Below are 57,110 nucleotides of genomic sequence, written 5' to 3'. Positions count from 1 at the left end.
AGCACCGTCGACGGAGACGACCTGTCCGTTTTTCCGCTCGATAATCGGAACCCAGATCTTCGCGTCGACGGGCTGGGAGAGCGAGCGTTTCTTACCGTCGAAGACGCCCTCGGCTTCGACACGAGCCTTGGCGCTGCCGTGTTTGCCCGGCTTTGCCGTCGAGTAGGCGTTGATCTTACACGGCGTGTCCTCGATCATGACGTAGCTTCCTTCCTGGAGTTCGCGAACCTCGGTCTGCTGTTTCGCCATGTCCCGGCGTAATCAACCGACGGCCATAAACCGTTTGGAACGCCGTCGCGGCGTGTCATGTCGTCACGAAACGCTGGAACCGGCTATCGACGGGAGCCACTCGAGTTCGATTCATACTGTCGGACAGAAGTCACTGCAAATTCAATCCAAAAGATCGTCCGTCGGCTGTGGAAACGGACGAATTCAGCGATCGATAGTCAACTAGCTCTGTCCAATAGTATCAGCGCGCTGATCCCAACGATGCTATCGATTGTGCCTTGACAGAGTGTATATTACACCTATATTTATCGAAATGAACATAATATCCCGGCTGACATAGATTGAGACACAGATGGAATGGGTTCGTGTAGGGATGTTTTCGGTCGCGTTGATCAGTGGGCTGTTCGGTTCGGTCGACTCCTCGCGATCGGTATCAGGAGAATCGACTGGTTCGAGACGAGACTCGAGTCGACAGTTACGGGCTGTCGGACACTGTTCACGATGGTCTCGATATTCGGCGCGTTGACTGTCCACACCGTCTACTTCCGGGTGCCGAGTCTGCGAGCGATGCTTCCACGGGGCCGTTCGGGACGGCGGCGTGGATTGCGGTAATCGTCACGGTCACAACGGCCACAGCCGTCGCCGCGGTGATGGCGTTTCACCGTGGGTTCCGACCGGCCGTCGAGGCGGTGATCAATCCCGAGTTCGAGATCGACAAGCGCGACCGACGGCGCGGGACGATCGCGGCCGTCGGAGGGATAGCGCTGGTCGTTCTCACGCCGTACGTGGCCATCGTAGTACCGATTTCCGGGGACTGGGCCGTAGTGACATGCTACGGAGTCGGAACTGTCCTGTGGATCAGCTATGTCCAGTTGACACAGACGCTCCCGCCGACGGGATCTCCCCTCCGTTTGACCGTGATCTGGGCGCGGGAGCCGACGGTCGGCGAACGGGATCGGTTCGACCAATCGCTCGGGAGGCCGATGATCCTCCGGAGCAAGCGAACGCCGATTTCTTCTGAACGCCGCCGACAGGCATCCTCGTTCGTCTCTCACAGATCGACGGATCGATACCTGTGATTGAAAGGTGTCTGACGGGTTGATTACCAGCGAAAGCCCGCGGGGTTCGCGGGCGGCTTGAGCGGGCTCTCCGGCAACCCGTCTCCGACCGCGGGATCGTTGTACGCCCGCGGCGCGACATCATTCGGGCCGTCGGGGTAGCGAAGCGACGCCAGCGTCTGGATCTGGCCGCGGCCGACGCCGAGTTCGAACTGGCCGCCGCCGTATAGCTGAACGTTGCGATCGTCGCAGTAGGCGAGGGTCTCGCACAGCGACTCGAGCGAGCCGAACCGGGAGGGCTTGATGTTGAGCCAGTCGGGCTCCCAGGGCAGCGCTTCGACGTCCTCGAGACCGTGGATCGGGGCGTCCCAGGAGACCCGTTCTCGGACAGCGGGGTCCTCGAATAGCGGCCGCGTTTCGTCGGTTAACGCGGGATCCTCGATGACAGCCTCGGGGAACGCCTCGAGGACGCGTTCGTACAGGTCGGGATCCGCCGGCATGTCGACGTCGGTACCCTCGTACTGGCCCTTCAGATCGAGGATCTGGACAGCATCCGTGCCGACCGTCTCGCCGATGGCCGCGACGAGGTCGTCGTCCCACGCCGAGATCGGGTCGAGCTTGAACTCGAGGGCGGGGACCCGCTCGCGCAGCGACTCGAGCCGGTTGGTCGTCGGCGGCTCGCCGAGCCGGGTGCTGGCGACGAACCGGACGGGATCGGCAGTTCGACCCAGTTCGCTCCCGAGATCGGTCTCTGCCTGTCGGAGCGCGAGGTCGAGCGCGGCGCTCTCGAGGCCCCAGCGCCGGTAGTTCCGAAAGACCGCGCGGTCGGGTGCGCCGCCCGGAAAGAGATCAAGGTCTGCGAGCCGGTCGGAAAACGACTCGAGGGTGTACTCGCCGGTGAGATCCGGCAGCCCCGTTTCCGCCAGCCGGTCGTGATCCGCGGCCTCGTAGGTGACGTCCTCGCCGCATCCGGTGACCGCGCCGTCACCGTCCGGTTTTGGTCCCGGAAGGGAGAGCTCCGTCGTCACGCGGGTGAACTCGCTCGAGGTCTCCCGCTCCAAGCGCTCGGTCGACACTTCGTCGATCGCTACCGAGAGGTCCGCGATCCAATCGTAGTCCATACCGATCGTTCGAGCCCGGGGTGGAAAGGCTTGGAGGGGGATTCGCCGGCGTCACTCGAGGGAACTGCGGTGGCCTACTTGGCCGTTCCTCGTCGGTCTCGAGACGGCCGTCGCCAGTGCCAGCGCGGTCACACCGTCTCCCCTTCGGACTGGGGCGTCCTCGAGGGAACCGACACGGACCGGGTGTGGGAGACGGGCTCGAGATCGTCAGATCGGAGGACGCGGTCGCGCCAGACGGCGTAGCTGGCCAGGTTCCACGCGAGGCCGGACGAGCGGTCGACGAGCGCGCCCGAGACGTCCGGCGCGAACTCGGGGACCTCGTAGCGGTCGAAGACCGACTCGAGCGGTCCCGATCTGAGGAATCGCTCCGCGGGGAAGTTCCCGTTCCCTTTCGGCTTGCTCCGGTCATACTCGGGGTACCACTCGCCGAGTAGTTTCTTCGGGACGTGTTTTGGCTCGCCGTCGTGGACGTAGCGCTCGGGCGAGGAAAGCCCGAGCGCGAGTTCGGCGACGGCCTTGCCCGCGAACGGGGTGTACATTTCGCGCTCCCGCGCGAGGCCGGCCTGCCGCCAGACGGAGATGGCGTCCTCGCAGAAGAAGTCGACCCACTGGCCGACGTGGACATGCCGGGCGTACTGATCCCCGGTCGGCGCGGGCACGCGATCCATCGCGTACTCGTAGCGCTCGCGCTGTCGTCGCTCGTACCGCCGGCTGCCGATCGCATCAACGACCGACGGCACGTCCGTGTAAACCGCGAACTGGAGCCCCTTCCCGTCGGGATCGGACGGATGTCGCCGGAGTTCTTCGAGTACGTCCCGATGCTGTCGGAGTTTCTCGACGACGGGCGGGACGTAGCCGAGGTGGCGCGTCCGCCACACCGTGCGAGCGACCTCGAGCGAGCCGCCGAGGCCGAAGACGGCGTCCGCCCCCTGACCGCTGACGAGCCGTTCACTCCCATCAAACTCGCGGTAGATTCCGTCGAATGTCGGCGTCTGGAGCTGATGGGGCGGCATCCCCAGCGCGTCGACGGCCGCCTCGAGCCGCTCGAGATAGTTCGACTCGGTCATCTCGACGACCTCGCGGTCGGTCTCGACGAGGTCGTTCGCGCGGTCGGCATACTCGCGTTCGAATTCCAGTTCGGGCGTGTCGAACGACGCGGTCACGCTCTCCGTGGGATTCGTCAGGTAGGGCTCGAGGACGGTCGAGTCGACGCCGCCGGAGAGCATGAGCGACGAGTCGTCCGCGATGGGGGCACAGATCGCCGACAGCACCTCGTCAAGCCGGTCGTGTGCGCTCGCAGGGGAGAGATCGGACTCGGGCTCGAGCGTCTCCGTCAGTTCGGTTCGTGGCGTGGTCTCCCCCGGCGTCCAGGAGAGCGTCTCGCCGTGGCCGAGGCGATGGATCCGTTCGACGTAGGAATCAATCGGCGTCGTCCGATAGAGCAGGTGATCGGCTTTCGCCCGGTCCGGGACCGTCCGATCGCCCGGCTCGAGTCGGGCGAGGGCGTTCCGAAACAGGTCGGTGAGAACCGGCTCGCCGCTCGAGTCGAGACAGTAGAACACCTCGTAGGCCGACGTGATGCCGCGGTGGGCCCGCACCGTCGGTTCGTCCGCCCGCTCCGAGAGGACGACGAACGTCCCCTCGCCGGGCAGCGAGTCGTGGAGCGCTTTGACGTCCTGAACGTCGGCTCCGCGTTCGATCGCCGCTCGGAGTTCACGCTGGTGTGTCCCAGAGAGGATCCACCGTCGCTCGTTGCTGGTAACGATCGCAGCATTCGGATTCGCGAGCAACACTGTCGCCATTACCCGATCGAACCGGTAGAGAGGATATTGTAATGGGATGGATACTCCATTCGAACCGATATTCAGTCGGTGATGAACGCGCCGTCGCTACTCCTCGCCACGGCGCTGGCGGAGGTTCTGTCGCGTGAACTGCGGTCGTGCGCCGATCGACGTCGGCGAGCGGAACGATCGGTAGAGCTGGATCAGCACGATCACCGAGAAACCCGCCGCGACGACCGATGCCCGGGGGCCTCGAGGGCGTACAGCACGCCCATCGAGAACAGCGACATCGTGAGGAGCATGCCGTAGACCAGTCGTTTGGCGAGCTTGTCGAAGACGTTCTCCTTGTCCTCGAGGCCGATGCGGACGTAGAGGTCGTCCCGATCGAGCCGATCGAGCGTTTGCTCAGCCTTGGGCGCGAGCCGCGTCAGCGACTCGCCCGATCGGCGGAGTTGTCGACCCGTCTCGTCGATGTACTGTCGGATGGATTCCTCGCGATACCCCTGCTCGGTCAGGTAGTCGGTCGCGACTGAGATGAAGTCGAAATCCTCGTCGAGCGTGACACAGACCCCTTCGACGACGGTCGCGACCCGGAGGACGAGCGCGAGGTTCTTCGGCAGCCGGAGGGGAAACTCGTAGATCGAGTCCTCGATCTGGCCGATAATCTGGTTGACCCGGTACTGTTCGACGTCCTCGCCGCGGGCGTCCTGAATGGCGATTTCCATCACCTCGGCCATGACGCCCCGGTCCGCATCGGGCGAAAGCGTGCCGATCTCGACGAGGGCGTCGAGGATACCGTCGATGTCCTGATTGGCGACGGCGATGTAGAAGTCGACGATCTTGTCCTGGACGAACTGGTCGACCCGTCCCGACATGCCGAAGTCGTAGAAGACGATTCGTCCGTCATCGGTCACCGCGAGATTCCCCGGGTGGGGATCGGCGTGGAAGACCCCGTCGTCGATGATCATCTGCAGGTACGCACGCTCCAAGTTCTCCGCGATCTCGGTTCGGTCGATTCCCTTGCGCTCGAGTTCTTCGACGTCGTTGATCTTCGTCCCCTCGATGTGCTCCATGGTGAGCACGCGCGCACTGGAGTGACGCTCGATCACGGTGGGGATGAGAAAGCGGTCGTCGTCGGCGAAGTGAGAGCGGATTTCCGATAGCATCGCTGCCTCGCGCTCGTAGTCCATCTCCTCACGGATCGTCTTCGAGAACTCCTCGGCCAGATTCTCCAGCGAAAACGAGCGGGCGTCGTCGACGAAGTACAGCAGGATCGGCAGCGACCACTTGATAACTCGTAGGTCGGCTCGGACGAGATCCTCGATGTTCGGACGGCGGATCTTAACGGCGACATCGGGCCCAGTCTCACCGTCTGTTCCGGCCCGTGCGCGCTCGCTCTCGGGGTCGAGGCGCGCCCGATAGACCTGCCCCAGACTCGCACCGCTGATCGGCTCGGTGTCGAATTCCGCGAAGCGCTCGTCGACCGGACCGAGTTCGTCCTCGAGCACCTGTTTCGCCTCGGGCCAGGGTGCCGGCGGCACGTCGTCCTGAAGCGACGCGAGAACGTCGATATACGCCGGCGGGAGCACGTCAGGACGGGTCGACAGCAACTGGCCGAGTTTGATGAACGTCGGTCCGAGGGTCAACAGCGACTCGAGCAGCACCTCGGCTCGGTGGCGGTGCGTCTCGGGATCAACCCGGCGGCGACGCCCGAACAGGAGGAAGCGTCGCCGGTCGCGGGCGTAGGCGAGCAAGAGCGGGAGGAACTGCCAGGCGACGATGACGAATCGCTTGTATGCGCGGAGGGAAACCAGCCTCGGTCACCCCAGGTTAGGAGTCCTCGTCAACGATATCGATCGTCGTCTCCCCGTGGGCACCGCGTTTCGGCAGCATCAACTCGAGGACGCCACGGTCGACCGTCGCCTCGGCACCGGCGTCGGACGCGTCGTCGGGCAACGGGAGATCGACGTCGAGAAAGAGCGATCGGTTCTCCTCGAGGTACTGGTAGTCGCCGGCCGGTTCTTTCTCTCGGTGGGCGTCGATTGAGATGCGACCGTCATCGATCGCGAGGTCGAGCGACTCGGCGGAGACGCCGGGGACGTCGAGTACGAGCAGGTAGGCGTCCTCGCTCTCGAGCAGATCGAAGAAGACGTCCTCGGAGAGGTCCCGCAACGCGTCGCGGAGCGCTGACATGGATACAGGTTCGAACGCCGATACGAAAAACCCCGCGGTCGCGGCGATCCGTCGACGCCCTCCGAGCGGTCTGCGGATTAGTCCCATGACAGCCGATAGACAGAGAGAGAAGCGCCATCTCACTCCGAAGAGACCACCTACCGTGCAGTGGCGCGCGCTGTATCGCGGTGAGTGACGAACGAACCGCGGTGGGAACTTGTGCGAGCGAATCGGTTGGGGAGGGTGTGGAAATCCCGTGTTGCCACGATAATAGGATGCTTCCGTTTCGGTTCGATCATTCTCGAGTACACTGGTCCAGTCGCGTATGTATGGAATGATGGATTCTGACTAGGGGAATAGAAAATAACATGTCCAGCTACCGTGGCAACACGGGGTCGCCACGCCCTCCCCAGCCGATTGCGGTCCTCGCTCATACGGTTCGCTGCGGTCCTCATCCCTCGCACGAGTTTGAACCGCGGTTCGCTATCCGCTCACCGCGATACAGCGCGCGCCACTGCACGTCGGTTGGTGGGTTCGGAGCGATACCCCACCTCTACTGAACAATCGGACGAGAGAGCCGGTCTGTGACACCCAGATTCTCCTCCGAACGACCGATCAGACGACGGGTTCCCCCACGCTTTTGGCCTCCGACGACTCGAGTCACCGTATGGAAGGAGCCGACCGCGAGCGCACGGAGGCCGGATTCAAGGTCCGAACGCCGGTCGACGAAGCGCGCCGGATTCTCAGGGAGGCAATCGAGGGGAGTGGGGACGCCGATTCGGACGTACCCTGCGGGACCGAGACCGTCGACGTCGACCGCGCGGACGGCCGCGTCCTCGCCGCGCCCGTGACGTCTGCTCGAGACGTACCCCACTACCAGCGGGCAGCGATGGACGGCTACGCCGTCCGGGCCGCGGACACGTTCGGGGCGAGCGATCGCTCGCCGGAAGTGTTGCGGATCGCCGAGCCAACCGGCGATACCGATGGGGGTGACCACGCGACCGCCGACCACATCGACCCCGAAACGGCCGCCCGGGTCCACACCGGCAGCGCGCTCCCGGAAGGTGCCGACGCCGTCGTCATGATCGAACGCGTCACTGACCTCGAGTCGGTCGGCGAACTCGAGGTCGAGGACGCGGTCGCGGAGGGGGAAAACGTCGCGCCGGTCGGCGAGGATATTGAGGCGGGCCAGCACCTTTACGAGGCGGGTCACCGGCTCCGGCCGTCGGATCTGGGGCTCCTGCGGTCGGCGGGCTACGACCGCGTCGCGGTGGCCCAGCAGCCGACTGTCGGCGTCGTGCCGACCGGCGAGGAACTCGTCGCGGGCGACCCCGATCCCGGCGAGGTGATCGAGACGAACGGGCTGACGGTCTCGCGACTGGCCCAGCGCTGGGGCGCTCGCGCGACTTATCGGGACGTGGTCACCGATGACCCCGAGTCGCTGCGCGTGGCAATCCAGCGGGATCTGACAAAGGACGTGGTCGTGACCACCGGCGGCTCCTCGGTGGGCGAACGCGACCTGCTGCCGGAAGTGATTGACGACCTCGGCGAGGTGCTCATCCACGGCGTCGGGCTCAAACCCGGCCATCCCGTCTGTCTCGGGATCGTTCAAGACACGCCAGTGCTCGCACTGCCGGGCTATCCTGTCGCCTGTATCGTCAACGCCGTCCAGTTCCTCCGACCAGTCTTGCGCTGGCTCGAGGGAACGACGCCTGATCCCCACCCGACCACGCGGGCCCGACTCGAGCGCAAGATTCCGAGCGAACCCGGGACGCGTACGTTCGCGCGGGTTCGACTCGAGGCACGCGATGGCGGAGATGCGGATCGCGAACGTGACGAACCCGAATACACGGCGATTCCGACCCGGGCGAGCGGGTCAGGCGTGCTCTCGAGCGTCGCACTGGCGGACGGTTGGGTGGTCGTCGACGACGACCGCGAGGGGATTCCGGCGGGCGAGACGGTGGTCGTGGAGAACTGGGAGCCGAACGCCTGATCGCTACTACTCCCGTTCCGTCCGTCGCTGCCGTACGACGACTAGGAGACCGACTGCGAGGCCGACGATCACGACCGCCGCGGTGAGGGCCGGGCGATCGGTGGCGGCGGCGCCGGCGGCGGCGAACAGTGACTGCTGTCGGCCGTAGTAGACGACCGCGCCGACAGCAGCATAAAACAGGACGGTGCCGGCCGCCGTGTAGACGCCGAACCGAGCCGGCGACATTCGGGCGAGTCCGGCTGGGATCGAGACGACGGACCGGAGCCCCGGCAGGAACCGACCCCAGCAGACCGACGAGGTTCCCCAACGGCGGAACCACTGCCGCCCGCGTTCGGTCGCGCCCTCGGAGACGTTGATCCGCTCCCGAAGACGGCCGAGGCCGCGCGATCCGGGGCCGCGAAACGCGTAGAACGGCACGTAGGACCCGACGGTTCCGCCGATAGTCGCCGCCGCGATGAAGACGACAAACGAAATCGGATCGACGATCAACAGCGCGGCCGCGGCCGGAACGACGACCTCGCTCGGGAAAAAGGGGAAGAGCATCGACGTCTCGAGGAAGGTAAAGAGCAACAGCGCGAGCGGGCCATACAGCTGAATGAATTGCAGCGCGGCCGTCCCGAAATCCGCCATAGGCGGGATAGGGACGGGTGACGTATCACTGTTCGGTCAGCATGCTTGAGGCACGACGAGCAGTCGGTTCGGTCACCGACTCACCGGAGCGCCTGTCGAACCGCATCCGCCAGCCCATTCACGCGGGCGACGTGTTCGTAGGACCCCTCGCGAACCCCATTCGTCACGTACGAAAAACTGATGTTCTCCTCGGGGTCGGCCCAGCCGACGCTGCTCCCGAGGCCGGCGTGGCCGAACACGTGTTCGGGTGAGAGCGAACCGTACGGCGCAACCGTCGTCCCACCCTTCCAGAAGCCGAGCGCGAATCGCCCTTCTCGGCCGATTGTCCCATCCGACTCCGTCTCGGCCTCGAGGCGCGTCATCCGCTCGACGGTCTCGGACTCGAGGAGTTGCGTCCCCTCGAGTTCGCCGCCGTTTGCGAGACAGGCATAGAAGCGGGCTATGTCGCCGGCGGTTCCGATGCCGTTGGCGGCGGGGATCACGGCGCGGTGGATCTCCTCTGAATTAAAGGGGGCCGCGACCTCGGTGTGATCGCCCAGTCCCTCGCCGGGATCTCGACAGCGGTCGAATTCCTCGAACCCGACGAGCGTCGCGACATCGTCGTCCTCGTCGTCTCGCAACCCGATGCCGGTGTCGTCCAGTCCGAGCGGATCGAAGACGCGCTCTCGAGCGGCCTGCTCAATCGGCGTCTCGGAAACGCGGCGGACGAGTTCGCCAACCAGCCAGCCGAACGTCAGCGCGTGATAGGCCGGCGTCTCCCCCGGCGGGAAGTTCGGCTCCATCTCCTCGAGGTGCTCCACCACGGCATCCCAGTCACCCCAGAGGTCAGGCCGATCATCGATCTCGCCTCGATTGAGTCCCGAGGTGTGGCTGAGTACCTGTCGGACGGTGATCTCGGCCTTTCGGTGCCTTCGTCGGCGAACTCCGGCCAGTGGTCGACCACCCGGTCGTCGTAGTCGAGTTCCCCCTCCTCGACGAGGGAGTGCAGGGTGACCGCGGCGTAGGGCTTTGTACTCGAGAAGAGGATGTGCCGCGTCTCGCGGGTCTCATCCGGGCCGTCCGGCGCTTCGACGCCGCCCGCGAGGTCGATCACCGGCTCGCCGTCGACGTAGACGGCCAACTGAGCCCCGTGGTGGAGCCCGGCCTCGAGGTGACGGTCGAAGAGGGCAGCGATGCGCTCGCGGTCTGTATCGGAAAGCCGTGACATGGATCGCACCTCTTCGGGCTGACGCTTAATCATTGCTGTGTGAGAACATTTCACAGGCAACGCCTGGCGGCCGAGAGACTACGGTGAGTCGACCGACGTTTTTAGCCTCGGCGTCCGAAGGACCGCTATGAACCGCAAGGAATTCCGCGATCTCGCCTCCCCCGCAGAGGCACGCGAGGCGATCGACTCGCTGGCCCTTGAGGGCGGCATCGAGCGCGTCTCACTCGAGGATGCACGCGGCCGGGTGCTCGTGGCGCGACTCGACGCCGAACTCGACGTGCCGGGGTTCGACCGGGCGAGCCTCGACGGCTACGCCCTCCGGGCCCGGGACACGTTCGGCACGGACGAGGCTGATCCTGCCCGCCTTGAGATAGTCGGTGAGATCCACGCGGGTGCGAAACCGGACGTGGCGCTCGAGGAGGGGCAGGCTGTCGAAATCTCGACCGGCGCGGTGATGCCAGACGGCGCAGACGCGATGGTCCCCGTCGAGCGAACTGATACGGACGCTGACGGCGACGAGGTCCTGGTCCGTACCTCAGTCGCTCCCGGTGACAACGTCATGTTCGCGGGGGCAGACGTCGCCGCCGGCGAACGCGCGCTCGGTCCCGGAACGACGATCACGCCTCGCGACATCGGCCTGCTGTCGGCGCTGGGGATCGACGAGGTGCCGGTCCGAGCGAAACCGCAGGTCGGCATCGTCTCGACAGGTGACGAACTCGTCCGGCCGGGGGAGGACCTCGACAGCGAGCGCGGCGAGATCTACGACGTCAACAGCTACACCATCGCCGCGGGCGTCGAAGATGCCGGCGGGGAGGCTGTCCTCTACCCCCACGCCGGCGACGAGCAAGACGAGATGGAGGAGATTCTGCGGACCGCGGCTGACGAGTGTGACCTCGTGCTCTCCTCGGGATCGACCAGCGCGAGCGCGGTCGACGTTATCTATCGGGTTATCGAGGAACAGGGCGAGTTGCTGCTCCACGGCGTGAGCGTCAAACCAGGGAAGCCGATGCTGATCGGTCGGCTGGATAATTCCGCGTACGTCGGCCTCCCCGGCTATCCCGTCTCCGCGATGATGGTCTTCCGAACCTTCGTTGCACCGGCGATCCGCGAGGCGGCCGGAACGCCGGAGCCCGCATCCGCGACGGTCTCCGGCCGGCTGGCCAGACAGGAACGGTACGAGGAGGGTCGACACCGGCTCATGCCGGTCGGGATTGTCACGGACGGCAACGGCGAGACGCTCGTCTACCCTGTTGACAAGGGCAGCGGCGCGACGACCAGCCTCGCGGACGCCGACGGCGTCGTGGAAGTCGGCCCCGAGACCGACTACCTCGAGGAGGGCGAACCCGTCACGGTCACGCTGTTCTCGCCGGACGTCCGTCCGCCGACGCTGTTCGGCGTCGGCGAGGACGACCCGACGGTCTCGCGACTGCTCGACGGGCTCGAGAACCCGCGCTACCTCTCGGTCGGGACCCGGCCCGGCCTGCGGCGACTCCGCGAGGGCGTCCCCGATATCGCTGTGGCCGCAGGACCGCTCGATCGAGAACTCGAGGCAACCGAAATCGGGCGCTGGGAACGCAAGTGGGGGCTGGTCGTCCGGGCCGGCAACCCCGACGAGATCGAGGGGCTCGAGGATCTGGTCGATCGCGATCTGCGGTTCGTCAATCGGACGACGGATTCGGGGCTGCGCTCGAGTCTCGGTGCTTCGGTCGCCGACCTCGCCGGGGAACGGGGATCGGACCGCCATGAGATCGTCGACGCGATCGACGGATTCGAGCTGGGCCTGCGCGCCCACGAGAGCCCGGCCCGCAAGGTTATCGCGGGCGATGCCGACGCCGGCCTCGGGCTGCGCGAGACCGCTGATCGGCTCGATCTTGGATTCGTCTCCCTCGGCCAGCAGCCGGTGTGCGTTCTTGCGAACCCCGATCGAACGTCGAAGGAGGGGGTTCGGGAACTCGAGGCGGCGCTTTCGGGCGTGTCGTCGTCCGAACAGTAGAACGCAACTCCGAGCGGCGGCCGTTTCGGGTGAATGCGGGCGCCCCTCTCGATCAGCACAGTCAGGGATCCACATTCGCAGCCTCTCGCCAGCGCTTACGGCAGAACGGGGGTGGCCTGCGAACTGCCCCATTTGTCGTGCGAAGCAAAGAATTGCGAGAGACACGACGCTCCGATTCGCTCGACTCGGAATTCCGCTGTCTTCGGGCTGTGAAGGGGACGGTAATCCGGCCGGTGAGCGCAGTTAGCTGACCAACATTCATACGCTGAATCGTTGCAATCGGTAGTATGTCGCCGTCCCCGACGACCGAGAAAGATGAGGGGAGAAACTGGGATCGGTCCCTGGCCAGTATCCCGATTGAACTGTATCCGATCGCTCTCCTCGCGGCCGCGCTTCGGCTCTTCCGGCTGGACTCCGAGAGTTACTGGGTCGACGAAGTCGTCTCGGTGACCACTGCTACGTCGAACACGCCGTTCGAACTCCTGATCAGCGTGCCGGGGAACGATCCCCACCCGCCGTTGTACTATCTTCTCCTCTCCGGCTGGACGGCGGTCTTCGGAACGACCGAACTGGCCACTCGACTGTTATCGGCCCTCGTCGGAATCGCCACGGTAGTCGTCCTCTACGGGGTCGGTCGGCGACTCTTCGACCGAGAGGTCGGAGCGATCGCAGCGGTGTTCGTCGCTGTCTCACCGTTTCACATCTGGTACTCACAGGAGGTACGGATGTACAATCTGCTCGCACTGCTGACAGCGCTCTCATTCTACTGGTTCGTACGCATGCAGACGGAGAGACCGGCCGACGAGGAGGGCGTTCGGGACGATATCTGGTACGTCGTTTCCACGGTGCTCCTCGGCTATACACACGTCTTCGGGCTGTTCGTGATACTCGCCCAGAACGCGTACGTCTTCGCTCGATACCTCGTCCGGATCGTCCCCCGGTCGCGACTGACCGTCCGCCGCTGGATCACCCTTGAGGGGATCACAGCCCTCCTGCTCGCCCCGTGGTTGGTGCGGTTGGGCCGCCGTACGGTAGCGGCCCACGGCGATGAAACGAGCAACGTCTCGTGGATTCCGCTACCGACGGCCGAGACCGTCAGGGAGATGTTCGCCGCGTATCTCGGCGGCTACCTGTTCGGTGAGTCGTTCCCGCTGTTCGTCTCGCTCGTGGTCGTGGGCTGTCTGGTACTCGCGCTCTCGAGCGAGCGAGCGACGGCCTCAGGGTCCGATCGCCAGGACGCGCCAGTAAATGCCATGTACGTGGTCGTCCTCTGGTTCGTCGTCCCGATACTCGTCCCGATCGCCCTCTCGCACGTCGTCGCGCCGATCTTCGTGGATCGGTACTCGATCGGCGCGTCGCTGGCGTTTTTCCTCTTGATCGCGATAGGCGTGCGGACGTTCTCTCGCCCGTCGCTTCGGTACGCCGTCGTCGGAGTGCTCCTCGTCGGTCTCGCGTTGCCGCTCCCGGCGTACTATCAGAACGACCAGAAAGAACAGTGGCGGGGGGCCGCCGCCGACGTCGAGTCGAACGTCGACGACAACGATGTCGTCCTCGTGAGCAGACCGTTCACGGAGCGGACGTTCAGCTACTACTTCGATCAGTCGGACGTGCCTACGGTTCGGATTAGCCCCGACGCGTCGGCCGACGAAATACGGGCATCCGTCGACGGGCACGACGACGTCTGGATCGTCCTCTCGTACACCGGTTCATCGACCAACCAACGGATTCTCGAGGCGGTGGAGGGCCGCGCTGAGTATCGCGGCCCGGTAGCGGTGAAACGGTACAACGGAATTACAGTAGTCCAGTTCGAGCGGACGTCGGACGGCGGATAGAATCGCTGCCAGCGTCTGCGTCGTCGGTCACACTCGCTCGAGTACGACCTTGCCAAACCGCTAGCCGTGATCGGTTCGACTCGGCCACCCGTCGCACGCCCGTCTGTCCAGTCGATCGTCAGTCATCGAGATCCACCGCACCTCGTTCCAACTCAACCGATAGTGACAGGTCTCCGGTTTCATCTGGTCCCAATAGATGGTCTGCATCGACGGGACGTCCGCATCATCCGGCGTTATTGGCAGTGGGTCTGCCTCCGGCTCGGCATCCTGTTGCATCGCGTAGAGCGTCGACTGCGGGGCTGGCGAGCCGAAGTGCCAGACTAGTCCCGAGAGAACGAGCGCCGCAACGACGGCGACGACGGCGACGGCCGTCCATCGACGTCGGGTGGCCCGGGTCGCGTTATCACCGCGGCGCTCCAGCGTCGCCGACCACCACGTCGTTACGTGCTCGACGGTGACGGCGACGCCAAGCGCGACGAAGGCAAGCCACAGGAGCGCGTCCGTCGAGCCGTCCAGGTCGACGAACAGCACCTGAAGGGCGAGTAACACGCCGCCCGCCGTTATCCACCACCGTTCCCAACGGTCGCGGACGGCGGCGTGCGCCCAGCCGTAGAGCGCCACCGGGAGGAGTAGCGACCCGTAGCCGAACACGAGCAGTATCGAGTAGACGCGCTCGGCCAGGGTGTACGACGATCCGGCGGACAGCGTCGCGACCACCGTTTCGACGAACATGGGGACGAGCGCACCTACGGCCGCGAACACGAGGACGACGACGCCGGTCACGACGCCGCCGCCCGCGATGGTCCAGAGCGCGCCCGTCCGCCTGTTTCGCTGGTAGGCCATTCCGACGACCAGTAGCGCGAAGACGCCTCCCGATTGCCACGAACCGGCGCTCAGTGCCGCGATGGCCCCGGCGAGGAAGGGGCGGTCGCGAAGGGCGAGTGCGAGCGCGAGGACACCGAAAAACAGTGCATAGAACTGGGCTCGCACCCCTTCCGGAGAGAGGAGGAAGAGTTCCGGGACGACCAGCATCGTCAGGCCGGCGGCGACCGCCGCCGCGTCCTCTCCGGTCACGAGGTATGCCACCCACCCGACGAGCAGGACGCTCATAGCAGCGACGAACGTCGTGAACGCCGAGCTGAGGCCGTGCAGGACGAGCATGTCCCCGCCGGAGAGGAGGGAGAGAACGGCTGCGATCCCGAACGGAACGGGCGGGTTCACGTCCCAGACATCGAGATACGGAACGCCGCCGTTGAGGACGTACCAGCCCGTATGCTGGAAGAACGCGGGATCGGTCGCGATCGTCGGCCAGTCGACGAGCATGTATCTGACGAAGCCGGCGACGAACAGGACGGCGACGACCGGACCGAGGACGGCGACCCATCTGGAACGACTCACGACGCGTGAACGGACGGCCATTTCAGATCCGCTGTGAGATCTTCTTCGCGACGGCGAGGGCACCCTGATCCCACGCGACGCGGTGGTCGAGGCCGGTCCCGTCAGCCGTCTCGTCGGCCTCGTAGTTCTCGAGGTACCACTCGTACGTCTCCACGAGCGCCTCCTGGTTGGAGTACTCGGGCTCCCAGCCGAGGTCTTTCAGTTTCTCGACGGAGACGTAGGAATCCTCGTGGGCCGTCTCGTAGACCCACGGATACAGCGGAGAGAGGTTTAGCGTATCCAGTACACGGAGGACCGCGACCGTGAGGAAGGCGGGCGTCCCGATGGTTCGCTTGCCCGTCCCCGCGTAGTCGATAGGGGCCTGGAAGTCCGCTTTCATCGTGGCGAACTCGTCGGTACCGACGTTGAACGTGTCGTTCACCGCCTCTTCGTCTCCGGTGAGCAGCAGTTCGATGGCAGTGACGAGGTCGTGGACGTGCAACAGCTGGTAGCGGTTGTTCCCCAGCCGACGAGCGGGACGTTCGCGCCGTCCTCGATCCAGTCGAACAGCACCTGGAACACGCCGAGTCGCTGCGGACCGATGAACGTCTTTGGGCGGAGAATAGGGACGCACATTCCCATGCGACGGAAGTCCTGACAAACCTTCTCGGCCTCGATCTTGGCCTCGCCGTAGGGGCCGACGCCATCCAGAGACGATTCCTCGGTGATCGGATGTGCGTCGTGGGTTCCGTAAACCGCGGTCGAGGAGATGTAACAGACCCGCTCGACATCGTGTTCGTTCGCCGCCCAGAGCACGTTTCGCGTCCCGTCGATGGTCGTCTCGCGGATGCGGTCGTCGTCCCACAGCGGGAGCGCGGCCGCCGCGTGCACCACCGCGGTGGCACCACTCTCCTCGAGCGCGTCGGCTACCGACTCCTCGCTTCGGACGTCCCCTCGATGAAGTCAATGCCGTCCGTGTCGTCTTCCGCCTCGAACGGCTTGAGATCAAACGCGGTGACGTCCCACCCCTGGTCGCGGAAGTGCTGGCACGTGTGGAGGCCGAGGAACCCGGTCCCCCCCGTGACGAGAACCGAACCACTCGAGTCGCCGCTGGCGTGCTCACTGTCGCTCATCGTGGTATCAAACTGGATGTCATTACGGCGCCTCAATAGTGTATCGGCGTTTCACAGCCTTATACAGCCGATTATCTTTGTGGAAGGCGAAACCGAGGGGCGACACTGCGAGAGAGCGAGAGAGACGTTCGAGACGAGCGATCGCTTGCTCTCGTGATACCGGGCATGCAGACGCTAGCGAACCAGTGGTTTGCACTGCAATAGTACGTTATGGGGCTCGTATTCCCGACGATCCGCTGTCGCTCGAGCACGCGGCTCCTGCGAGGAGCACACGGAGAGTGTTCGAAGTGACGGTAATCTACTCTAACACTCGGTTTCTCTTCCCGAAACAGTTCATTGGGGCAATCAGTTCCCGATCACGGTTTAGATGCTGCGTTCCCGACGGCAGATCGGCGGTTAGCGGCAGCATAGCGTCGGCCAGCCGCTAAAGGCAAGCCGGAACTTTTTGTCGTCGACTGTGGGAGTGGAAAGACTGATGGCTCGTGCGTACACTGACCAGAGCCGGTTCGTCGGCGCCGTCTCGGGTCTAGTAAAGGAGATACGTCCCTGGCAGTGGTACAAGCAGAGCGTTCTGCTTCTGGGATTCGTCTTCTCCAGGAGTCTGTTCGATCCGGTCGCCGCAACGAACGTCGCCCTCGGGATCGTCGCCTTCTGTGCCATCGCGGGCACGACGTACATCGGCAACGACATCCTCGATATCGAGGAGGACCGTAACCATCCGCGGAAGAAACACCGCCCCATCGCCAGCGGACAGGTGCCGATTCCTGTGGCAGTGTCGTTCGCGTTCCTGCTCTTCGTCGGCGGACTGACCCTCTCCTGGTACATCGGTCCGCTGTTCCTCCTCGTCGTCTGCGCGTATCTCGCCCAGAATGCGCTCTACTCCTCGTTTCTGAAGGACATCGTGATTGTCGACGTGATGGTCATCGCCGTCGGGTTCGTCCTGCGAGCCATCGCAGGCGTCGTCGCCATCGACGTCTACCTGAGCCCCTGGCTCGTCGTCTGTACGTTCCTCGGGGCGCTCATGCTCGCGCTCGGCAAGCGCCGCCACGAGATGATCGTCAGTGACGATCCGGCCGCATCACGCGCTACCCTCGCCGAGTACACCGAGGAGACGCTCGACCAGTTACTCGTCGTCGTTCTGGCGGCGCTGGTTGTCTCTTATTCGCTCTACACGTTCTTTCGCGGCGGACTGTGGATGATGTCCACGCTCCCGTTCGCCTTCTTCGCGGTCTTCCGCTACCACTTCCTCGCCCACACGCAGACGCTGGGCGGTGACCCGAAGTTCCTCTTCGGCGACCGGCCGTTTTTCATCAACCTCGTCGTCTGGGGACTCCTCGTCATCGCGGTCCTTTACGGGGTTCCGGCCCGTCTCCTCAAAATGATCGCGTGACCCGCTCACCCCACTCCACATCGAGACCACTATGACGACCATGACGCGGCGATACGATCTCCAAGTACACACGGACGCCTCGCCCTGCTCGAGCACACCTCCCGAGCGCGTGGCCGCGGCAGCGGCCGCCGCTGGACTCGACGGTATCGCTGTCACCGACCACGACACGCTCGCAAACGTCGACGCCGTTCGGGACGCCGCGCCGGACGACCTCGATGTGGTCCCCGCGGTCGAAGTGACGACGACCGAGGGTCACCTCCTGGCGCTCGACGTAACGGAGGCACCGCCTCAAACTGATCCGCTGACGGTGGTCGACCACGTCCACGAGCAGGGCGGCGTCACCGTCCTCTCGCATCCGTTCGACGCACTGCGACAGTACTACGAGACAGATCTCGACACACTCGCGGATGCCGTCGACGGGGTCGAAACGGTGAATTCCCGCTGCGTCCGCCGCCGGTTCAACGAGCGCGCAGCGGCGTTCGCGGCCGCCCACGACCTGCCAGCGACTGGCGGGAGCGACGCTCACTTCCCGATGGAGATCGGCCGTGCGTACACCAGCATCGAGGGCGGCGGCTCGCTCGCGGACGCCGTCCGCGACGGACGCGTTCGAGCGGGTGGTCGCGGACGGTACCTCTCAGGGCACGTCGCGACGAAACTCCACCAGTTCCGCACCGCTTCCGGTCGCGTCGTCGGGACGCTCACGTCGGGAGGGTTCCCGCGGCGATGAGCGACTACGATGGGACCGTCGTCGACTACGGTCGGGCGGTCGTCCGCGACCACGGCGTCTGGCTGACGGCGCTCCTCTCGGTCGTCGTCTTCCTCGGCCTCGCTGCCTACGCGAACGTCGGCGACGTGACGAGCGCCCTCGCCACCCTGAACTGGGAGACGTTCGCGGCCGTCATTGGCCTGACGACCGTCGGGTACGGCTTTCGGTTCGCCAAGTGGCACTACTACCTCCGGCGACTCGAGGTGGACATCCCGCTCGAGGCGAGCGCAATCACCTTCTTCAGCGGCCTGATGATGGTCGTCACGCCGGGGAAAGCCGGCGAGGTCTGGAAGGCGTGGTTCCTCCGAAAGGAGCGCGACATCCCCGCGAGCAAGATCACCTCCGTCGTCGGCGCCGAGCGCATCACCGACCTCATCGCGCTCAGCGCGATGGCCGCGCTCGGGTTGCTGGTCTACAGCCGCTCGTCGCTCCCTATCGTCGTCGTCTTCGGCGCTATCGCGGCCGGTATCGGCCTGCTCCAGTGGCGACAGGCCAGTCTAGCCGTCATCGGACGACTCGAGTCGCTCCCGGTCGTCGGCGATTACGCGACCGAACTGGAGCGGTTCTACGAGAGCGCCTACCGGCTGTTCCGGGTGCGCCCACTGGTCGTTTCAACCCTGTTCAGCCTCGTGGCGTGGGGCCTGGAGGGCGTCGCCCTCTGGCTGGTCCTCGAGGGGTTCGGCCTCGAGACCAGCGTCGTGATCGGCCTGTTCGTCTTCGGCCTCGGCTCGGTCGTCGGCGCGGTATCGATGCTCCCCGGGGGGATCGCTGCGGCGGAGGCGTCGATGGTCGGCGTGCTGCTCACGTTCGGCTACCCCGAAGCCGTCGCGGCTGCCGCCACGATTGTGATCCGCGTGGGAACGCTGTGGTACGCCGCGGCGCTCGGGACGGCGGTGTTTCTTACGTACAAGGCGACTCGCTGAGCGGTCCGCATCCAGCGACCGGCGACCCGAGACACTCGAGGAACGTTAACCAGGACCAACGCGGCCGCAATGGCCTCGCGGCCGGACCCAATCACCGACGGGCCCTGATCCGCCGCCAGCCGAGGATGACCCCCTCCGCACAGAGCCAGAGCGCCCCGAGGGCGATGCCGGCGATGTGCAGCACCTGTGGAAGGTGCATCCACGTTGGGAAGACGTATTGGGCCATGGCCGCCCCCTTCCGAATCGCCGACTCGACAGGGCCGGGCTCGTCGTCGACCGCGGTCAGTTCGGTCCCCGGTGGGACATCGGACCGCTCGTCGATGCCGATCCGGTCGGCCTCGTACGGTAGCGGTATCACCTCGCCATCGAGATCGTCGAACTGCCAGACGATCTCGCCGTCGGGATCGACCTCGAGCACGCGGTTGTTCCGGGAGTCGGTGATGAGCGTGTTGCCGTTAGGCAGCCGATCGGCATCCCGGGGCCACTGGAGGGGATCGCTCGCGGGGCCGGTGTAGCGCCAGACGCGCTCTTCGGACTCGATATCGAGTTCGACGATGCGCCCGTTTTCGCTGTCGGCGACGACCATCGTCCCCTGGTCTTCGATGCGGTGCGGATTGTGCTGTTTATCCAGCACGTCGTGGTTCCCGGGCTCGCCGACGACGTCGACGATCTCGTCGGTCCCCGGATCGACCTCGATGATCACGTCGAAGTTGCGGATGCTCATCTGGAAGTTGCCGTTCTCCAGCTGGTCGATGTCGTTCATGTGCGTCCAGTCGTCGTGTTCCCCTCCTTTTCGGGACCGCCGTACTCCTCGTAAAACGGCGTGCCGGGCGTCAGGTGATCCTCGGCGTGCCACTCCCAGGTGATCTCGCCGTCGCGGTCGACGGTGAACGCGCGATCGTTCCCCATGTCGGCGATCGCCGTCTCGCCGTTCTCGAGGCGCTCAAAGTCGTGGACTTCGTGGTCGGCGATGAACTCGTCGTACCAGTCGTACTCCCAGACGACCTCTTTCGAGTCCTTATCGAGTTCGACGACACGATTGTGGACGCACTGATGGTCTGTCTCCTCGTACTCGAGGTACTCCTCGGGACAGTCTTCGGCGGGCGTCCTGACGGCGACGGCTGCCAGCACCGTCCCCTCGTCGAGTTGTTCGACGCCGAACACGCGCGAGTCCGGCACCGACCACTCCCAGACGACCTCACCGTCGGGCGTCAGTTCGACGACCCGCCCGTCGTCGTTGTACGAATGGACGCCGACGAGCGTGTTCCCGGGATACCTACCGTCGTCGGTGACGACTCTCGGCTCGCGATCAATAATGACTGCTTGGACGCCGAGTGACGCGATCAAAAGGCCGATGAGGACGGTGACGACGGCGACGCGGGTTCGCTGGTTCATACGGGTACTGGCAGGGGAGGCCGGTTCGAGGAACGGGCCTGTCGCAACGTCGAGTCGATCAGACGGAGCAGGGACCGATCCAACGAGAGCTATGCGACGGAGTGAGATGAATCTAGGGCTCGTGAGCGGACGGCGACGATGTGGCGGTAGACGGACTCCGGAGGGATCCGGAGACGTTGTGGCGTCGGGGGATCGGTAACCCCTGCTCGGAATACGAACCAGCCGTTCGAAGCGTATCCGGTAGATTATCTACCGAAGTGCAACGTCACGGAGCCGCGGCTCAACGCTCGAGTCGGTCGCACGTCCGACGGAAATGGAGCCCAACTTCACGCCGGATCGCTCGTTCGTCCCTACCGCGATCCGTGTTATTAGGACACTGTATCGTTTCGGCCCGGTCCGACCGCCGCGCGATAGCCGAACGACGCCTTCGATCGAACCGCGATACCGGATCGGGGAGCCGATTTGATCGAGCGACGGAACGCCCCCGAGTACACGCATCGTATCCGACGCTTTCCGCGAACGACGCCGATTCCCGACGTCTACGACGACACCCCTCCTCTCGGCGAGTAGTTCGACGGCTTCCATCATCGAGGCCGCCGCTTTTGGTTACCCGATCCGTACGAGCGACTATGCGAATCGTCACGACGCTCCCTCGGCGACCGAGACCGTCGCCGCGCTCGGTTGCGAGCCGGTCGGCGTCTCCCACGAATGCGACCACCCGCCGACGGCCGCGTCAGCGCCCGCCGTCACCCGATCGCGAATCGATGCCTCGGGCTCGAGCAGCGAGATCGATCAGCAGGTACTCGAGACCGCCGACTCCGCGGACGGCGTCTACGACGTGAATATCGAGACGCTCGACGACCTCGAGCCGGACGTGATCGTCACACAGGGAATGTGCGACGTCTGTGCGGTCGACGTGGCGGTGATCGAGAACGCCGTCGATCGGATAGATGCAGATCCCGAAATCGTTCCGACCGACCCCCACAGCGTCGGCGACGTGCTGGATGACCTCGATCGGATCGGCCGCGCGGTCGATCGCGAAGAGCGGGCTCGCAAGGTCCGACAGGACCTCGAGTCACGACTCGAAGCGATCCGAAATCGAACCGCCGAGATACCAGCTGAGGACCGGCCGCGCGTGGCGATCTTCGACTGGACCGACCCCGTGATGGTTGCGGGCCACTGGACCGCCGAACTCGTCGACTGGGCCGGCGGCGAGTACGGGCTGGCCGATGTCGGCGAGCGCTCGAGCCCGCGTGAGTGGACCGACATCCGCGCGTACGATCCCGAAATCGTGGTCGTCGCGCCCTGTGGCTTCGACCTCGAGCAGACCGCACAGAACAGAACGGACCTCACCGAGCGTGAGGGATGGAACGACCTCACTGCAGTACAAGAGGGCCGCGTCTGGGCAATGGACGGCGACCACTACCTCAACCGGCCCGGTCCGCGGCTGGTGGACACGCTCGAGGCACTGGCACCGATCATCCAGCCGGACCTGTTCGACGGGCCGGCTGCGGATATCGCGGTTCCGTTCGACGAACTCGAGGGCCTCGAATCGGAGACCGACCCCGCCGACTCCGAGTCTCGAGCCGAAATCGACTCGAGCCCGTGATCATCCTGCCGACTGCAATCCGGGAGGCGATTCTCGAGCGCGCCCGCGACGGCAACCCCGACGAAATCTGTGGGGTCCTCGGTGGCGAGTACGAGCCCGACGGGCAGAGCCGCGTGCACTCGCAGTATCCGGCCACGAACGTCGCCGAAACGCCGCGAACGCGATACGAGATCGATCCCGAAGAGCAGTTGGCGATCTTCGAGCGCCTTGAGGATCGGGGCGAGGAGATCGTCGGCTTCTATCACTCCCATCCCCGCGGGCCGCCGCGGCCGAGCGCGACTGACGCTGCCCAAGCGACCTGGCCCGATCGCTCTTATGTGATCGTCTCGCTCGAGCCGCTTGAGGTAGGCTCGTGGCGGTGGCGGACAGATGAGGACGAGGATAATACCGATCAGAACGGGACGACTGACGAGAAATTCGAACGAGAACGGATGGTCGTCTGAGCGTCCTCATAACTCCCAACGTATCCGACTGCGATACACCCTCAATTATAGAGCTGACCAACAGCCATGGGAGTCCTTCTGTAATAGTACACAACCAGATTCCGCACGAAAAGCGACGCCAACCAGACGGGCCCCCGACCGTCCGGAGCGTCGACGGTCGCCGGCGACCGTCACCCGAGGGTTGGTACTAGTTGAATGTTATTCTTTCGCGTGATCTGAGTGACGGTCACGATCGATTAGATTCTCGAATTTATCGACGATGGAGGCGAGAACCCCGTCCCGTGAGTCCGAGGTCGTTCACGAGTATCTCCGCTGATTCCTCTCAGTCGTCCGCGTCGTCCTCGAGTGCATCAGCTTTCCGTCTCGCCTCGACCGCCCGCTCCCGGAACTCCTCGATTCGTTGGTTCAGTTTCTTTCCGGCGGTGTATGTGAACTCGTCGGGCATCATCCCATACTCGATGTCGAGGGTGATCATCGTGTCACAGCCCTCGACGATTTCCGGTGCCCAGCTCCCCTGTGCCAGCTTCGACTCGTCGGTGACCACCGCCTCGCCGTCCTTGACGTCGATGAACGCACTCACGATGTTCCAGATGTTCGGATCGCTGGAGCTAACCTCGTCGAACAGACCCTCGAGTCGCGAGTCTTTGATCTCCTCGTCGCGCAGTTCCGCGAGGAGGTCCTCAAGGCCGTCGGCTATCTCGTCGTGTCTAGCGGCGTCCTCGCGGAGGTCGGCCGGAGACTCGTTCGAATCGGTCCCCGTCATCGTGTCTCCCCCGTCTCGTCGGTGTCTGCGATCATATACGGATCGTACCCGCTTCGGCACCGTAAACGTACGCTTCCGGGATGGTGGTCACACTCCCGAAACCGTCCCGTCACTTCGTTCTCTCCCGTATTGTTCCGTTTCCGTTGCTGGATTATGTCGCTCGAGTTCGTTTCGGGGGTGCTCGTGTGTGATGATCCATCGTCACTACAACGGCTCACCTGTCGACCTGCCGTTCCCAGATGCCGACCCCGACGATGCCATTGTCTATCAGAAAGACGTGTATCTCGAGCCGCCGGTCCTCGAGCAGTTCCTCGGGCGCTTCGAGGGCGATGCGGATTCTCCCGCGCTGGATAACAGCGATAGTTCCACCACTCCAACAGTAGTTATAAGGGACATCAATACAACAATCAGAACGGAAGCCGCGCTCCGATCCGCCGCAGGGGGCATGCGCTGAAATGCCCCGGGTGGACCAACACCCGAGACGTGACTTCCAAATCCCCTAGGAGGGATTTGAAGCCATGATTGCGTACATTCTACCGGGATATAAACGTCCCGCACGACAGCTGAATCACCCGTTACGACCAGCGACAACGCCGAAATCAACTGTCTCGAGCGCACCCTCGAGCCTGGGTCGCCGGAGGACGAATGCCCGATGACGACGCGGAGTCGAACGCTTCGGTGTCGTTTCCCGACTGTCCCCGCTGTGGGGAGTCAGTGCTAGTGACGGCGGTCAGGGGGCCGATGGAGGCGGTGGCCTCGCCCTGTGGCTGCCTGATCGCACCCGGCGCGCTCGAGTCGACGGACTCTGAGTAATCGGTGCGGGGTCGACGCAATCCGGTGAGGTCCGGGGTTTCGGAGCTTCGGCGGCCCCGTTTTCGAGATGATTTTGTTACTGTGCGTCCTCGAGCGCCGGCACTGCTGCGGCCTCGTTTTCAAAAAGGCCAGACCGTGGATTCGACTGTCGGCGGTCAGTTCGGGATGGAACGAAGTCCCGACGACGGGGCCGTCGCGGACCGCGACGGGGCGGTCGTCCCACGACGCGAGGATGTCGGCCTCGCCGACCGAATCAATTGCGGGTGCCCGAATGAACACCGCCGGATACGGGTCGTCGAGGCCTGCGACCTCGAGCGGCGCTTCGAAGCTGTCTTTCTGCCGGCCGAAGGCGTTGCGCTCGACGCCCACGTCGAGCAGTCCGAGTTCGTCGACCCGGTCGTCGCCGGCGTCGCTCGAGGCGACGATCAGGCCAGCACAGGTCGCGAGCAGGGGTTTGCCTGCGGCGACGTGGTCCTGAATCTCGGGGGCGATTCCCTCGCTGTGGACCAGTCGGGAGATGGTCGTCGATTCGCCGCCGGGCATCGCGAGCAGGTCACAGTCGGGGACGATCCCCGAGTCCCGGATCTCGCGAACTGTGACCTCGTGGTCGCGGGCCGCGGCGGCGCGGTCGATGGCGGCCGCGTGTTCCTCGACGTCGCCCTGCACCGCGACGACGCCGGCAGTCAGTGACATAGCCACGGATATGGACGGTGCGGTGAAAAAGTCCGCGGCGCGCGGCCAGCACGCCGGCACCGCCATGGCAGCCGCTTTTGCCGCTCCCCGTCGGCGATATGACCGTGACGACGGTCCCACCGATGGCGGAACGACTGCTCGAGAGCGAGCCGCTGATGGCCCATCTGGGAACCTGCGTCGAGGGACGACCCCACGTCGCGCCGGTCTGGTACCGGTACGCGGATAAGACGGTCGAGATCGTGACGACGGGGCAGAAACTGGCGAACATCAGGCGGAACCCGCGGGTCGCGCTCTCGATACAAAAGGACGAGGCCGGGCGCACGCGCTGGATGGTGACGCTGCTCGGGACCGCGACCGTCGTCGATGACGAGGCCGAGACCACTGCTGCCCGCCGCCGGATCAACGAGAAGTACGACGCCGATTCCGAGGCCTACGCGGAAAACGCGCTGGTTCGGATCGATGTCGGCTCGGCGACCTACCGGATCTACGACGATGCGCTCGAGTGATCGCCGGACAGCCCCTCACTCGCGTCCCCTGTCCGGCGACGGCTCGCGCAACCCCGGATGCGTCTCCAGTTCGCGGACCCGTCGCATCTGCGCCCGGAGGTCGGACGGGCTTCCGGGGACCGCTCGCTCGAGGTCGCTCTCGCCGATGCCACCGTCCACATCATCGTCGTTCGCACCGTTGCCAGCCGTCCCGTCGCTGTCCGCATCGCTGTCGTCCGTTCCGTCGCTCGCCTCGAGTTCGTCGAGCGACTTGGGGAACGTACGCAGATCCTTGTGGACCGCGAGGCCGGCGTAGGCACCGTCGCCGATGGCGATCGTGGTCTGGTTCTGGCCGTGGGTGACGTCGCCGACGGCATAGACGCCGTCGACGCTGGTCTCCCGGTTCTCGTCGACGTTGATTGCACCGTCGTCGCTTAGGTCGCAGCCGAGTTCTGCGGCGAACTCAGCGTTGTACGCGGAGCCGTACATCGCGAACCCGCCGAGATAGTCCCGCTCGGTCCCATCGGCGAAGGCGAGGCCGCCGAGCCACGGGGGTTCGTCCGTGTCGATGCTTTCCTCGTCGTACGCCGAGACGACGGCCGTCTCGATCCGATCGATTGGGTGGGCGGCCAGTTGTGTATCAATCTCGTCGTCCCACTCCGGTTCGCGGTCGTTCAGGAGGAGGTCGATGTCGGCGGTGAAATTACACATCGTCATCGCGACGTGAGCAGCGCTTTCGGTGTGGCCAAGCACGAAGACCGACCCATCGCCCAGCGTGTACGCATCGCAGTGCAGGCAGTAGTGCAGGCCGCGGCCGGTGAACCGCTCGAGTTCCGGCACCTCGGGGCTCCGATCGCGAAAGCCGGTCGCGAAGACGACTCTGTCGGCATCGACTGTGGCGTGGGCCGCCTCGAGTCGAAATCGAGGGTCGACATTGCCGTCCGCGGTGCCGTCGGCCTCGTCGCCGCCCAGTTTCGTCACCGACTCGACGGCATCCGGGTAGAAGTCGCCACCGTAGTGCTCGAGCTGTGCGACGGCGTGGGCTGCCAACTCCCGTCCGGAGACGTTCTCGGAGACGCCCGGCATGTTGTGGACGTGGCTCACCATCGCGTGGCGACCGCCTTCCTTCTCGAAGAGCACGGTTCGGTGGCCCAGCCGAGTCGTGTACAGCGCCGTCGTCAGCCCCGCGGGGCCGCCGCCGACGACGGCGACCTCGTACTCGAGTAGATCGCTCATGACAATCCCGTCGGACGGCCAGCCGGTTGAGGCTGCGCCGTGCATATGCGGCCGGACCGTTCCCGGTGTCTCCGCGCTCGTATCAGACACAGTGGCAGTCTCGTCAGGTCCGAAATGGGTTGAAACAGGCGCGCGGTGGAGGGAACGCCATGAGCCAGTTCCGCGCCGCCGACCTCGAGTTCCCGACGGCCGAGACGGACGACGCCGACCTTGAGCACGGGTCGATCTTCTTCGTCGGGACCGCGACAGTGATTATCGAGTACGCCGGCTTTACGATCCTGACGGATCCGAATTTCCTCCACAGCGGCGATCACGTTCACCTCGGCTACGGGATCACCTCCCGGCGGCGAACCGATCCCGCCATCGAGATCGAGGAGTTGCCGTCGATCGACTTCGTCCTCTTGTCCCACTATCACGGCGACCACTTCGACCGCGTCGTCGAGGAGAAACTCGATAAAAGGCTCCCGATCATCACGACCCACCACGCGGCCGAGGAACTCGCCGAAAAGGGGTTTCATGAGACCTATCCGCTCGAGACCTGGGAGGAGTGTGACCTCCAGAAGGGCGATGTTCGGCTGACGATCACGGCGATGCCCGGCCGCCACGGTCCGCCGGTCGTCTCGAAGGGACTGCCGCCGGTGATGGGGAGCATGCTCGAGTTCCGATCCGATGATTCGGGTCCGGCCGAACCACCGCTCGTGCGGCTCTACGTCTCTGGCGATACAATCGTCTACGACGCGCTCGAGGAGATTCCGGAGCGCTACCCCGAGATCGACCTCGCGCTGCTCCACCTCGGCGGGACGCGAATTCTGGGTGTACTCCTGACGATGGACGCCGCACAAGGTGTCGAAGCCGTCGACCTGATCGACGCCAAGACGTCGATCCCGATCCATTACAACGACTACGAGGTGTTCCGGTCGCCGCTGTCGAACTTCAAAGCGGCGGTCAAAAAGCGGGGCTCGAGGATCGTGTAGAGTACCTCGAGCACGGTAAGACCTACGAGTTCGAACCGCCGTCAGATCGTCGCAGCTAGGTATCTGGAGAACGGCCAGTGCAGCCGATTGCTGTCTCACTTCTGATTGATCAATCGGTGTGCGGTGGCGCGCGCTGGGCCGTGTCGAATGGTCAGTGAGACGCGGGCCGAAACTGCGCGAGGGATGAGTGAGCGATCGAAGAGAGCGAACGAATCGGCTGGGGAGGGCGTGGTAATTCCGTGCCGCCAGAACGAGCAGGACGCTTTTCGTCGTTTCCGTACCAAATTCGACGTTCGATCCCACCGACTAGAACCGTAGCGCGTTCTGCTACCGTGGCAACGAGGGATTTCCACACCCTCCCCAACCGATTCACTCGCGCCATACGGCGCTCGCTCATGCCTCGCACGACATCGAGCCGTGGTTCACTCGTCGTTCACCACGGCTCAGCGCGCGCCACCGTACATGCTCTATCGGGCGAGGTCGGTCGCTTCTCGAGCCGAGACGGTACGTCTGTCCGTGCGAGGCGATCGAAACGGGTCTCCGGAACGGTTCGCTGCCGGTGAGCGACCGATCGCGTCCGGACCGCTCTCAGCGGAGTCCGCCCGATCTATTCCTCCTCGAGCCGTTCGAGAGCCGCTGCGACGACCAGCGGGAGCGTGATCGTCGCGTCGGCGTAGACGGAGACATTGTCAGCGTCCTTCTCAAGTTTGCCCCACGAGCGGGCTTCGTCCAGCGTCGCGCCGGAGAGGCCGCCGGTCTGTTTGGGGTCCATGGTCAGTTGGACGGCGTAGTCGTAGGCATCGGGCGCGACGAGCATCGTCTGGAGGGTGAAGTTCTTGGGGACGCCGCCACCGACGACGAACGCGCCGGCTTCCTCGGCGTGATATGCGATGTCGGTCAGGTGCGTCATGTCCGCCAGCGCGTCGAGAGAGAAGTCGGAGGTCTGGGAGTACATCCACGCCTGCAGGCCGAGCACGGAGTCCTGAATCGCGGGACAGTAGATCGGCACGTCGTTCTCGTACGCCGCGGCGGCGATGCCCGCGTCCTCGTCGATATCGTCGCGCTCGTTGATTTCGGCGTTCGCGCGGCCGAGTTCCTCGGTGAGTCGCTGGATCGAGACGACGCCCTCCTCCTCGAGGACCGGAAAGACCTCGTCGCGCAGGTGGGACTCGAACGTCGCGAAGAACTCCTGTGGGAGGTAGACGTTGTAGATGCGGTCGACGCCCTCGTCGCGCAGCGTCTCGTCGTGTTCGCGCTCGGTCTTCCCCTCGGCGTGGACCTCGCCGTGGTGGTGTTTCCCGCCGATCGCTTCGATCGAGTCGTGCGTGAGGTTCGCGCCCGTCGTGACGAGGACGTCGATGTGGCCGTCCCGGATCAGGTCGGCGACGATCGCTCGCATCCCCGTCGGGACCATCGCGCCCGCGAGGCCGAAGAAGACGGTCACGTCGTCGTCGAACATCGACTCGGTCACGTCGACGGCCTCGTGGAGGTCCGCCGCGCCGACGCCGGCGTTGCCGTACTCGTCCGCGAGTTCGCCGACCGTCATGCCCGCGCGGACCTCGGCGTGCCCGACCGGATCGTGCGAGAAGGTCTCCCGCTCGGGCTCGTGATGGTCGTCTCCGTCCGTCTCGCCGTCGGCGTCGCCGCCGTGATCGTGCTCGTCGCTCATGTCCTCGGCTCCGCGAGCCATCGGTTTGAACGTCGCGGTCTCAATCCTTGAGATGGTCGGCCGTCGGATCGCCGGTCGCGGCCGATACCGTCGACAGCAGTCGTGAGCAGTCGATCAGAACATTACACGTCGACGGTGAGTTACATGCGATCGGACGTCAGACAGTCTCGTCCAGCGGAATACCACCGCCACCACCGTATCGGAATCGAACAGTCGTCCGCGGCCGTACTCGAGGCGGTCCCGATCCGTTCGCCATCGGAGAAGAGGGCGACGGTCGCGAGTCCGTCGTCGCCCGAGGCGACGAACCGCCGTGTCTCATTCGGTGGGACGGCCAGCGCATTGCGACCGTCATCACTGTCAGGTCCGCTCGTCGCGTCCTCATCGGACGCCGTTGTCTGGGTCGCGGGGTCGCTCGAAGGCGAGTCGACAACCTCACCGAAATGGTCCTCCTGACACGCTTCGTACTCCCGGTTCTCGACCGAGATATCGCCACCGTGTGGCACGACAGGGGTCCCCTCTCGGAACGCGTCGACGGTGTTGACGATCGAATTCTCGGGGATCTCGTCGATGTCAGCAATGTCAACGACAGCGCTGCCGTCGACGGGGCCGAACTGCCAAGTCGTGTTTCCGATACCGGCGTCGGTGTCGAACGATGCGTCGACCATCACTTCGGTGAAATCTCCGACGACGCGGACGGTCTGACAGTCCAGAAACTCGATACCGTCCTCGACCGGCGTGGTCCGCCACTCGAGGTGGGCCCACTCGTCGGTGTCGTTCTCGACGCAGAACAGCGCCGCGTCGTGATCTGCGTCGACGCAGGTCGCTTCGAGTCGAATCTTGGCAGGGTCGATCCCCGTCGGATCGTGGTCGTCGGGCTGACCGTCGGCGCTGGCGCTCGAGACGCCAAGTACGCTCCCACCGAGGACTGCACCGGTAGTGGAGACGGTTCGTAGGTAGTCCCGTCGGGTTTGTGAATCATCCGTTGTCATGTGAACTCTCCCGGAGCCGACTCCGAGAGTGACGTGACGGTCGCCGCGGGACGACTATTGTTATCGGCCGACTGTTCCCTCGAGACACCCGTCGAGTCGGCGTTTCGGAACTGAAACTGGCGGTAGGAACACCCTGTCACGGGCCAACACCGGCTATTGAGGGGTCGACCGGCAAGGGTGACGACCCAGTATGGGACCCAGCCCAGCACTGATCGACGGGGCAGCGCTACAGTCCTGTCGGAACCTCGAGAGACGTCGTCTCGAGGCCCCACTCCTCGACTAGGTCTTGCAGCGATCGCACGCCGAAGGTTTCCGTCGCGTAGTGACCTGCGAGGAAGACATGAATTCCTGCTTCTTGGGCCTCGTGGTAGGCCTTCCCTTTCCCTTCGCCAGTCACCAGCGCGTCCGCGCCGGTGTCGACGGCCTCATCGAGCCAGTCGATGCCGCTGCCGGTGACGATCGCGACGTCCTCGATCTCGTCGGGGCCAAAGGCGAGGTGCTGGACCGGCTGGCCTCCGGTCTCGAGATTTCGCTCGAGGCGCTCGCGCAGGTCGGCCGGTGCGTAGGGGTCGGCCGCCGTCCCGCGCTGGCCGATGTATTCGGGGCCGAGTTCACCGAAGGGGACGCGATCCTCGAGTCCGAGCAGATCGGCGACGCCGGCGGCGTTACCGAGTTCTTGGTGGCCGTCCAGCGGGAGGTGCGAGACGTACAGCGCGAGGTCGTGTTCGATCAGGGGGGCGATCCGGTCGTAGGTCCGGCCGGTCACGCGGTCGAAGCCGCCCCACGAGAGACCGTGGTGGACGACGAGCAGATCCGCGTTAGCTTCGATCGCCCGATCGAATGTCTCGCGGACGCCGTCGACGGCGAACGCGACGCGCTCGATCTCGCCGTCGTCCGGCCCGACCTGCAATCCGTTCGCGCTAGCATCGAGGTCGGCGTAGTCGGCGGTTCCAATCTCCTCGTCGAGTCGATCGACGACGCTCGAGAGTTTCATAGCTGTTCGTTCGGCGGTGATCGCCTTGTATCCGGCTGATTCTGACCGGTCCCGCGGCGGCTTCCGACTCGAGTCGGACAAGCGAGAGCGGACGATTAAATCGAACAACCGCGATCCGGGCCCGCTACATCAGGTAGAACAGCGGGAACAGGATCACCCAGACGATGTCGACGAAGTGCCAGTAGAGCCCGAAGTACTCCACCGGGCGGTCGTCCTCGAGGTAGGCGTCGATGGACACGATACGGTAGATCATGAACACGGCGATGAGCAGTCCGAGGATGACGTGGAGGGCGTGCAGGCCGGTCGTCACGAAGTACATCGAGTACTGGAGTTCGGTGAACCAGTAGATGTCGTGGGCGAACTCCTGGCTCCACTCGTAGCCCTTGATCGCGAGGAACGTGAACCCGAGCAACAGCGTGATTCCCATCGATCCCAGGAGGCCGCGCTTGTTCCCCGTTCGGCCATCACGAGCGCGAGGATGACCGTGAAACTCGAGGTGAGTAGGACGTAGGTGTTGATCAGACCGATCGTCGCCGATGGCGGCACGGTCTCGATCTCGCCCCAGCCGGTATGGATCCGCATGAAGATGTACGCCCCAATGACGGCACCGAAGACGACGACGTCCGAGGCCAGGAAGAACCAGACGCCGGTCTTCGTCGTGCCGACCCCCTCGAACGGCCAGCGTTCGGCGATGGCCATTCTGGGCGCGTTGAACTCCTCGCGGCCGTACTCGAAGAGTGCGACTCCCAAGATGCCGACGCCGACGAGCGAGAGCACGGGATAGAGGATATTCTCCGACCCGGCGGATGTGCCGGCGAGTTCCGCCCCGCGTGCGGTGGCGAAGTCGGCGACGTAGGGCGTCAATCCAGATAGTCCGAGGAACATGACGAACATGCCGATCCCGATCCCGAACGGCCAAATGCTCGCGTGATCCTCGTGGTCCGCCTCGAGCGAGTCGACCTGTCCGGTCCGCTCGTGGGCGACCGCACCGCCGTCGGCCGCCGTCGTGTCGTCGACGAACTCGAGTTTTCCGCTGGCATAACTGGGGCGGTTCGGCCAGTTCTCGAGTGGCGGGGGCGACGTCGTCGCCCACTCGGCGGTCCGTGAGTATGCCCACGGGTTACCGGGCGAATCAGGCCCCGAAACGAAACTTTTCGCGAGCGTGATGAAGACGAGCAGAACTGACGTGGCGATGACGAAGGCCCCGACGGTCGCCAGCTGGTGGTAGAATTCGGTCCCCTCGGGGTAGTGGAAGACGCGACGGGGCGTCTCCCACGCGAGGAACATCGGGAAGTACAGCAGGTTGAAGCCGAGGAAGTAGACCGCGAAGCTGAGCTTTCCGAGCCGTTCGTCGTACATTTTTCCGGTGAACTTGGGCCACCAATAGTAGAGGCCGCCGATCAGCGCAGTGACCCCCGCAACCATCACGTAGTGGAAGTGTGCGACGACCCAGTAGGTTCCGCGGAACTCGTAGTCAAGGACGACGGCACCGAGGAAGACACCGGTAATGCCGCCGATGATAAACAGGACGAGCGCGCCGAGATTGAACAGGAACGGCGTCGTAAAGCGCACGCGACCCTTGACCATGGTATAAATCAGCGAGAAGACCATCAGATCGAAAGGCAGTGAGATTCCGATCGTCGTCGCCATAAAGAGCGTCTTGATCGGGAGGTTGATCGTTGTCAGGAACATGTGGTGCATCCAGACCAAAAAGGACTGGACCGCGACGAGTACCATTGCGATGATGACCCACTTCCGGCCGACGAGCCGCCGACCGCAGAAGGTCTGGAACGTCTCGAATATAATTCCCAGTGCCGGGAAGAAGACGATATACACCTCCGGATGGCCGAAGAACCAGAAGATGTGTCCCCAGAGCAGACTCGAGCCCTGTTCCGTCGAGGAGAAGTACTGCGTGAGCAGAAGGCGATCGGAGAGCATGAGAATCAGCGCAGCCAGCAGCGCCGCAAACGCGAACAGCATCATCCAGACAGTCAGCAGCGTCGCCCACGTGAATAACGGCATGTTCCATAGACCCAGCCCCTCGGCGCGACAGCGGTGGATCGTCGTCAGGAAGTTCACCGAACCGAGGGTGACCGACATGACGAACAGGGTCAACGCGAGGATGGTCGTGTTTCCGCCCATCGTCAGCGTGTAGCCGGGGTTGTAGATCGGCACGTTCAGCGGCGCGTACATGTACCAGCCGTTGGCCCACGTCGTCCCCTGGAAGAACGAGAGCAAGACGAGAAGCCCCGAAAAGAGGAAGAACCAGTAGCTCAGCGCGTTCAGTCGCGGGAACGCGAGATCCTTCGCCCCGATCTGGAGCGGGACGATGTAGTTCGCGAAGCCGAAGCCGAAGGGCGAGATGAACCAGAACACCATCAACAACCCGTGGATCGAGACCGACTGATTGTACTCGGTGTTCGTAAGAAGGCCGGTGCCGCCGAACTCCCACAGATGAGCGCGGAACAGCAATGCGAGAACACCGCCGGCGACGAGGAAGAACAACGCCGTTGCCAGATAGAGAAGTCCGACGTCCTTGTGGTTGGTTGTCACCAACCACCGCTTGATGGTCGTCTGCGGTGGAAAATCACTCATCGAGCACCACCTCCTGAACGGTGCCTTGAGTCGACACCATTTCGGAACGTGGCGGGGCCGGTTTCGCCTGCAAATCGACGATCGAAACGGCTCCCCGAACGCGCGACGAGATACATAGTCAACACATCCTCTGCACGATTTGTCGTATCAAGGTATCCGGCGCAGTTGCAGGCAGTACTTCCCGTATGAAGGTGAAGCTGCGATCGAGTTGCGCGGCCTCACGCCGTCAAAACCCGTCAAACGGAGGAAAACGGTTCGTCGAGCGGGCTCGGAAGCAGTCGCAAGCTCTCAAAGTGTCGCCACGGCATCGCGCCGACCGTCGTCAGTATCACACGTCTGAGCCCTCATCCAGCCCGGGGTAGTCGGCTAGTATCCCATCGACGCCAGCCGCCGCGAGCGCGTCGAACTGGACCCAGTTCCTCGCCGTCCAGACGTTGACCGCTCGGCCCTCGTCATGGGCTGTCTCGAGCACGTCGATCTTCGGTTCGGCGGCCGAACCTCCGGTGTACGCCGCTCCGGACAGGTCGGTCCCGACAATCGCGCTCCGCGGCGGGTGGATCGCCTCGCAGTCGTAGCGACGCGCAATCTCGAGGCCGGCCTCGAGGTCATCCTGGAGCAGCGGGGCGGCAGCATACTCGGCGGTCTCGCGCAGCGCCGCGATGGCTCCCTCGCAGAACGACGAAAAGAGCAGGTCACTGCCGAAGTCCGTACAGTCGGCGACGACGCGCTCGACGAACGGCTGCCAAATCTCGCGACGGTTGGCGCACTCGTCCGCTGGAAGCGATTCGCCGACTCGCAGGTCCGCGGTTCCGGGATTCTTCAGTTCGACGTTGACGCCGACCGTCTCAGGGACGGCCGCGAGCAACTCGTCGAGCGTCGGAATCGTCGCGTCGGTACCGAGCACTCGCGTCTCTTGGAGCGCCTCGAGTGATGTTTCCCAGATGAGCCCGGTCGCGTCGGTCAGCGGCCGGCCGTCGCGGGTCCCCTCGAGGCGCTCGTCATGGACGACGACCGGGGTTCCGCAGGCAGCCGGCTGGACGTCGATCTCGAGCATCGCAGTCTCATCGCGCTCGGCGGCGCGCGTGGCCGCAGTGACGGTGTTTTCGGGTGCGACACCGGCGTAGCCGCGGTGGGCGATGACGGCAGGGCGGACCATACCGGACCGAGGAGCGGGCGGGTAATGTAAACTGCGCTACGGGACGACGTGGCAGTTCCCGGCCCGTCGTTGATGCGTGTGCCCCGCCAACCGCCGGTATGACCGAAACCACGCTCGCGGACGTTGAACGCGCGCTGGACCGTGCCGCCGACCTCGAGACCGCCGAGGCCGTCTCCGTCCTGCGGACCGCCCGGCAGGACGTCCGGGATCTGGCGACCGACCCCGACGTCGACGAGGAGCGGCGGGCGGAGCTCGAGACCCGGCTCGAGCAGCGGATCCGCGAGGTGCGAGAGCGCGACGCCTACGACGGCGGACTGGGCGCAGCGATGAATCTGGACGAGGACGAAGCCCCTTGACGGTGTTCCGTCAAACCGATCGCACGAGCAATCATCAGTCGGTCGTATTTCGGACTCTCCACCCGGCGTACGCCAGTAATCCGCTCCCCAGAACGAATAGCGCCGCTCTTACTGCAGCGAGGCGACCGTTGTCTGTCCAGTGTCCACCGCTTTTTTTAGACCGATACGTCCAGTAGTACTCCCCATCGTGTTCGATGATCCTGTACCGTTCGAAGTCTTCGATTCGCTCTCCGTATACGGTGACCGACCCCGTTTCGGCCGCCCTCCGGACCTCTGCTGGCCGGTCTGCCGAATCGACAGCAGTGCGTTCGACGGCCTCTAGATAACTGATCTGCGAGAGCGTCAGAACTGTTTTATTACCGCGGGATTCGGACTCTGGAAGATATACTTCCCCCTCGATTCTGACGACCGGATACCACGGTGGGCGGTCGGTGCGAGGATCGTCCCTGTAATCGTCTATGATCCCGTCGTATTCAACGGATCCGTTCTCGAGTATTCGGGACTCCAGCGCACAGGGTCGTTCACCGGGACAGTGTAATACTTCTTCAGAGGATTGAATGGCCGCTTCGGCCGCAGTTTCGTTTTCGATATTATCGACATAATATATTATTTCTGAATCCCCTCCCCCACCAGAATAAAATAAATTGGGTTAAGGACTAAAATAAATTCAATGAGTAAGACTGAAAATGAGATTAAATATCCACGCTTCATGATTGCTTTTACTCTACCGCATATGAATATATTTATTATATGTTCCGTGTTATTTGTCGACTTTTCGTAGCTGTTCATGTACCGACTGGCCCTGAAACAGAAGGGAAGTCCAGCGGCGATACAGTCGACGGACTCAAGCAGGGGAACTATACACCATCGTTCGATCGGCGGTCTGAGACGTTTTCATAGACATTCTCGGAACGGTCGCTCCAGTCGGCTTCGCGCTGCTGTTCATCGCCGTGAGCGAACAGGCAGTGATTACCAGTTCGTCGACGACCGCTGTCTCCCTCGGTATCAGCGCGATCGTCGTCGGATCCACCATCGCCGCGGCGGTGCTGGGCCTCATTCCGCCGTTTCCGGGTGAGTGCGTTCACGCCGGCCGCGGACCGCCGATCGCCGACCGCCGGTCGTCCGAGAATCCGGCGATATCGGCCGATCTCCGGCCCTTTTATTCGAGTGCCGTCCCGAGAGGTGCGTATGCGAATTGCACTACTGGGCGGCACCGGCGATATCGGCGAAGGACTCGCGCTACGGTTTGCTCGCGATACGGGCCACGAGATCCTCATCGGCTCGAGGGATCCCGAGAAGGCCCGCGACGCGGTCGCGGAGTATGAAGAGGAACTCGCAGATCGCACCGACGAGGTCGATATCAAGGGCTTCGGTAACGAGATGGCGGCCGATCGCGCGGATGTCGTTATTTGCAGCGTCCCGCCGTACTACGTCGGTGACACGGTCGAAGCGGTTTCCGACAGCCTCGATTCGGACTCGATTCTGGTCACCCCCGCCGTCGGGATGCAGGGCGACGAGGACGGCCTCCACTACCACCCGCCCGAGGCCGGCAGCGTCACCCAGCTCGTCGCGCAGCGGGCCCCCGACGAGGTGCCGGTCGTCGGTGCCTTCCACAACCTCGCAGCCGACGCGCTGTCGAATCTCGAGAACGATCTCGATCTCGACACGCTCGTCGTCGCCGACGACGACGATGCCAAAGACACCGTCCTGACGGTCGCCAACGAAATTGACGGACTGCGCGCACTTGAGGCCGGGCCGCTGGCCAACGCGGCCGAAGTCGAGAGCGTCACGCCGCTGGTCATCAACATCGCGAAGTACAACGCAGACATGCACGACGTCGGCGTGAAGTGGACCTAAATCAAGCCGACTGCGACTCAGTGTGGGCTCGGTTTCCGACAATCGCTGTGACTCGAGGGAGATAGCCGGGGCGCTGCCGGTCAGTTGAAAGCCGCGAAAAGCTGGTGGTCGTCCCTACGCGCCGGCCGACTCGAGGGCGTTCTCGATGTCGTCGCGCTGGGTGACGCCGACGAACCGTTCGACGATGCCGTCATCGTTCTCGATGATGAGCGTCGGCAGCGATCGAACCTGGTACTCGTTGGCGACGTCCTGTTGTTCGTCGACGTTTACTTTCTCGACTTCGAATCGGCCCTCCCAGTCGTCCTCGAGCTCCTCGAGGATCGGATCCTGGGTCTTGCAGGGGCCACACCAGTCCGCGTAGAAGTCCTTAAGTGTGACAGTCATGCGGTCAACGCTAGTTGCCGCGCGCCGCGCATAAGGGTTTCCCACTGCCATCACATTGCCGTGATCGGGGACGCAGCCCGGTCGAAAGGTTTAGTTTGAGGGGCCCATAGAAACAGGTATGGATAAAGGACAGAACACCGGTGGCCTGATGTCCAGTGCCGGGCTGGTCCGGTACTTCGACTCCGAGGACTCGAACGCCATTCGTATCGATCCCAAGACGGTCATCGCGGTCGGCGTCATGCTGGGCGTGCTGGTCCAGTTGCTGACGTTCGTCTCATAACGCGGACACCGGCCACCTTCTCTCACCGTCGTCTCGAGTAGCGGCAGCACCGGCCCCTTTCCCTCGGATGGACGACCGACGCGTCGCCAGTCCTGATTGGTAATCCACGATTCCGAACGCGGCAAAATCCCACACGGCGGTTCAGTAGTCCGTGCGGAGCCGTTCGACGTCCAGCCGAAGATAGTGCCACAGCGTCCCCGTCAATCCCACGTCGGCGATCCGCCGGCCCGAACTCTCGACTAGAACCGTCGGGTAGTAGGCCGTCGGAAACCGGCCGGCGAGCGATCGGCTGAAGGCCGTGTCCTCGTTCGCCACGTCGGGAAAACCGCCGATCTCGTCGAAGGCCTGCCGGTGGACGAGACAGTTGAACCCTGGCAGGATCGGCCGCTCGAGCCGTGAAAAGACGTGATTGATCGTTAGCTCCATCGCTTTCGCTCGTCGTGGCCCGGTGATCCGGCAGTACGAACTCGCAGCCGCGAGCTTCTCGGCTTCAACGAAACCGAGCAGGTCGGTCAGGTAGTTCGCCCGAACCCGCGTGTCCGCGTCAATGAACGCGAGCCACTCGCCGGTCGCGCGGTCGGCCCCGAGATTTCGGGCGGCGGCGATGCTCGAGCCGCCCTCGCAAACGACGGTCGCACCGTACTCGCGGGCGATCGCCGGCGTCCCGTCACTCGAGTTGCCATCGACGACGATCACCTCGTATGCGTAGTCCGTGTCCAGTCCCGCGAGACTGGCCAGCGTCCCACGGAGGTACTCGGCCTCGTTTCGCGCCGGCACCACGAAACTCACGTCCGGCCCGTCGTCGCCGTCCTGATCATCGCTCGCCATCGTGTTACGCGTGAGGACTCGGCCGCGGGTTCTCAAGGTATCGGAGTCGCGGCAGCTCTCGAGGGGTGTCAGCCGGCTGCAACAGAGATCGAGAGATCATTGGAGAACCGGCATCTCGAGTGGAACAGGTCCCTCGAGTCACCGAAATCCGGTACGACGGACGCGGCTTCGATGGTCGCATCGCTGTTCCGTGCGAATTACATCCGTGGTATTTGGTTTCATACACCAGGCCGAAGAGGCGACATCTATCATGAACTTTTATAACCTAGGGGCGGATAGGGGTGAGTACAGATGTCGGTCGTACACGTAGTAGCGTGAGTTCGTTGCCGAACGACGAGTACCGATTTTCGACGATATCCACATCCCGACCGACATGAGCACCCAACGCCTGCAGTCCACGACCGACGCCGAACCGACACGAACCACTACCCGCACTCGAACGGCCCCCTCGAGCGACGTCGCGGATCCGCTGACGGCCACCGATCGCGCCCAGCGGATGTTCTCGCATGGGAATACGGGCCGACTCGAGAACCTGATCGACGAGTGGAACGCGGCTTTCGCGACCGAGGACGCCGGACGCGGGTCATAAGTCACCGAGCGGTATCCGTTTTCGCCGATGAACCCAAACCGTCTTTGGAGCGACGGCGGTAGGATCACGTGGCCGATGACGATGCTCCCGCTCCGAGCCGGACTCGGCATCCGGCGGTGACGAGCCCTATGAGTGCCGAGGCCATCGGTTTACAAGCATCTCCCGTTCCGTTACAGCCTCAATACTGGCTGTATGTAGTTCTACGGTGGCGAAAATGTGATGTCATCGAGAGATTCGCATTAGGAGACTCGAGTATCGCTTCTTGCTCTATCGGTATCAGGAGTGGTCTCTGATAAGAAAGATACATTATACAAACAACTAATCCATACGTAATGTATCTCTATACCCCCGACAAAATCGATAGAGAGCGTGCCCATCACCAAGCAGTCATTCAGGGTGCAGATGATTTGGACGTCAAACGGATCGGAAACCTCGGTGAACTTGCGTTCGAGCAGTTCTGTCGAGAGTACCTCCCTGTCGAGATGTGGGGGTGGGAGAATGAAGCGGCAATTCGGCGCTGCAACCCGGAAAGTTTCTCCGGTCACGACTTCGATGTCTTCGGCTACGAGATCGACGTGAAAACCTCGAGGGACGTCTCTGCGTTTCGTCCGGCAAATATCCTCGAGAACGATCCGGACGACGATATCATCGTGATGGTCTGGCACCGCGACAACGAAGACGCGCTTATCCTCCTCGGCTGGGAGCGAACTGAAACGCTCAAGTCGAAAGTCAAAACCCAAGACGCATACTCCGGTGAGGAACCGGAGAAACTCGCTCACCTCGCTGCTCGGCCGATGAACGAGTTACAGGATCTGGGGCCGAACACGGCTCACATGAATCAGAAGCCGGAGAACCCGTTCAAACCCGGTGACCGAGTGGTCAAAGCAGAAGATACCGATGCATCAGTTGCGGTGGTCGTAGAGGTACTCCCACCGGAACACGATGTCAATCTCTACGGGCAGACGATGGACGGCGAAGCCGTCAGCGTCGCGTTTCCAAATATGCTCGATGACGGGCCTGGCAACTGGCGCGAAATTCATCCCGCGAAGCTTGCATCCTACTGTGATGATCAAGATATCAAGCTCTATACCTACAAGCACACTAATCTTGAGCACGCAGAGAACCCCTTCACTCCGGGCGACTACGTCATCAAACCAGATTACGACGATCCGGATCTAGCAGTGGTTCTCGAGGCTGCAGAAGATGGTGACGGCGACCGGGATATCACCATCGCATTTTGCAAACATCTCGAGAAAGAATTGGGTGAGCAGACATATGTGCTGCCAGCTAACCTCAGTTCACGATGTGATGAAGCAGGTATCAAATCATACTCTTACGAATATAGTGAGCTTAGTTTCGAGCATCAATACTGAATCAGTGCCTGTAATGAATAACAAGACACAGTAAGAGCTCATCAGGTTCTACTTTAGGAAGATGCATCTTGACCAGTCACGGGTAGATCAGAGGCCTATGTCCGTGTAGATCTTCCTTGAGAATAAACTGAACCGAAGATTACAATAGTATTGGATGAGAATTTAACTATAATGTCCATAATAAATATTTCTAAATAAGTATTTTATATTATATAGAATTAATAATATGGGGTTTATTTATTATTCTTGTCGCTATAGAACCTCCATTAAACCTATCTGCTGGTAGTCTACAATCCTTGCCAATAGCACTAATCACCTTTTCTTCAATTCCCATATCTTATCTAGTAGGCACAGCTCTTCAGGGTTCGAGTTCAAAATGTTTCCCACGAAAACTCCATTTCCAGGAAATGATGAAAGAGTATTCTTTTGGTTACTATAGCACTTTCTGGAGCAGACAAACATCTTATAGAACGAGATAAGTCTCTTCGTAACCGACACGGGTGTTTAGCGCAGTATATAGATGCAAATGAAGGCCGACAAGTCAGTATCTCGTTCCGAATTATGGATAGAAGATGAGCCGTGAGTGCCGAGGCCTGCATCTCTTACCGAAGAGGTGCTATCGGTATTGAACAACTGTATAGCAGAGCATCCAAAACCAGTGTGATAAATTCGATCGCCGGTCGGAGTCGGACGGACTGATCGCCGGCGTCCAGTGCACGACCGTGGCCCTATCCGCCGTCGGGCGGCCCCAACTCGAGTACGTAGTACGTCTCGTCCTCGTCGTGGAGCGTGGCGACGACGCGGCGCTCCCGATTAAGGTCGGCTGCCGCTTCCTGGTGGACGAACAGGTACCTGATTCGATCGTTCGATTCGGCCCGCGTCTCCTCGACCGGCTCGATCGACCGATCGGAGTAGAACACCAGCGAGTGAAACCCGCCAGCCTGCGTGGATTCGGGGACGACGAAGACCGTCGCGTCCGGGGGCGTCTGGTGGTCAATCAGCGTCCCCGCGGCCTCCTGTTGCTCGTCCAACGCCGAGCCGCCCATTTCGACCGGTTCGGCGGTTGTAGACACTAGAAGGATCGCGAGGGCTACGAACGCGACGGTCCGGAGCCGCGAGACGTCGACGTCGCGCCATCGCCGCCGCAGCGTCGAGTCGAGCGGCCGCTCGGCGATAACCGCGATCGCAGCGACGACGAGGACGAGCGCGAACGCGACGCCGCCGGGAATGTGGTCCTGCAGTCGGTACTGGACGAGCGAGGTCACGTCGAGTCGAAACGTAAAGACCAACGCGAGGACGCAGCCCGTGACGACGCCGCCGACCGCGAGGGAGTGGTCGATCGATCGGGGCGACGCGACCAGCGAGACCAAGCGACCGACCAGCAGCCCCGCCGGAACGTACAGCGGCAGGATGTACCAGGCCTGGTTCCCGGTGACCGAAAAGAAGGTGAAGACGCTCGCGGACCACCACAGCAGGAATGTCGTATCGCGCAGCGGTTGCGAGCGCCCCTCCGTAACCCGAACGCGAACCGCGACGACGGCGACGACGCCGACCGCCGGGAGCAGGAAGTACAGCCACGGATCGAAGTACGAGGGAAGGTGCCGGAAGTACGGATAGGACATGAATCCGAACGTCGTCTCGTGGTACGGTGGGAACGAGCCGCTCGCCCGAGCGATCACGTGCTTGAAAACGAGTTCCTCGAGGAACAGGTCACCGTGACGGAGCCAGGCGAGGATCGGCCACGGCAACGCCAGTACGAGCGTTACCGCCGCGCCGATCGCCGCCTCTCGCGAGAGGAGCCGTCGACGCCCGAGCAGATCGAAGGGGACGAGCGCGAGGAGCGCCAGCGGGTATGTGCCAGCCGCCAGTCCCTTGACGAGGAGTGCGCCCGCCGCCGGGAACCCCGCGTACGCGAGGTATCGTCGATCGTCGGCGACGCCCTTCCAGACGAGGTAGACGAACAGGGTGCCGAAGAACACGAGCGCGGTGTCGGTTCCGCCGTTCCGACCGCCGTTCATCCCCGCGAACACCTGCGGCGTCGTCAGCCAGACCAGCCCGGCCACGAACCCCGCCCTGCGGTCGAAGAGGTCCCGACCGAAAACGTAGGCCAGCACGCCGGTCGCGATCGTGAACGTCGCCGACGGAAAGCGAGCGCCGAACGCGGTGGCACCGAAGACGCGCATCGAGATCGCCTGCAGCCAGAACGCGCCCGGGGGCTTCTGCAGGAAGAGCATCTCGGCGACGACGGCCCCGTCGGCGGCCCAGTCGATGCGAGGGACGATCCACGATCCGCCGCGGCTCAGCCGTCGCGCGATCGACGCGTAGATCGCTTCGTCGAAGGACTGGAGCGTCGACCCGCCGAGGTCGGCGTAGTAGACGTACACGCCGGCGGCGAGGAGGACGGCGATCGCGGTTCGGTCCCGATCGGTCGGGCGGAGGGTTTTGATCGAGTCGATCAGCATCGCTGCGGCGATTCGAAGTCCGGTCCGCGCTCGAGACGGTATCCTCATTCGCCGATAACCGCGATCCGATCGGAAAGACCCTGTCCCTGCCTATTCTCGGACGGTTCTCGCCCACATCAGAACCGGATTCGTGTCGTTAATCTTCGGAACGGCGATACTCCATCTTTTTACGGGTCTGATTACGAACCTGATCGGCTGGCTGTTCGTATTCGTCGGCGTGGCGTTCCTGGTCACGGGGTGGCTCTCGGACGCTCTGAGCAACCGTCGAATGCGGCAATTGTTAAAGGAGGTGGAGGACCCTCTCACATGAACGCGATTTAGAAAGAGACTGTCGTTTTGCCCGAATTAGTTACGGTACGTCGAGGAATGAGTTCGTATTGTAGTATATGACAATTCACTTATCAAAATCTGTAGGTCGCACCGACCATACATATGACCATCAAACAGGGAGAATTCCGCTGGAAGAAGAAGTAGAACTACTATCTTAGACGAATCATTTGTTCACATTTAAGGCTGGTCAGCCACCCGCTCCGATTCAGATTCCGGTATTTTGTTGTCGGTTATCGAGATATCCCTTGGATATCTTGTCTCTGACGGTATCTTTGGCGATAAATTTCGTGACGTTGATACCCATTATCAGCAGTTGATCGTGCACATCACAAATAACCTTCCTGAGAATACTATCTATCATGGTAGTCAGATCACTCATTCTCCTCTTGGGGTCGATTGACCATCACCTATTACATAGGGCGGCCAAGCCTTGCGTCAGATGTTCGATAGACCGACTCATTGCCGATGCACCACAGATGTGGTGATCAGCCAGCCCTGTGACGATCCGCCAGAATCGTAGCAACCAACCGTAGTTTCGCGCAGTATGAGCGCTGAGGCCCAACTATTACCGGGAATGCGATTTCACAAGCGACGTTCGTACACACGTGAAAATCAACGAACGAGAGCACCGAACACGCGCTCCTCCACTTTTCGGAGGTGCTCGCCCACGGTCGTCGGCGCAATTCCGACAACGTCTGCCACATCGTCGAGCGTGGATTGCCGAGACGCACTGTAGTACCCTATCTCGACCGCTACTTCGAGCACTTCCTGCTGGCGCGTCGTCAACAGTCTCGTGAGCGTCGCTTCGTCCGGTTCGTAGTCGCCCGTTTCGACGACATCGAACGTGACAGTCGTCTCCTCGACGGAGTCGCGGAACAACTCCCGAAAGGCAGCGTCGCTTCCCAGATACGTTATCCGTAGCGAACCATCGGCGGTGAAGTAGATTGGCGTCTCGATGACGACGTTCGACTCGCGTTGACGTTCCAGCAGGCGCCGAGTTGCGTCCGTCGGTTCGAACTGATTTACAGCCATCCACCGGTCCGCCCCGGAAACGAGATAGTCGACGACGTACGGCGAGTCCCGCATTATCTCCTCGTATCGGTCCCGGTCTCCGCTCCCCTCGGCGAACAACAGCACCGTGTCGTCGGCGAGGTGTTCGACGTGGTGAATCGCTTCCCGCTCGATCCCTGACTCTTTCGTGAGTTTCTCCCCGAGCGGATGGAACGCACCGCCCTCGGCCGGGTGAATGAGAACCGTGAGATATCGCATACGTATGGGAAGATATCTGGCGCGGTTTAAAGCAGCGTAGATAATCGGCAGCTGAAATTTCACGGCTCGGTGTTAATCGATAGATATGGAACGGAACCGAACCATCAGACGCCGCGAACGCTCCCGCAGCGACGAGATGACCATCAGTTCGTGCCAAAAACGCTGATGACTCCAGAGAGACGTGACGTCGCTATCATCGGAGGCGGGATCTGTGGACTAACCACGGCACTCGCGCTCGAACGGCGGGGCTGGACCCCGACCGTATATGAGGCTGCGTCCGAGTACCGACCCATCGGCGCCGGAATCCTGCTACAGACGAACGCGTTACTCGTTTTGGACCGCCTCGGAATCGTCGATCGCGTCCGAGAGGCGGGAGTTCCCCTCGAAGACAATTTGATTCGGTCCGCAAGCGGACGAGTGCTGACGCGATTCGATCTGGACCGAGTCGAACGGGCCGACTTCGGCTACGGCTTCATGGCGATACACCGCGCCGAACTGCAGCGGATACTCCTTGACGAACTGGACGCCGAAGTCAGAATCGGAATGACGTGCGAAGCGGTGACTGACACGGAAACGCCGGCCGTCCGATTTACCGACGGCACGCAAATCGAGCCCGACATCCTCATCGGCACGGACGGAATCAACTCTGTCGTCCGGGACGCCGTCGCACCGAACGTCGAACCGCGAGCGCTGGACAGTATCGTCTATCGAGCCATCGCTACGGTAGATCTACCTGAGCAGTACCGAACTCGGGGGCTCGAGGTGTGGGGCGAGGGGACCTACACCGGCGGTGCGCCAACCGACGCCGATCGGTTCTACTGGTTCACTACAGCGCCGGAGTCCACCGCTGAGGGACGAACCGACTCACGGCCGACGAAAGCAATGCTGATCGGACTGTTTTCGGAGTTTCCCGCTCCGGTTCCCTCTGTCGTCGAGTCACTTGATACCGAGACTGTGCTCAGTACTGGTTTGGCGGACGTCCCGCCACTTGAACAGTGGCATCGCGGGTCAGTCGTCGTCGCCGGCGATGCGGCCCACGGAATGTTGCCGTTTGCTGGGCAAGGTGCGGCACAGGCTATCGAAGATGCGCTCACGCTGGCCCACGAAATCACCACGTGCGGAGAGTCGACGGCGGCCTTCGAGATATTCGAGGCCAAGCGAAAACGCAGAGCCGATCGGATTCGAGCCGAGTCACACCGGCTCGGAGCCCTGATTACGATCCAATCACGGGTCGGGGCTCGAATACGAAATCTCGCGGTCGGAACGCTTCCGGACGCAGTTTTTCGACGAGCCCGCCGACGACGAGCATCGCGCACGTCACTTCCAGAGACTACTGCCTCCGATCAACACTTCGATATCCGGTAATAGTAGCGCGTTCGAGTGCCAAGGCAATCGACTTCCTTGTCTCACTCCCTATTGGTTATTCAGTACCGGAGACCGAAAGAGCCGCTACGGTTTCGTCCCGTTTACTCAGTCAAGCGTTCACACGAGCGGGAATCGAGTCGTGACTCGTGACCAGTTCGCGTGACCGCGACCCGCGACGGCATGCAATCACCGAATGTCGTTGGTCCTGAGCTGGTCGAGTTCGCGGCTCCAGCCCCGGTCGCCGCTGAGCCAGAAGGCACTGTAGTCGAAACTGCTGGTCGCGCGAGTGAACTGACTTCCGTCGGGGATCGGCTCGCCAGGCGGGACGTCGGTCAGTTCATGCCACCACTCGCGATCGGCTTCGGTCCATGGGGTCTCCGACTCGTACTCGCGCCATCGAATGAGCAACTGGTCCGACGGAATCTCGGCCGCACCGGTGACGGTGACCGTGATCTCCTCATCGAGGCCGTTGTAGTCCGACGAGATGGTTTGGTCCGGCCGATCAGGGAGCGATGACACGTCTTTCTCCGAACTCCCGAATTCGATCTCCTCGGGCTCGAGGCCGACGTATGGAATCTCGTGTTGCCCCGACCGTGGGACGTGGAGTGACCCGCTCCCGCTGATGCAATCACCGATGTCGAACTCCTCGGTATCGAACACATATTCGCTGCTCGCCACGCTGACCGCCGCGAGACTGGTTCCGTCGTCGATGACAACGCGGGTCGAACTCTGCTCGACAACAGTTCCCTGAACGTGATACGTCTCGTCGGTATATCGATCATCCTCGGTGTACGCCGCGAAGTCGAGTTCGATCTCCGAAACCGGATCGGAACCGGGCGTACACTCGTCGTCCTCGAGCGCGCCGGTACAGCCCGCGATTGCCCCGAGCGTCCCCGTTCCCCCAATCGCCAGATAGTGTCGTCGTCGCATCGGTACCAAAATATCATATATGAAGAAATACCTTTCGAATTGTATGTGGCCGAAGAGCAACCGATCCATCAAAGTCAGTGATCAGAACGGGTGTCCGTATGAATTATTCCGCGCCGAGCACCGAGACCCTTGATTCACGTATCTCTCACATCTCATTGAGAGATACTGAACCGACGTTCCGACCGCTCGGTGGACGACGGCGGAACCGAATCTGAAATCTGCCCTCGTCCGAACTACAGTAACACAGTCCCTCGATCGAAGTGGTCGTCCGCGAGCCCGGACTCGAGTAGACGGGTATTTTCCGTTGGGGCCCTTCTAGCCGATAATGTACTCGGAAACCGATTATACTATCTCACTCGAGAGTTCTGTCCGATGAATCCGACTCGCGTCGACTTTGCGGTCGACCTCGCGTACGGGATTATGATTTTCGCTGCGATTGTGCTCATCGTCGCAGTCGAGACTGGAATCGGCATCGCGTTCGGGCTCGGCGTGTTGGTCTCCTACGTCATCCACGTCGCGTGGAAGATGGCCCGGTTCGACCCCAATTGGATGACGACTGAGGTTGCCGAACGGGTCGAAGAGACGGTCAGCGACACAGTCAGTAAGGAAGTCGAGGAGACGGTCAGTGATACGGTCAGCAAGGAGGTCGGAGAGACAGTTAGTAAGGAAGTCGAGGAAACGGTCAGTGACACGGTCAGCAAGGAAGTCGAAGAGACAGTCAGTGACACAGTTAGTAAGGAAGTCGAGGAAACGGTCAGCGACACGGTCAGCAAAGAGGTCGAAGAGACGGTTAGCGACACGGTCAGCAAAGAAGTCGACAACGTGGCCGAAAAAGTTGGGGAGACTGTCAGTGAGGACGTGACCAAGACGGTCGAAGAGACGGTTACCGACACGGTCACCAAGGAGGTCGAGGAGACGGTCAGTGACACTGTCAGCGAGGAAGTCGAAAAGACAGTCAGCAAAGCGGTCGACGAATCGTCCGGCGATGACTCAGCCGAGACGGACGAGGACGATTCGGGACAGGACGACCCAGACGAACCGCGTCCCTCGAGTTCGGGCGAGTAGCCCGCGTTCCGAGCCGAAATCGGAATCGTCGACCGCCTCGAGCGCATACCCTTCCGATCGAAGCGTTGTAATCCATCGCAGTCGACCGCCTCGAGATGCGCAGTCGACCGACTATTCCTGAGAAGTGCGGAACGCTCGGACGGTATCTCGCTTCCCCGACTCGGCGTCGACCTCGTGGAGGCCCAACTCGGTGAAGACCCGATTCCAGTTGCGGTGGTAGAGCGGGAAATCGTCGTTAACGTAGCTCACGTCGGGCTTGTCCGACTCCGACTGGTCGCCCTCGCCTTCGTTTTCGACGGTAATGAGGAGGTTGTCGGTGATCCGCGTCAGTTCCTCAAGGACCCACTCGGCGTCCGGGTGGAGGTGCTGGAGCGTTTCCACGGAGTAGACGGCGTCAAACTGGCCGTCCTCGAAATCGCCGACGACGGCTTCGATCGTGTCGTGGTAGAACGTCCCGTCGGCGGCGAGGTCGGGGTAGGTCTCGTCCATCACGTCGAACGCGTCGTCGTTGACGTCGATCCCGTGCAGGTTCTCGAAACCGTGGTCGTGGAGGTGTGCGAGGTGGCGACCCGAACTACAGCCGAGTTCGAGGATGGCCGCGTCTCGGTCGACGGACTGCTCGAGCCGACTGTAGATCGCCTCGCTCCGCTTGTCGGGGCCGTAGTAGGCGTAATACTCCGGTGAGTACGCTCCGGTCCGCTCTGCCCACTGGCGACGGACCTCGTTAGAATTCACGTGTGCTGTTCAGGGCGAGCACCTAAAGTCTAGTCGGACCGCATTCGACTCTCGTTTCACGACCGCGACGCGTCACACTGCAAGGCATGTGGCTACGTCATCTATCAGGATACCGACTCCCGGGAGTAGCGCGACCATCGCTACCGACGCAGACCGATACCATCGCGGGACCCCGACCGTCGATTCAGTTTACAATTTTCATGCAGTTCATTCCGTTTCACGGGAGCGCCGACAAGGGTATCACAGTTCGCACACAGGTTTTCGCTCCCAGTTTCGAGGCGAACGCGCTTCACCGGTACGTTGAATGTCGAGACTATTCGGTCGAACAACGATGCGATTCTTGGGATGAGAAACGAGAACGACGACGCGAACGCGGGAGATCGAAGATCGAGGAAGGTGCAAGAGAGCGCTCCGGTCTGCGGAGATATTGGTTTTCGCAACTCGTCACAGCCGCCCTCTCAGAGGCGAGCTTACAGTCGTCGATAGGGGTTTCGGCAACCGTCGAAAGTTCGATCGAAAAAATATGAGTTATAGGTCTGGAGTCGAGCGGTTGATATACCGACCCATACGATCCAATAATGTCTGGTAAATATGACTTAGTAATCGTCGGCGGCGGTATCAGTGGCGCGTCGCTTCTATACACGACCGCGAAGTTCACTGATATCGATTCGATCGCCCTGATCGAGAAGGAATCAGAGATCGCAGCGATCAATTCTCACCACACGAATAACTCTCAGACCCTCCACTTCGGGGACATCGAGACTAACTATACGCTCGAGAAGGCCGAGGAGGTAAAAGAGGGCGCGGAGCTCCTCGCCGGCTATCTAGAGAATCAGGACCCCGACCGGGAGATGCACTCGAAACGCAGCAAGATGGTGCTGGGGGTCGGCGAGGACGAAGTCACGGAGCTTGAAGGGCGCTACGAAGACGAGGGCTTCGGCGACCTCTACCCGAAACTCCAGCCGATCGACCGCGAAGAGATCGGCGAGATCGAACCGAAGGTCGTCGAGGGCCGCGACCCCTCGAAGGACATGCTTGCACTTCAAACGCCGGACGGCTACGTCGTCGACTACGGCGAGACGACGAAGTCGTTCGTCGCGGAGGCAAAAGACGAGGCGAACGTCGACGTCTTCACCGGGACAGCAGTCGAGGACATCACGCCGACGCTCGACGGCTACACGATCGAAACGGACGACGACCGCTTCGACTGCGACGCCACCGTCGTTGCCGCCGGCTCGCACAGCCTCCAGATGGCCAAGGAACTCGGCTACGGCCAGGATAAGGTCCTGCTCCCAATCGCTGGGAGCTTCTTCCTCGCGGACGATCTCCTGAACGGCAAGGTCTACACGCTCCAGATGAAGAAACTGCCCTTCGCCGCCGTCCACGGCGACGCGGACGTCCACGACGGCAGTATTACGCGGTTCGGGCCGACCGCGAAACTCGTCCCCACGCTCGAGCGCGGCCGCATCTCGACCGTGAAGGACTTCCTCGATGTCTTCGGGCTGAACGCGGCGGCGTTCCTGAGCTACGCCAATATTCTCTCGGATCGTATCCTCCTGCCGTACGTGCTCCGGAACCTCGTCTACGATCTCCCGAACGTCGGCCGGAAACAGTTCCTGCCCCACGTCCAGAAGGTCGTCCCGAGCGTTGAACTCGAAGACATCGAACGCGCCAAGGGCTACGGCGGCGTCCGGCCGCAGATCGTCGACACGAAGAACAAGTCCCTGGATATGGGTGAGGCCAAGATCGTTGGCGACGACGTCATCTTCAACATCACGCCATCGCCGGGTGCCTCGACGTGTCTCAAGAACGCCATGCGCGACACGCACACGCTGCTCGATTTCCTCGGCGACGACTACGAGTTCGACGAAGAGGCGTTCCGCAACGAAACAATCGACAACTTCCCGCGCGGGGACGAATCCGACGGAAAGAAAGCCGTTAAACCGAGTGCCGACGACTGAGGCGGCATTACCCGCTGCTCAACACCTCTCGGACTCTATTCGAGATCCGTTGGAGAAGTGATCGAGTGGTTTCGTCCGACTTCGCGTCTGTGGCGTTCGTATCTGCCGGTCTCGATTCTGATTCCGTCGACGCCGAACCCGATTGCGCGCTGTGGGATGCACGCTCGCAATACGGACAGGCGTCGTTCTCGTCGGCGTAGTACGGCAGGCCACACTCGTTGCACGTTGTTCGGTCTCCCCGTGTGGATGTTTCAGTGCTCATCGACCCATTCGATATAGCGTTGCAAGCACAATATAGTTCCAGTACCGTTGACGAGACGGATAGCCGTAATTGCAGATTAGCCGACTGTCAGGTTTCGATCGAGGCGTTCGGCGGTGGTCCACACCACTGCGGCCTCTTCCAGATGGTTCGAAAGAGCGACGGGTCGGAAATCGACTCGAGACCGGCCTTCCAGTCGTTCGCGCCGACCCCTCCGAGCAGACGACGATAGCAGTCACACATGATTTATCCCCGTGACGTGATAACGGATTCCTTATCTCGGAGAGAAGCTGGCGACGACGTTCTCGACCGTATCAACCGGTGAGGGACGCGCTAGATCATCGACGAAACGATCGGTGATGCAGTCGGTCGGCAATCGGTACCGCGATTTGTCGTCATTCTATCATAACAGTCGACCGCGCGGCGCGATCGGCGGGCACAGACAGACGCTCCGGAACACGAATCAACGCGCTGTACCCCAGGACATTGGAATCGACGGCTTCTATCTCTCCGGAGACACGACGTGGCCTGGACTCGGAACCGTGGCCTGCGTGAAAGGGGGCGAGATCGCCGCAGAACACGTCCTCGACGGCTACTGATCGGCGTGTCCGTTCCCGAGACGCGAGCCTCGGTTCGATGACGGTGTTACTTCCACGACGAACCACCGGCCTGCTCGTTCGCCGACGCTCGGTTTCCGATGGCTCGCAACGTCGTCGGATCGGCGATCCGTCCGTCCGACACGGCCGGTACTCTCCACACCGACGCGCTGACCCGGTACTGCTACCGAGAACGCTATCGACGGTGACCAGAGCGGACATCGACGGAAATCAGAGCGGGCACCGGTCGCCCGTCCGACGGCTCGAGCCGCCCCGCTACGCTGTGCGGTCGCTCGCGCCCTCACCCATTCGCTCGCTGTAGTCCCAGCTGTAGATCTCTCGAGGCTCGATCCGGATCCCGACCTCCTCGCGGTCCTCGTCGAGCAACCACTCGGCGAGCGAGGAGTCCGTGCCGCCGAGGTAGCGTTCCACGAGATCCCGCAGGACCGGCCTGCCGTCGGGTTCGATTTCGACGGTCCCGTTACCCCTGATCCCGCGGTAGGGGATGTCGTTCGTCGAGATGTCGAAGGCGATCTCCGGATCGTTCCGAAGGAATCGCACCACGTCCGCGTTCGCTCGTGTCGCACACTCGAGCGCGCCGTCCCGATAGCGGTACCACAGCGTGACGAGCCACAGCGATCCGTCCGGCCGCCGGGTGGCGATCCGAATCGGCACGGTCGTCTCCTGCAGGAAGGCCTCGACGTCGTCTCCGGTCCACGCCCCGCGGAAGTCGGTCATACCCGAGACGTTCGGAGAGCAGTTTGAAAAAGCTCGACCCGACAGCGGTCTCAGGACCGATTCGCGGTCGAGGTCCGATTTCGAGTCCGGTCCGACTCCCGTCCGTCCGACGAGGCGGCCGTATCGGCGTCCGCCGACCCGGCCGCCTCGGTGTCCGACGATCCGAGCATGTCCGTCTGGACCGTCCGCTCGTAGGAGAGGAACTCCAGCGGAACCTCTCGCTCGGCTCCACCAAATTCGAGCGTCGCGTCGAACTCGACCGACAGGGTCGACGTCTCGTTGTTTCGGAGGTGTGTCACCCACCACTCGTCGAGGTTGTCGTTGTCAATCGTCGCGTTCGCCTCGAGCGTCTGCGTCCGCTCCGGCTCGAGGAGGAACTGTTCGCCGGCGACGCCGTCCCCGACGACGATGCCGTTCAGTTGGATGGTGTATCGGATCTCCGTGATCGGGATCGGTATCGCCATCGGGTTCGTGACCGTCGCCGACGCCTCAATCGGTGTTCGGTTAGGGGTGGCGTTCCCCCATTGAGCGCCCGTCTCGTTGACGATGAACATTGTCTGCCCGCCGGCTTCGAACCTCTGACTCTCGGTCGTCTGCAACGGCTCGAGCAAATCAGTGCGGACGGTTCGGGTCTGCGTCCACTGATCCGCCGAGCGGTGGATACCGGCATACTCGACAACGATGTCCGGTTCGATTCGTACCGTCGTCGTCTCGTTTCGCTCGACGTGGCTCGCCCACCACGCCGGAATGTCGTCGTTGTCGAGCCACGTCGAGACGGCAATTTCGCTCTCCGTGCCGGCGGCATCTATCTGCCGTTTACGCTCCGTAGCGACCTCAATATCGTTCAGCGAGACCGTATACGAGACGTCCGCCGCAGCATCACCGACGCGGAGCAATCGGGGATTGTCGACGCCGATGCGGGTTTCGATTTCGGTCCGTTCGCTCGTGACAGTCCCCCACTCGTTGTCGACCGATTCGATCCGTGGTTGATTCACCACGAGCAGGCTGTATGTCGCGACTGCGACGATCAGTACGATCACGACGAGAAGGGCCATCCACGTCCGACGACCGGGGGCCATCTATCGACCACTCCCCCGCGGTCGCAGTTCGACCCGCGCGTTACACGTTCAGGCCGTTCAAGACGGGGCTGCCGTGTGATCGGCCCGGTCGCGCTGCCCCGCTGCTCCTCGAGTCGGTGATTTCGGGACCGAACGATCGCTCGCGACGGATCCGGAGACCTAACAAAACGTATAACTCACTGTATCCGAACTATCGGAAAGCCATGAGTCTCTTCGGAACGGTACTCCTCGGATTCGCGGTCCTCATTGTTGGGTACAGCATCGTCCGGTATCTCGGACACGCACAGACCCGGGTCGTGGACGCCCACGAGCACTGCGAGAAGACCTGGGCCGATATCGAGGTCCTGCTGGAACGGCGACAGTCCGAACTCGAGCAACTGATCGACTTGACGAACGAACACGTCGCCCACGAACGGGACCTGCTCGCTGGTCTCGTCGACGCTCGCGAGGGGGCGATCGAGGCCCAGTCCCCCGAGGAGGCTGCCGCGGTTGCAGTCTCGCTCCGGGAGGCGACCCGGGAGGTCTACGCGCTGTCGGACGAACACCCGGAGCTGGCGTCGAACGACCGGTTCGCGGAGCTGTCTGACTCGATTCAGCGCCTCGAGCAACGGCTCGAGGATCGCCGCGAGCAGTACAATGAGGCCGTCGCCACGTACAACGCGTTGTTGAACACGTTTCCGGAGTCGACCTTCGCCGGTCGTCGCGGGTTTACCCGCCGGCAGCCCTTCGTGGCGTCCCGCGGGGCCCACGAGGGCGTCGACGTCGGTGATCGCCTCGCGGTCGGCTCGACGACCGAGACGTGATCCTCGCGATCATCCTCTACGCGACGCTGGTTCTCGGCTCGGGCTCGCTCGTCCTCATCGGAATTGTGACCGTTCGCTCGGGCTTCGAGCGCTACGAGGAACGGGCTGCGATCGTCGATCGGCCCCGCTCGTCGCTCGAGTCGGTCGCGTTCGGTAAGACGGCGCTCGTGGGGACGGCCCGACCCGACGGGGGATCCGAGCGGGTTCCGTTCGGCGGCCGGGAGCGAGCCGTCTGCTACGACATGACCGTCGAGGACACCAACAAACTCGAGACGGCCCACGTCGACGAGCGGATCGCGCCGCCGTTCGTCCTCGAGGGGGTTGCCGACGACGCGACTGACGTGGCCGGCATCCGCGTCGATGCGTCGGACCTGCGGCTGGATCTCTCCGCGGACCGCCAGTGGTCGAGGGAGGTCGCCAGTCACGAGGCCCTCGACGAGGATCTCGCGTCGTTTGCCTCGGTGAACAACCTGCCCGATCAGGGGCTCGAGCGCGACCGAAAATACGCCTACGAGTACCTCGCGCCCGGCGACGAGGTGTTTGTCTACGGCCGGGCGGTACCGGACGACGACGCCGGAGTGACCGACGGAAAGGCCGTACTCGTAACGGCACAGGAGGACGGCGGGGGCGTCATCTCCGACAAATCGCCCGAGACGCTGCTCGCGGAGCGGCGGCGGGTACTGTTCAAGAGCGTCTCGCTGGGCACACTCGAGGGCGTCGTCGGCCTCGCGGGCTTCCTCTGGCTGACCGGAATCGCCCAGTTTTTCCTCGGCGCCTGAACTATGACCACTCCTCGTCGGCGACGACCCGGAGGCCGTCGTAGATCCCGCCGACGATCCCTTTGATCATCCAGGCCGTGAACACGCCGAATACGATGCTCACCAGTACGATCCCGATAGCGGCGGGGTCAGAGAACTCGGGGCCGAAAAACCGGTCGTGGACGGACACGGTGAGGAGCAGCCAGCAGAAGATACTCGCGAGATAGAGGACGATGTTCGTCCAGAATTTGGCGGTCCGATAGATCGTGTGTACCGATTCCGGCAGGTCTCGAGTGGACCCGGTGCCGGGACGCGGGAGTCGATTGACGACGGGCCCGAGCAGCGCGACGAACTCGATCACCCCGATGATGACGAACCCGATCGGTGCCAGGAGATAGTCGACCCACGTTCGGCCGCTGCGATCATCACCGGCAGCGGGTCCGTCGGACTCGGCGCGCGTTCGGACGGTCCAGTCGTCGGGTGTCGGCGGTTTCGGGTACGTCGAGGCGTCCGTAAGCGCGTTCCGGCAGTCCTCGCAGTAGGTCGCCGGTGCTGCATCCAGCTGACGGCGGGTCGTTCCGGGCGCAACGGCGCACGGCTGGCCATCGCCACCGTCGTGCAGGTGCGTTCGCAGTCCGAGCATCGTTCCGGCGACCGACCGAGTCTCTTTGGCCAACCGCTCGCGCTCGAGGTCGGTCGGCTCGGTGCCCTCGAGCAGCCGAGCCGTCGAGACGACCCCGACCGTCTCGAACTCGGCCGCGACGCCGAACACCGCGGTCTGATCGCGACTCATCCTGATCCTGCTCTCGGTGACGCCGACGGCGAGGTCGACGGCCGGAGTTTCGTCCTCGATGTGCTTGAGGACCCAACTCGCTCTGTGGTCATCCGAACCCGTTCGTGAGGGTTCCTCGATCGGCTGTCGGATCGGAACCTGCATCTCGAACGTCTCGCGTAACGTCTCGGCGACTTCCTCACACGCCGCCGGCGACGGATCGCCGACCGGTATCACCGCAGCGTGCGGGGTGTTGTCGTGTGGAAATATAGTCATTAGTTTCCGTACCTGTTGGTACAGGCGAATACGTTTCGGTGTTCGCCGGCCCGCTCGGGAATGGATCGATCGCCCGACCCACGTTTCGGCCGTGACTATCGCCCGATTGATCCGTCGACTGACCGCCGCTTCCGGGAACGGCCGCCCGCTCGAGGGGCTGTACGTTGTCGACGCCTCCGACGCCCCGGTAATTCCGATGATCGCAAGCGGCAACTCGGACGCCCTGACGATGGCCGCCGAGAGGACGGTCGATTTCGATCGGTACAGATCGTGATCGGCGGTCGACCACTATTCATACACCCAAAATAACATATAGATAACTATTTGACGGATCGATTCGAAGGGGGCCAATAGAGCTGAATCACGGCTCGGTGTCCAATGAACGTCGACGAATTCGTCAGCGCGAACGAACCCGCGGACGGCGGTAGAACGTTTCAACTCGAGAGTAGCAAGCTACTGGATGTCGCCCTCGACGGGTCGGTGATCGCGAAGGCCGGCTCGATGATCGCGTACGACGGCGACGTTTCCTTCGAGGGGAAGTCCTCCGCCGAAGGCAGGATTACCGGCTTCCTCAAGGAGGCGGCGACGGGTGAAGGGACGCCGGTGATGGAAGCGACCGGTACCGGC

48 protein-coding genes and 6 pseudogenes (2 of these 54 running past the window's edge) are annotated in these 57,110 nt (G+C 62.8%); 25 read left to right on the top strand and 29 right to left on the bottom strand.

The features are described from left to right. Nucleotides 1–249, bottom strand: the 5' portion of a protein-coding gene (locus K6I40_RS22175; RefSeq protein ID WP_222916679.1) for a translation initiation factor IF-5A. The gene continues 126 nt to the left of window position 1, outside the view; only the first 249 of its 375 coding nucleotides appear in the window; it begins with the start codon at nt 247–249; the stop codon falls past the left edge of the window. A gap of 629 nt (nt 250–878) precedes the next feature. On the opposite strand from K6I40_RS22175, the gene K6I40_RS22170 reads away from it, so the two are divergent. Next, on the top strand, nt 879–1,307 hold the full coding sequence (locus K6I40_RS22170; protein WP_222916677.1) for a hypothetical protein: 429 nt from the start codon (nt 879–881) through the stop codon (nt 1,305–1,307). A 23-nt stretch (nt 1,308–1,330) separates the two neighbouring features. On the opposite strand, the gene K6I40_RS22165 is transcribed toward K6I40_RS22170, so the two are convergent. The 4 genes and pseudogenes from K6I40_RS22165 to K6I40_RS22150 form a co-directional block, all read right to left on the bottom strand. Next, nucleotides 1,331–2,407, bottom strand: a complete 1,077-nt coding sequence (locus K6I40_RS22165; RefSeq protein ID WP_222916675.1) for a hypothetical protein — start codon at nt 2,405–2,407, stop codon at nt 1,331–1,333. Nucleotides 2,408–2,535: 128 nt separating this feature from the next. Continuing rightward, on the bottom strand, nt 2,536–4,209 hold the full coding sequence (locus K6I40_RS22160; RefSeq protein ID WP_222916673.1) for an asparagine synthase-related protein: 1,674 nt from the start codon (nt 4,207–4,209) through the stop codon (nt 2,536–2,538). Nucleotides 4,210–4,296: 87 nt separating this feature from the next. Then, nucleotides 4,297–5,942: pseudogene (locus K6I40_RS22155) on the bottom strand (AarF/ABC1/UbiB kinase family protein). 76 nt (nt 5,943–6,018) lie between these two features. Further along, nucleotides 6,019–6,381, bottom strand: a complete 363-nt coding sequence (locus tag K6I40_RS22150; protein ID WP_222916671.1) for an Hsp20/alpha crystallin family protein — start codon at nt 6,379–6,381, stop codon at nt 6,019–6,021. A 646-nt stretch (nt 6,382–7,027) separates the two neighbouring features. On the opposite strand from K6I40_RS22150, the gene glp reads away from it, so the two are divergent. Then, nucleotides 7,028–8,353: a gephyrin-like molybdotransferase Glp gene (gene glp / locus K6I40_RS22145; RefSeq protein ID WP_222916669.1), complete on the top strand. Its 1,326-nt coding sequence runs from the start codon at nt 7,028–7,030 to the stop codon at nt 8,351–8,353. A gap of 6 nt (nt 8,354–8,359) precedes the next feature. Here glp and K6I40_RS22140 read toward each other — a convergent pair whose 3' ends face one another. Then, entirely contained in the window at nt 8,360–8,983 is a 624-nt protein-coding gene (locus K6I40_RS22140; RefSeq protein ID WP_222916667.1) for a DedA family protein, read from the bottom strand. 80 nt (nt 8,984–9,063) lie between these two features. Beyond that, nucleotides 9,064–10,190: pseudogene (locus tag K6I40_RS22135) on the bottom strand (serine hydrolase domain-containing protein). A 127-nt stretch (nt 10,191–10,317) separates the two neighbouring features. Between K6I40_RS22135 and K6I40_RS22130 the strand changes: the two are divergent. Together K6I40_RS22130 and K6I40_RS22125 are read left to right on the top strand one after the other, a co-directional pair. Then, nucleotides 10,318–12,183: a molybdopterin biosynthesis protein gene (locus tag K6I40_RS22130; RefSeq protein ID WP_222916665.1), complete on the top strand. Its 1,866-nt coding sequence runs from the start codon at nt 10,318–10,320 to the stop codon at nt 12,181–12,183. 287 nt (nt 12,184–12,470) lie between these two features. Then, a complete protein-coding gene (locus K6I40_RS22125) occupies nt 12,471–14,015 on the top strand; it encodes a glycosyltransferase family 39 protein (RefSeq protein WP_222916663.1) in 1,545 nt (514 codons plus the stop codon). Between the two features lie 60 nt (nt 14,016–14,075). Here the strand turns inward: K6I40_RS22125 and K6I40_RS22120 are convergent, their stop codons facing one another. Together K6I40_RS22120 and K6I40_RS29055 are read right to left on the bottom strand one after the other, a co-directional pair. Then, the gene (locus K6I40_RS22120; protein WP_222916661.1) at nt 14,076–15,434 is read right to left on the bottom strand and encodes a DolP-mannose mannosyltransferase; all 1,359 of its coding nucleotides are present in this window, start codon (nt 15,432–15,434) and stop codon (nt 14,076–14,078) included. A gap of 1 nt (nt 15,435) precedes the next feature. Then, nucleotides 15,436–16,525 (bottom strand): annotated as a pseudogene (locus tag K6I40_RS29055) (NAD(P)-dependent oxidoreductase). A gap of 475 nt (nt 16,526–17,000) precedes the next feature. Here K6I40_RS29055 and K6I40_RS22110 point away from each other — a divergent pair. From K6I40_RS22110 to K6I40_RS22100, 3 genes are read left to right on the top strand one after another with little or no spacing between them, the layout of a single operon-like run. Then, nucleotides 17,001–17,915 carry a decaprenyl-phosphate phosphoribosyltransferase gene (locus K6I40_RS22110; protein ID WP_222916652.1) on the top strand — a complete coding sequence of 305 codons (915 nt, stop codon included), beginning with the start codon at nt 17,001–17,003 and terminating at the stop codon, nt 17,913–17,915. Between the two features lie 40 nt (nt 17,916–17,955). Beyond that, nucleotides 17,956–18,642: a PHP domain-containing protein gene (locus K6I40_RS22105; protein WP_222920431.1), complete on the top strand. Its 687-nt coding sequence runs from the start codon at nt 17,956–17,958 to the stop codon at nt 18,640–18,642. After that, entirely contained in the window at nt 18,639–19,604 is a 966-nt protein-coding gene (locus tag K6I40_RS22100; protein WP_222916650.1) for a lysylphosphatidylglycerol synthase transmembrane domain-containing protein, read from the top strand. Before K6I40_RS22105 ends, K6I40_RS22100 begins: the two co-directional genes overlap by 4 nt. A gap of 91 nt (nt 19,605–19,695) precedes the next feature. On the opposite strand, the gene K6I40_RS28685 is transcribed toward K6I40_RS22100, so the two are convergent. Together K6I40_RS28685 and K6I40_RS28680 are read right to left on the bottom strand one after the other, a co-directional pair. Then, nucleotides 19,696–20,367 carry a hypothetical protein gene (locus K6I40_RS28685; RefSeq protein WP_255681831.1) on the bottom strand — a complete coding sequence of 224 codons (672 nt, stop codon included), beginning with the start codon at nt 20,365–20,367 and terminating at the stop codon, nt 19,696–19,698. Then, nucleotides 20,364–20,999, bottom strand: coding sequence for a hypothetical protein (locus tag K6I40_RS28680; RefSeq protein ID WP_255681830.1), 636 nt, complete (start codon nt 20,997–20,999; stop codon nt 20,364–20,366). The genes K6I40_RS28685 and K6I40_RS28680 overlap by 4 nt, the downstream gene beginning before the upstream one ends. 629 nt (nt 21,000–21,628) lie before the next feature. Here K6I40_RS28680 and K6I40_RS22090 point away from each other — a divergent pair. Both K6I40_RS22090 and K6I40_RS22085 read left to right on the top strand, forming a co-directional pair. Continuing rightward, a pseudogene (locus K6I40_RS22090) lies at nt 21,629–22,608 on the top strand (ABC transporter substrate-binding protein). Beyond that, nucleotides 22,605–23,051 carry a desampylase gene (locus tag K6I40_RS22085; protein WP_222916648.1) on the top strand — a complete coding sequence of 149 codons (447 nt, stop codon included), beginning with the start codon at nt 22,605–22,607 and terminating at the stop codon, nt 23,049–23,051. Before K6I40_RS22090 ends, K6I40_RS22085 begins: the two are co-directional and overlap by 4 nt. Before the next feature lie 322 nt (nt 23,052–23,373). Here K6I40_RS22085 and K6I40_RS22080 read toward each other — a convergent pair whose 3' ends face one another. Beyond that, nucleotides 23,374–23,814, bottom strand: coding sequence for a hypothetical protein (locus tag K6I40_RS22080; RefSeq protein ID WP_222916646.1), 441 nt, complete (start codon nt 23,812–23,814; stop codon nt 23,374–23,376). 190 nt (nt 23,815–24,004) lie between these two features. Between K6I40_RS22080 and K6I40_RS22075 the strand changes: the two genes are divergently transcribed. Continuing rightward, a complete protein-coding gene (locus K6I40_RS22075; RefSeq protein ID WP_222920475.1) occupies nt 24,005–24,268 on the top strand; it encodes a hypothetical protein in 264 nt (87 codons plus the stop codon). A gap of 435 nt (nt 24,269–24,703) precedes the next feature. On the opposite strand, the pseudogene pdxT reads toward K6I40_RS22075, so the two are convergent. After that, nucleotides 24,704–25,320, bottom strand: a pseudogene (gene pdxT / locus K6I40_RS22065) (pyridoxal 5'-phosphate synthase glutaminase subunit PdxT). A gap of 98 nt (nt 25,321–25,418) precedes the next feature. On the opposite strand from pdxT, the gene K6I40_RS22060 reads away from it, so the two are divergent. Next, a complete protein-coding gene (locus K6I40_RS22060) occupies nt 25,419–25,826 on the top strand; it encodes a pyridoxamine 5'-phosphate oxidase family protein (RefSeq protein WP_222916642.1) in 408 nt (135 codons plus the stop codon). 15 nt (nt 25,827–25,841) lie between these two features. Here K6I40_RS22060 and K6I40_RS22055 read toward each other — a convergent pair whose 3' ends face one another. Continuing rightward, complete coding sequence (locus tag K6I40_RS22055; RefSeq protein ID WP_222920430.1) at nt 25,842–27,041, bottom strand: NAD(P)/FAD-dependent oxidoreductase; 1,200 nt, start codon at nt 27,039–27,041, stop codon at nt 25,842–25,844. A gap of 149 nt (nt 27,042–27,190) precedes the next feature. Here K6I40_RS22055 and K6I40_RS22050 point away from each other — a divergent pair, with 149 nt between their 5' ends. Further along, a complete protein-coding gene (locus tag K6I40_RS22050) occupies nt 27,191–28,015 on the top strand; it encodes an MBL fold metallo-hydrolase (protein WP_255681829.1) in 825 nt (274 codons plus the stop codon). 607 nt (nt 28,016–28,622) lie between these two features. Here K6I40_RS22050 and K6I40_RS22045 read toward each other — a convergent pair. From K6I40_RS22045 to K6I40_RS22025, 5 genes and pseudogenes are all read right to left on the bottom strand, one after another. Beyond that, nucleotides 28,623–29,684: a deoxyhypusine synthase gene (locus K6I40_RS22045; protein WP_222916639.1), complete on the bottom strand. Its 1,062-nt coding sequence runs from the start codon at nt 29,682–29,684 to the stop codon at nt 28,623–28,625. Nucleotides 29,685–29,824: 140 nt separating this feature from the next. Further along, the gene (locus K6I40_RS22040; protein ID WP_222916637.1) at nt 29,825–30,673 is read right to left on the bottom strand and encodes a hypothetical protein; all 849 of its coding nucleotides are present in this window, start codon (nt 30,671–30,673) and stop codon (nt 29,825–29,827) included. A 226-nt stretch (nt 30,674–30,899) separates the two neighbouring features. Beyond that, nucleotides 30,900–31,667 (bottom strand): Nif3-like dinuclear metal center hexameric protein, encoded by a 768-nt coding sequence (locus K6I40_RS22035; protein ID WP_222916635.1) that lies wholly within the window; start codon nt 31,665–31,667, stop codon nt 30,900–30,902. A gap of 124 nt (nt 31,668–31,791) precedes the next feature. Then, nucleotides 31,792–34,262 (bottom strand): annotated as a pseudogene (locus K6I40_RS22030) (cbb3-type cytochrome c oxidase subunit I). Between the two features lie 328 nt (nt 34,263–34,590). Beyond that, nucleotides 34,591–35,418, bottom strand: a complete 828-nt coding sequence (locus K6I40_RS22025) for a glycerophosphodiester phosphodiesterase (protein WP_222916633.1) — start codon at nt 35,416–35,418, stop codon at nt 34,591–34,593. Nucleotides 35,419–35,516: 98 nt separating this feature from the next. On the opposite strand from K6I40_RS22025, the gene K6I40_RS22020 reads away from it, so the two are divergent. Next, nucleotides 35,517–35,774 carry a hypothetical protein gene (locus K6I40_RS22020; RefSeq protein WP_222916631.1) on the top strand — a complete coding sequence of 86 codons (258 nt, stop codon included), beginning with the start codon at nt 35,517–35,519 and terminating at the stop codon, nt 35,772–35,774. An 857-nt stretch (nt 35,775–36,631) separates the two neighbouring features. Here K6I40_RS22020 and K6I40_RS22015 read toward each other — a convergent pair. Continuing rightward, nucleotides 36,632–36,859: a hypothetical protein gene (locus K6I40_RS22015; protein WP_222916629.1), complete on the bottom strand. Its 228-nt coding sequence runs from the start codon at nt 36,857–36,859 to the stop codon at nt 36,632–36,634. Nucleotides 36,860–36,962: 103 nt separating this feature from the next. Here K6I40_RS22015 and npdG point away from each other — a divergent pair, with 103 nt between their 5' ends. After that, nucleotides 36,963–37,631 (top strand): NADPH-dependent F420 reductase, encoded by a 669-nt coding sequence (npdG, locus tag K6I40_RS22010; RefSeq protein WP_222916627.1) that lies wholly within the window; start codon nt 36,963–36,965, stop codon nt 37,629–37,631. A 114-nt stretch (nt 37,632–37,745) separates the two neighbouring features. Here npdG and K6I40_RS22005 read toward each other — a convergent pair whose 3' ends face one another. Beyond that, a complete protein-coding gene (locus K6I40_RS22005) occupies nt 37,746–38,015 on the bottom strand; it encodes a thioredoxin domain-containing protein (protein ID WP_222916625.1) in 270 nt (89 codons plus the stop codon). Between the two features lie 118 nt (nt 38,016–38,133). Between K6I40_RS22005 and K6I40_RS22000 the strand changes: the two genes are divergently transcribed. Beyond that, nucleotides 38,134–38,295: a preprotein translocase subunit Sec61beta gene (locus K6I40_RS22000; RefSeq protein ID WP_222916623.1), complete on the top strand. Its 162-nt coding sequence runs from the start codon at nt 38,134–38,136 to the stop codon at nt 38,293–38,295. Between the two features lie 141 nt (nt 38,296–38,436). Here the strand turns inward: K6I40_RS22000 and K6I40_RS21995 are convergent, their stop codons facing one another. After that, the gene (locus tag K6I40_RS21995) at nt 38,437–39,123 is read right to left on the bottom strand and encodes a glycosyltransferase (protein ID WP_222916621.1); all 687 of its coding nucleotides are present in this window, start codon (nt 39,121–39,123) and stop codon (nt 38,437–38,439) included. Between the two features lie 373 nt (nt 39,124–39,496). Here K6I40_RS21995 and K6I40_RS21990 point away from each other — a divergent pair, with 373 nt between their 5' ends. Together K6I40_RS21990 and K6I40_RS21985 are read left to right on the top strand one after the other, a co-directional pair. Next, a complete protein-coding gene (locus K6I40_RS21990) occupies nt 39,497–39,712 on the top strand; it encodes a hypothetical protein (protein ID WP_222916619.1) in 216 nt (71 codons plus the stop codon). 332 nt (nt 39,713–40,044) lie between these two features. Continuing rightward, nucleotides 40,045–41,085 (top strand): hypothetical protein, encoded by a 1,041-nt coding sequence (locus K6I40_RS21985; protein ID WP_222916617.1) that lies wholly within the window; start codon nt 40,045–40,047, stop codon nt 41,083–41,085. A gap of 728 nt (nt 41,086–41,813) precedes the next feature. On the opposite strand, the gene K6I40_RS21980 is transcribed toward K6I40_RS21985, so the two are convergent. Beyond that, nucleotides 41,814–43,595 carry a glycosyltransferase family 39 protein gene (locus K6I40_RS21980; protein WP_222916615.1) on the bottom strand — a complete coding sequence of 594 codons (1,782 nt, stop codon included), beginning with the start codon at nt 43,593–43,595 and terminating at the stop codon, nt 41,814–41,816. A gap of 894 nt (nt 43,596–44,489) precedes the next feature. Next, nucleotides 44,490–45,146 (bottom strand): helix-turn-helix domain-containing protein, encoded by a 657-nt coding sequence (locus K6I40_RS21970; protein ID WP_222916611.1) that lies wholly within the window; start codon nt 45,144–45,146, stop codon nt 44,490–44,492. Between the two features lie 165 nt (nt 45,147–45,311). On the opposite strand from K6I40_RS21970, the gene K6I40_RS21965 reads away from it, so the two are divergent. Beyond that, nucleotides 45,312–46,511, top strand: a complete 1,200-nt coding sequence (locus tag K6I40_RS21965) for an FAD-dependent oxidoreductase (RefSeq protein ID WP_222916609.1) — start codon at nt 45,312–45,314, stop codon at nt 46,509–46,511. A 186-nt stretch (nt 46,512–46,697) separates the two neighbouring features. Here the strand turns inward: K6I40_RS21965 and K6I40_RS21960 are convergent, their stop codons facing one another. Beyond that, complete coding sequence (locus K6I40_RS21960; protein ID WP_222916607.1) at nt 46,698–47,441, bottom strand: hypothetical protein; 744 nt, start codon at nt 47,439–47,441, stop codon at nt 46,698–46,700. A gap of 372 nt (nt 47,442–47,813) precedes the next feature. Between K6I40_RS21960 and K6I40_RS21955 the strand changes: the two genes are divergently transcribed. Next, entirely contained in the window at nt 47,814–48,506 is a 693-nt protein-coding gene (locus tag K6I40_RS21955) for a hypothetical protein (protein WP_222916605.1), read from the top strand. A gap of 111 nt (nt 48,507–48,617) precedes the next feature. Here the strand turns inward: K6I40_RS21955 and K6I40_RS21950 are convergent, their stop codons facing one another. Continuing rightward, entirely contained in the window at nt 48,618–49,241 is a 624-nt protein-coding gene (locus tag K6I40_RS21950) for a class I SAM-dependent methyltransferase (RefSeq protein ID WP_222916603.1), read from the bottom strand. Between the two features lie 578 nt (nt 49,242–49,819). On the opposite strand from K6I40_RS21950, the gene K6I40_RS21945 reads away from it, so the two are divergent. After that, nucleotides 49,820–51,202, top strand: a complete 1,383-nt coding sequence (locus K6I40_RS21945) for an FAD-dependent oxidoreductase (protein ID WP_222916601.1) — start codon at nt 49,820–49,822, stop codon at nt 51,200–51,202. A 615-nt stretch (nt 51,203–51,817) separates the two neighbouring features. Beyond that, complete coding sequence (locus K6I40_RS21940) at nt 51,818–52,060, top strand: hypothetical protein (RefSeq protein ID WP_222916599.1); 243 nt, start codon at nt 51,818–51,820, stop codon at nt 52,058–52,060. A gap of 273 nt (nt 52,061–52,333) precedes the next feature. Here K6I40_RS21940 and K6I40_RS21935 read toward each other — a convergent pair whose 3' ends face one another. Next, the gene (locus K6I40_RS21935) at nt 52,334–52,795 is read right to left on the bottom strand and encodes a pyridoxamine 5'-phosphate oxidase family protein (RefSeq protein WP_222916597.1); all 462 of its coding nucleotides are present in this window, start codon (nt 52,793–52,795) and stop codon (nt 52,334–52,336) included. Between the two features lie 50 nt (nt 52,796–52,845). Then, entirely contained in the window at nt 52,846–53,874 is a 1,029-nt protein-coding gene (locus tag K6I40_RS21930; protein ID WP_222916595.1) for an LEA type 2 family protein, read from the bottom strand. A 203-nt stretch (nt 53,875–54,077) separates the two neighbouring features. On the opposite strand from K6I40_RS21930, the gene K6I40_RS21925 reads away from it, so the two are divergent. Next, on the top strand, nt 54,078–54,677 hold the full coding sequence (locus K6I40_RS21925; RefSeq protein WP_222916593.1) for a LemA family protein: 600 nt from the start codon (nt 54,078–54,080) through the stop codon (nt 54,675–54,677). Then, the gene (locus K6I40_RS21920; RefSeq protein WP_222916591.1) at nt 54,674–55,456 is read left to right on the top strand and encodes a hypothetical protein; all 783 of its coding nucleotides are present in this window, start codon (nt 54,674–54,676) and stop codon (nt 55,454–55,456) included. The genes K6I40_RS21925 and K6I40_RS21920 overlap by 4 nt, the downstream gene beginning before the upstream one ends. A 1-nt stretch (nt 55,457) precedes the next feature. Here K6I40_RS21920 and K6I40_RS21915 read toward each other — a convergent pair whose 3' ends face one another. Beyond that, nucleotides 55,458–56,483, bottom strand: a complete 1,026-nt coding sequence (locus K6I40_RS21915; protein WP_222916589.1) for a peptidase zinc-dependent — start codon at nt 56,481–56,483, stop codon at nt 55,458–55,460. Nucleotides 56,484–56,574: 91 nt separating this feature from the next. Between K6I40_RS21915 and K6I40_RS21910 the strand changes: the two genes are divergently transcribed. Then, nucleotides 56,575–56,757 carry a hypothetical protein gene (locus K6I40_RS21910; RefSeq protein ID WP_222916587.1) on the top strand — a complete coding sequence of 61 codons (183 nt, stop codon included), beginning with the start codon at nt 56,575–56,577 and terminating at the stop codon, nt 56,755–56,757. A gap of 104 nt (nt 56,758–56,861) precedes the next feature. Then, nucleotides 56,862–57,110: the 5' portion of an AIM24 family protein gene (locus K6I40_RS21905; RefSeq protein WP_222916585.1), read on the top strand. 414 nt of this gene lie beyond the right edge of the window; 249 of the gene's 663 nt are visible here — the first part of the coding sequence; its start codon is at nt 56,862–56,864; its stop codon lies beyond the right edge, outside the window.

Source organism: Natrinema sp. SYSU A 869 (assembly GCF_019879105.1).
Classification (GTDB): Archaea; Halobacteriota; Halobacteria; order Halobacteriales; family Natrialbaceae; genus Natrinema.
Note: the sequence above shows the minus strand (reverse complement) of the source record. Positions and strands in the feature narration are given on the sequence as shown.

Excerpts from the sequence above, each read along its gene's own strand:
- K6I40_RS22005 (WP_222916625.1), bottom strand. The coding sequence starts at position 38,015 with ATGACTGTCACACTTAAGGACTTCTACGCGGACTGGTGTGGCCCCTGC.
- K6I40_RS22035 (WP_222916635.1), bottom strand. The coding sequence starts at position 31,667 with ATGAAACTCTCGAGCGTCGTCGATCGACTCGACGAGGAGATTGGAACC.
- K6I40_RS21915 (WP_222916589.1), bottom strand. The coding sequence starts at position 56,483 with ATGACTATATTTCCACACGACAACACCCCGCACGCTGCGGTGATACCG.
- K6I40_RS22025 (WP_222916633.1), bottom strand. The coding sequence starts at position 35,418 with ATGGTCCGCCCTGCCGTCATCGCCCACCGCGGCTACGCCGGTGTCGCA.
- K6I40_RS22150 (WP_222916671.1), bottom strand. The coding sequence starts at position 6,381 with ATGTCAGCGCTCCGCGACGCGTTGCGGGACCTCTCCGAGGACGTCTTC.
- K6I40_RS22055 (WP_222920430.1), bottom strand. The coding sequence starts at position 27,041 with ATGAGCGATCTACTCGAGTACGAGGTCGCCGTCGTCGGCGGCGGCCCC.
- K6I40_RS21995 (WP_222916621.1), bottom strand. The coding sequence starts at position 39,123 with ATGGCGAGCGATGATCAGGACGGCGACGACGGGCCGGACGTGAGTTTC.
- glp (WP_222916669.1), top strand. The coding sequence starts at position 7,028 with ATGGAAGGAGCCGACCGCGAGCGCACGGAGGCCGGATTCAAGGTCCGA.
- K6I40_RS21930 (WP_222916595.1), bottom strand. The coding sequence starts at position 53,874 with ATGGCCCCCGGTCGTCGGACGTGGATGGCCCTTCTCGTCGTGATCGTA.
- K6I40_RS22140 (WP_222916667.1), bottom strand. The coding sequence starts at position 8,983 with ATGGCGGATTTCGGGACGGCCGCGCTGCAATTCATTCAGCTGTATGGC.
- K6I40_RS21955 (WP_222916605.1), top strand. The coding sequence starts at position 47,814 with ATGAATCCGACTCGCGTCGACTTTGCGGTCGACCTCGCGTACGGGATT.
- K6I40_RS21990 (WP_222916619.1), top strand. The coding sequence starts at position 39,497 with ATGAGCACCCAACGCCTGCAGTCCACGACCGACGCCGAACCGACACGA.
- K6I40_RS21925 (WP_222916593.1), top strand. The coding sequence starts at position 54,078 with ATGAGTCTCTTCGGAACGGTACTCCTCGGATTCGCGGTCCTCATTGTT.
- K6I40_RS21985 (WP_222916617.1), top strand. The coding sequence starts at position 40,045 with ATGTATCTCTATACCCCCGACAAAATCGATAGAGAGCGTGCCCATCAC.
- K6I40_RS22075 (WP_222920475.1), top strand. The coding sequence starts at position 24,005 with ATGATCCATCGTCACTACAACGGCTCACCTGTCGACCTGCCGTTCCCA.
- K6I40_RS22080 (WP_222916646.1), bottom strand. The coding sequence starts at position 23,814 with ATGACGGGGACCGATTCGAACGAGTCTCCGGCCGACCTCCGCGAGGAC.
- K6I40_RS22050 (WP_255681829.1), top strand. The coding sequence starts at position 27,191 with ATGAGCCAGTTCCGCGCCGCCGACCTCGAGTTCCCGACGGCCGAGACG.
- npdG (WP_222916627.1), top strand. The coding sequence starts at position 36,963 with ATGCGAATTGCACTACTGGGCGGCACCGGCGATATCGGCGAAGGACTC.
- K6I40_RS28680 (WP_255681830.1), bottom strand. The coding sequence starts at position 20,999 with ATGAACCAGCGAACCCGCGTCGCCGTCGTCACCGTCCTCATCGGCCTT.
- K6I40_RS22170 (WP_222916677.1), top strand. The coding sequence starts at position 879 with ATGGCGTTTCACCGTGGGTTCCGACCGGCCGTCGAGGCGGTGATCAAT.
- K6I40_RS22000 (WP_222916623.1), top strand. The coding sequence starts at position 38,134 with ATGGATAAAGGACAGAACACCGGTGGCCTGATGTCCAGTGCCGGGCTG.
- K6I40_RS22160 (WP_222916673.1), bottom strand. The coding sequence starts at position 4,209 with ATGGCGACAGTGTTGCTCGCGAATCCGAATGCTGCGATCGTTACCAGC.
- K6I40_RS21960 (WP_222916607.1), bottom strand. The coding sequence starts at position 47,441 with ATGCGACGACGACACTATCTGGCGATTGGGGGAACGGGGACGCTCGGG.
- K6I40_RS22125 (WP_222916663.1), top strand. The coding sequence starts at position 12,471 with ATGTCGCCGTCCCCGACGACCGAGAAAGATGAGGGGAGAAACTGGGAT.
- K6I40_RS22060 (WP_222916642.1), top strand. The coding sequence starts at position 25,419 with ATGACCGTGACGACGGTCCCACCGATGGCGGAACGACTGCTCGAGAGC.
- K6I40_RS22110 (WP_222916652.1), top strand. The coding sequence starts at position 17,001 with ATGGCTCGTGCGTACACTGACCAGAGCCGGTTCGTCGGCGCCGTCTCG.
- K6I40_RS21945 (WP_222916601.1), top strand. The coding sequence starts at position 49,820 with ATGTCTGGTAAATATGACTTAGTAATCGTCGGCGGCGGTATCAGTGGC.
- K6I40_RS22045 (WP_222916639.1), bottom strand. The coding sequence starts at position 29,684 with ATGAGCGACGAGCACGATCACGGCGGCGACGCCGACGGCGAGACGGAC.
- K6I40_RS21965 (WP_222916609.1), top strand. The coding sequence starts at position 45,312 with ATGACTCCAGAGAGACGTGACGTCGCTATCATCGGAGGCGGGATCTGT.
- K6I40_RS21980 (WP_222916615.1), bottom strand. The coding sequence starts at position 43,595 with ATGAGGATACCGTCTCGAGCGCGGACCGGACTTCGAATCGCCGCAGCG.
- K6I40_RS21935 (WP_222916597.1), bottom strand. The coding sequence starts at position 52,795 with ATGACCGACTTCCGCGGGGCGTGGACCGGAGACGACGTCGAGGCCTTC.
- K6I40_RS22165 (WP_222916675.1), bottom strand. The coding sequence starts at position 2,407 with ATGGACTACGATTGGATCGCGGACCTCTCGGTAGCGATCGACGAAGTG.
- K6I40_RS22100 (WP_222916650.1), top strand. The coding sequence starts at position 18,639 with ATGAGCGACTACGATGGGACCGTCGTCGACTACGGTCGGGCGGTCGTC.
- K6I40_RS28685 (WP_255681831.1), bottom strand. The coding sequence starts at position 20,367 with ATGAACGACATCGACCAGCTGGAGAACGGCAACTTCCAGATGAGCATC.
- K6I40_RS22105 (WP_222920431.1), top strand. The coding sequence starts at position 17,956 with ATGACGCGGCGATACGATCTCCAAGTACACACGGACGCCTCGCCCTGC.
- K6I40_RS22020 (WP_222916631.1), top strand. The coding sequence starts at position 35,517 with ATGACCGAAACCACGCTCGCGGACGTTGAACGCGCGCTGGACCGTGCC.
- K6I40_RS22120 (WP_222916661.1), bottom strand. The coding sequence starts at position 15,434 with ATGGCCGTCCGTTCACGCGTCGTGAGTCGTTCCAGATGGGTCGCCGTC.
- K6I40_RS22040 (WP_222916637.1), bottom strand. The coding sequence starts at position 30,673 with ATGACAACGGATGATTCACAAACCCGACGGGACTACCTACGAACCGTC.
- K6I40_RS22130 (WP_222916665.1), top strand. The coding sequence starts at position 10,318 with ATGAACCGCAAGGAATTCCGCGATCTCGCCTCCCCCGCAGAGGCACGC.
- K6I40_RS21970 (WP_222916611.1), bottom strand. The coding sequence starts at position 45,146 with ATGCGATATCTCACGGTTCTCATTCACCCGGCCGAGGGCGGTGCGTTC.